Source organism: Halomonas sp. PR-M31, assembly GCF_001039575.1.
GTDB lineage: Bacteria > Pseudomonadota > Gammaproteobacteria > Pseudomonadales > Halomonadaceae > Modicisalibacter.
Genome location: NZ_JIBT01000060.1, coordinates 1 through 49475 on the forward strand (window position 1 = coordinate 1; position 49475 = coordinate 49475).

The window sequence follows — 49475 nt, forward strand, 5'->3', positions numbered from 1 at the left end:
CCATCGGCGTTACCGGCGGTATTGCGTCGGGCAAGAGCGCCGTGGCTCGCGCCTTCGAGGATCACGGCATCTCCTGGGTGGATGCGGACGATGTCGCGCGGGAAGTGGTGATGCCTGGAGAGCCGGCCCTGGCCGAAATCGCCGAACATTTCGGCCCTGACGTGATCGATGCCGAGGGGCAACTGAATCGACGTGCCCTGCGCGCAATCGTCTTCAAGAACGAGACCGAGCGACGCTGGCTGGAGTCCGTTACCCATCCGCGCATTCGGCAGCGCATACTCGACTATCTTGAATCCATGCGCGCCAGCGGCGCCCCCTATCATTTGCTGGTCTCTCCTTTGCTGTTCGAATCCGGGCAGCGGGAACTGGTGGATCGCTGTCTGGTCATAGATGTACCGGAAAGCGTGCAGATTGCCCGCACCATGGCGCGAGACGACAGCGACGAAGCCCAGGCCAGATCCATCGTGCAAGCGCAAATGCCCCGTCAACAGCGCCTGGCATTAGCGGACGACGTCATCGATAATCAGGGCGATCATAAAGCACTGGCTGAACAGGTAGCACAGCTCGATGTTCGCTACCGGGAACTGGCAACACTCACCTCTGATGGTAGACATGAATGACCCGCGACGACTCTCCAGCGCCTGAAAACACCAAGCAATCGCCACTGCAGGTCGCCTGCCCGGAATGCGGCACCAAGGTGGCCTGGTCCACGGACAACCCTTCTCGCCCGTTTTGTTCCAAACGCTGCAAGCTGCTCGACCTGGGCGCCTGGGCGGATGAGTCTCACCGCATTGCCGGGGAACCGGCCATGGATGAAGCCGATATGGACGCCTTGATCGATCGCCTGGAGCGTGGGGGCCAGTAAATAAATAGCGGTACACGAAACAACAAGGCCACGCATTCGCGTGGCCTTGTTGTTTAGACAGCCTGGAGAGAAGACGACAAGGAAAGCAAGTCTGATCGAGTATCGTCTATTTCCAGAAATGCCGAATCGATGCGATGCCCTGGGCGCCCACCGCTCGAGCGCGATTGGCATCTTCACAGCTCATGCCACCCAAGGCGTACACTGGCGTACCGGCATATTCAACGAGCTGCTGAAAGTCGTGCCAGCCAAGCGGCGAGGCTTCCGGGTGAGTTGGCGTCGTGCGCAGCGGCGATAGCGTGACGAAATCGCAGCCGATACGATTGGCCTGCTCGAGCTGCAGACGATCGTGAGTCGAAGCACTCAGCCATTTTCCCGCAGGAACAGGACGCCGCTCCAGAGCCATCAAGCGCTCGCTGGTCAGATGGATGCCATCCGCATCGATCTCGTCCAGCAACCCCGGATCGCCGTTGAGCAATAATCGTGCATCGTACTGGCGGCACAGGGCAAGACTCTCGGCAGCCCGCGCCTGATAAGCCTTGTCGTCCAGTGTCTTGGCCCGCAGCTGTACCAGACGCACGCCGTCCTCTTTCAGTGCACGCTCGAGGCGGGATGAAAACACCGCTTCATCGTCTTCCTCGGCGGTAATCAAATATTCCCTGGGCAGCATGACCGCTCGCAGTATGGGCAGGTTGGCCGCCGGAAACGCATAGTTGTAAAGATCTTCGAGGCGCACCCAGCGTACCGCCTGACCTTCTCGCCCATAGGGTTCTCCTTCAAAGGCATGAACCTGCCATACATCCAGCAGTACATGCTTGTCGGGATATTCGTGGGGCACGCGAATCAGCGGTTGCGCCTTCTTGATCGTGATGCCGAGTTCTTCGTGCAATTCCCGCTTGAGTGCCTCGAAGCCGGTCTCGAAAGGAGCAAGCTTGCCGCCGGGAAACTCCCACAGTCCACCCTGATCGACAATGGAGGGGCGCCTTGCCAGCAGGACTTCCTGGCCATCGCTGCTGAAAATGGCGGCTGCCGCGACATGTACCCTGCGCTTGATCATGTTGCCTACTGTCCTCGTCTGCCTGGTTTCAGCTGCGGTAGTCTGCATTTATCGTCACATAGTCGTGGGAAAGATCCGAGGTCCATACCGTTGCCGCACTCTCGCCACGCCCGAGCGCAATGCGAATGACGATATCGTCCTTGGCCATGATGGCGCTGCCCGCCTCTTCAGTGTAGCTCTCGGCGCGCCCGCCCTGCTCTACCAAGCGCACATCCTCGAGATCGATGGTGACCCTTGCAACGTCGAAGTCATTCACCGGCGCTCGCCCGACCGCTGCCAGAATACGCCCCCAGTTGGCATCCGAGGCATAGAGCGCTGTCTTGACCAGCGGTGAATGGGCAACAGTAAAGGCGACGTCCAGCGCTTCCTGGTGGGAGCTTGCCTGACTCACCTCAAGGGTGACGAACTTGGTCGCGCCTTCCCCATCGCGAATGATCTGCTGGGCGAGATCGATCAGCACCTTGTCCAGCGCCTCGCGAAAGGCAGCGATCTCATCATCGCCCGTCACGGCGGCGCCGCGCCCCGTGGCGATTAGCATGCAGGCGTCGTTGGTCGAGGTATCGCTGTCGACGGTGATGCAGTTGAAGGAGCGCGCCACGCCTTCGCGCAACAACGACTCGAGCAGCGAGCGTTCGATCGTGGCATCCGTCGCAACGAATGCCAGCATGGTGGCCATGTCGGGTCTGATCATGCCGGACCCTTTGGCGATGCCGTTGAGGGTGACCGTCTGACCGTCGATCTCGCAGGTGGACACGGCCCCTTTGGTGCGAGTATCCGTGGTGAGAATGCCTTCTGCCGCCTGTTGCCAGGCCTCGCCGTCATCATTCAGGCTCGCCAGGGCCTCGAGCAGACCGAAGCAGATGCGCTCAACCGGCAAGGGTTCGCCGATTACCCCGGTCGAGAACGGCAGCACCGCGGTATGCGCTATGCGCGTCAGATCCGTGAATGCCATGCAGCAGGCCCGGGCATCCCGCAGCCCCTGCTCGCCGGTGCCGGCGTTGGCATTGCCGGTATTGATCACCATGTAGCGCGGCGTCTGCTGTGCCAGATGCTCGCGCGCCACCAGCACCGGCGCCGCACAGAAGGCGTTGCGGGTAAAAGTGCCTGCGACGCTTGCGCCCTCGGCAATTTCGATGACCACGAGATCGCGGCGGTCAGGTTTCTTGATACCTGCCATGGCGGATCCCAGTCGGATTCCTTCGATTACCGGCATGTCGGGAAAGCTTGTCTGACCCACCGCCATCACCCTTCTCCCTTTGTTGATGTTTTAATTAATTCAATTTGCCATGACACTGCTTGTATTTCTTGCCAGATCCGCAGGGGCAAGGATCGTTGCGCCCGACCTTGGGTCCTTCACGACGCACGGTCTGCTGCGGTTCCTGTTGTGATGCCTGAGCCCCTTGGTCGACCTCGCTGGCAGCGTCTTCCCGGGCGGAATCTTCCCGAGTCTGCTGGGCGGTTGCCTTCTCTCGTTCCAGGGTTTCGCGGCGCTGACGCTCGAGCTCATCGACCTCTTCCTGACGACGCACCTGCACATGGCTGAGGATACGGGTGACATCGTGCTTGATGTTGCCAAGCAGGGATTGAAACAGCTCGAAGGCCTCGCGCTTGTACTCCTGTTTGGGATTCTTCTGAGCATAGCCGCGCAAATGAATGCCGCGACGCAAATGATCCATGGATTGCAGGTGCTCCTTCCAGCGGGTATCGAGCACCTGAAGCATGACTTGTTTCTCGAAACGGCGCATCAAATCCTCACCGATGGCCTCGATCTTGGCAGCATAGATCTCCCGGTGGCTGGTCTGCAGCCGTTCCCGCAGCAAGTCCTCATGGAAATGCTCATCTTCCTGGGCCCAGTCTGTCACCGGCACATCAAGATTGAACTCCGTTTTCAGATGCTGCTGAAGGCCTTCAAGATCCCACTGCTCCGGCAGACTTTGCGGCGGCACAAAACTGCTGATTGCGCTGTCGAGCATCTCGTCACGAATGCCGGCGACATTATCCGCGACATTGTCCGCCGCCAGTATCTCATCGCGCTGCTCATAGATGACACGTCGCTGGTCGTTGGCCACGTCGTCGTACTCAAGCAGCTGCTTGCGAATATCGAAGTTGCGCCCTTCGACCTTCTTCTGAGCCCGTTCGACCGCGTTGGAGACCATCTTATGCTCGATTGCCTCGCCCCGTTCCAGCCCCAATGCCTGCATCAAGCGCTGCACTCGATCCGAGCCGAACAGCCGCATCAGATTGTCTTCCAAGGAAAGAAAGAAGCGGGTCGAACCCGGATCGCCCTGGCGACCGGAGCGGCCCCGCAGTTGATTGTCGATGCGCCGGGATTCGTGGCGCTCGGAGCCGATCACATGCAAACCGCCGGCTTCGAGCACCGCATTGTGACGCGCCTGCCATTCAATTCGGGCCGCTTCAATCTGCTCCTGGCTGGGGTTGTCCAGCCTGGCGATCTCCGCCTCCCAGTTACCTCCTAGCACGATATCGGTACCACGACCGGCCATGTTGGTGGCAATGGTAATGGCGCCAGGCTGGCCCGCCTGAGCGATGATTTCAGCCTCGCTCTGGTGCTGCTTGGCATTGAGCACGTTATGCGGAATCTGGCTCTGTTTCATCAATCCGGACAGCAGCTCGGAGGTCTCGATCGAGGCCGTACCCACCAGAATGGGGCGACCCGCATCGCGTTGGACTTTCACATCCTCAATAATGGCTTCGTACTTCTCCTGAGCGGAGAGATAGACCAGATCGTTGAAATCCTTACGCTGGATTGGCTTGTTAGTGGGAATCACCATGACATCGAGGCCGTAGATCTGACGGAACTCGAAGGCCTCGGTATCCGCGGTGCCGGTCATGCCGGCGAGCTTGTCATACAGGCGGAAGTAGTTCTGAAAAGTCGTTGAGGCCAGTGTCTGACTCTCGCGCTGAATCGTCACCCCTTCCTTGGCCTCGACGGCCTGATGCAATCCCTCCGACCAGCGCCGCCCTGGCATGCTGCGCCCGGTGTGTTCGTCGACGATGACGACGTCGTCACCGTCGACGATATAGTCCACATCCCGGTGGAATAGATGCCTTGCGCGCAGCGCCGAGTGCATGTGATGCAAGAGCCCCAGATTCTGCGCCGCGTAAAGTGAGTCGTCTTCAGCAAGAAGACCTTGCTGGCGCAGCAGCCCTTCCACCTTGGAATGGCCTTCCTCGGTCAGCTCGATCTGCTTTTGCTTTTCGTCGAGAATGAAATCGCCGCTATCGGGTTCTTCCTCGTTGTCACAGCGTACAAGCTCCTTGGCAAGGCGATTAGCAACCTTGTAAAGCTCTGTGTTCTCTTCCACCGGGCCGGAGATGATCAGTGGCGTACGGGCTTCATCGATGAGAATCGAGTCGACCTCGTCGACGATGGCGTAGTTCAGTTTACGCTGTACCTTGTCCTCCAGGGAAAAAGCCATGTTGTCCCGAAGGTAATCGAAGCCGTACTCGTTGTTGGTGCCGTAGGTGATGTCACAGGCGTAGGCCTCACGCTTTTGCTCGTTGGTCTGGCCTGAATAGATGACACCAACGCTCAGTCCGAGAAACTCATAGAGTGGACGCATCCAGTCCGCGTCGCGCCGGGCCAGATAATCGTTGACGGTCACCACATGCACCCCCAGAGCGGGTAGCGCATTGAGATAGACTGCCAAGGTGGCTACCAGGGTCTTGCCCTCCCCGGTTTTCATCTCAGAGATACGCCCGCGATGCAGGGTGATCCCGCCGATCATCTGAACGTCGAAATGGCGCATGCCCATGACGCGCTGACTTGCTTCACGTACCGTGGCGAAGGCCTCGGGCAACAATTTGTCCAGACTTTCCCCGGCGCGCAGACGCTCGCGGAATTCGTCGGTGCGCGCCTTGAGCTCCTCATCGGAAAGCGCCTGTACCTGCTCTTCCTGGGCGTTGATCTCGTTGACCAGCTTGCCCATGCGCTTGACTTCACGATCGTTTTTCGAGCCGACCAGCTTGCGTAATACGGTGTTTAACATGCGATGTCCTGAATTCTTGGGGGCATACGAGACGGCGTTTGGCCGTCATCTGCTTCGTCGCGATAAATGATCATGGCGCAGGCGGACCACGACGACTCAGGACATCATGACCGGCACAGAAGCGCTGAAGAGCAGGGGGACGCCACAAAGGCGTCGATTTGAAACGAGGACGACGGCGCGAATGGTGCAGGCACCAGACGATACGTCTATTGATCCGTCGGGAATGAGCGCGAACGACTCTGGATGCGATCAGGCAGTGTTGAGTCAGCCGCTCGACCAGCCGCAGGTTTTCGCCCTGAGCAAGCGCGCCTGGCAACAGACAGCCCACCAGCAGCCCAGCCAACCACCACCGGGTAGCCCCGCGACGAAGCGAGGACGGTGTCGTCGTGGCAACGAGTTTACCGGCGGGGGTCATGCTATCGATAGGCTCCTGGCCGTGTTAGATTGCCTGGAATGACGTCAGGGAGTTCGTGAGCAAGCCCGTGAGTATAAAGCCTAAGCGGTTTCGAGCCCAGCCCATGACCCGGCTATTGGCGGGGAACTCTTCCAGCCCAGGAGACCTGGGTAACTTGATGCGCATGGCCCGGGTCATTGATCGCGCGCAGCAATATCTGCGCGAGCACCTGCCTCAGGAGGTGCGTGAGCATATTTTTGTAGGGGGTTACCGCCAAGGCAAGCTGACCCTGATCACCGATCGTGCGGTATGGATGACCTGGTTGCGTTACGAACAGACACGACTGTTGCAACTGCTTCATCAGCTGCCCGAATTCGAAACCGTCACCGGCTTGATCTTCAAGGTGCGCCCTGTCAGCCCACCCAAGGTTCCTCCCCGGCTGACGCGCGGGCTCTCTGCTCGGGCCGCTGACGAAATTTCCTGCTGTGCCGCAGATGTCGACGATCCGATGCTCAAGCGCTCATTGGAAAGGCTGGCCACTCATGCGGAAGCAAACGAAGACTCCTCTTCCCCCTTGAAGTAGCATCAATGAAAACGCCGATTCAACGTGGTTGAATCGGCGCAAATCTTTCTATTGCTGATCTTGAGAGGGTCTTGATCGTCTACATGGCCATCGCCGGTGCAGAGTAAGAAATCGGCGCTTTCTGACGGGCACCTTCGAAGGTGACGATCTCCCAGGCATCCGGGTTGTTCAGCATGGCACGGCACAGCTGGTTGTTCAGCGCATGCCCGGACTTCACCCCCCGGAACTCGCCGATAAGGCTATGACCAAGCTGGTAAAGATCACCGATGGCGTCAAGCACCTTATGTTTGACGAACTCGTCGTCGTAGCGCAATCCACCTTCGTTGAGGACGCGGTAGTCGTCCACCACGATGGCGTTGTCCAGACTGCCCCCGAGGGCCAGATTCTGGGAGCGCAGGAATTCAAGATCCCGCATAAAGCCGAAGGTACGCGCCCGAGAGACTTCCTTGACGAAGGAGGTCGTCGAGAAGTCCACGGTTGCGGTCTGCTTCTGCTGGTCGAAGGCAGGATGATCGAAATCGATGGAAAACGACACCTTGAAGCCGTTGTGAGGCGTGAATACCGCCTCCTTGCCATCGTCATTCACCACGATTTCACGCTTGATGCGAATAAACTTCTTAGGCGCGTTCTGCTCCTCGATACCCGCAGACTGAATTAGGAAGACGAAAGGGCCAGCGCTACCGTCCATGATCGGCACTTCCGGGGCGTTGAGCTCGACGAAGACGTTATCGATACCCAGACCCGCGAAGGCCGACATGAGATGTTCTACCGTCGACACCTTGACACCATCACTGGACAGGGCAGTACAGAGCGTGGTGTCGGTGACGTTTTCCGCACGAGCCGGAATGCGCACTTCGGGATCAAGATCGGTACGCACGAAGACGATACCGGTATTGACGGGTGCCGGACGGAGTGTCAGGCGGACCTTTTCACCGGAGTGCAAACCGACTCCGGTAGCGCGCATGGTATTTTTGAGCGTACGTTGTTTGATCATGGGCAAGGGCCAAGGTGTCGTAAGAATTGTCGAACGGTGTTCACTATAACAGCGAACATACGATTTAACAAAAAAATATCACCTGGCTCCTACCTATGCCTCCGATAGTCTCGCTCAATCAGCCTGACGGCGCAGGAACGCAGGAATATCCAGATAATCATCGAGTTCCTGAGACTTACGCTTCTCCTGACGCGCCTTCACCGCGTTTTCCTGCTCGGCTTTTGCGGCCTGCTGACGCATGACCGTGGGCTGCTGCAGCTTACGATAATCACTGGACTCCGGGCGTGTTACATTTTCACGTACGGCCGGCTTTTCCTTTTGAGCATCGAGACCCGCTGCCACGACGGTAACCCGCAGTTCGTCGGACATTTCCATGTCGATGGACGTACCGACGACGATGGTCGCATCTTGAGAGGCGAACTCCTGAACCGTCGCACCCACATCATTGAACTCGCCGATGGACAAATCCGGTCCGGCAGTAATGTTGACTAGGATGCCGCGAGCGCCGTGCAGATCGATGTCTTCGAGCAGCGGACTGCGAATCGCCTTTTCCGCCGCTTCACGGGCACGGTTCTCGCCGATAGCGCCACCGGTGCCCATCATTGCCATCCCCATTTCGGACATGACGGTACGCACGTCGGCAAAGTCGACGTTGATGATGCCAGGACTCGTGATCAGTTCAGCAATACCCTGCACTGCGCCGAGCAGCACATCATTGGCAGCGCTGAATGCGGTCAAAAGACTCGCACTCTTGCCAAGTACTGCCAGCAGCTTCTCGTTGGGAATGGTAATCAGGGAGTCCACGTGCTCGGACAACTCACGCATGCCTTCTTCCGCGGCACGCATGCGCTTGGGCCCTTCAAAAGGAAATGGCCGTGTCACTACCGCAACGGTAAGAATGCCCAGCTCCTTGGCGACCTGAGCCACTACGGGAGCGCCCCCGGTGCCCGTACCACCGCCCATGCCAGCCGTGATGAACACCATGTCGGCGCCTGCAGAAGCTCCGCGATGCGATCGCGATCTTCCATTGCTGCCTGGCGCCCAACTTCGGGACTGGCACCGGCCCCAAGGCCTTTGGTGATTTCAGTACCGAGTTGAAGAACGGTCTTGGCTGAGACGCGCTTGAGCGCCTGCGCATCGGTGTTGGCGCAAATGAACTCGACGCCCTCGATGTTGCTTTCGACCATATGATTGACGGCATTGCCGCCACCGCCACCAACGCCGATCACTTTGATGACCGCGCTACTTGAAGGTGCGTTATCTACCAATTCGAACATTTGCCCCGTCTCCTGTGGTCGTTCTTACGACCCCTGTCAGAAATTTCCTTTGAACCAACTTTTGACCCGTTTCAGCGTCGAGGTGTCATCCGTGACAGTACGCCTGGAGCCCTCTTCTCTGCGGGGCTGGGCCGTTACCGCGCGAGTCTGGCCATGCTTGGCCTCGCGCATTCCGTAGAGTAGCAAACCCACCCCGGTGGAATAAATCGGGTTACGTACCACATCTGCTAGACCGCGCACGTTCTGCGGGCAGGCAATACGCACCGGCATATGAAAAATCTCTTCGGCGAGTTCCACCACGCCTTCCATACGTGATGTGCCGCCAGTAAGCACGACGCCCGCGGCGACTAGATCCTCGAAACCACTGCGTCGTAGCTCTTCACGTATCAGGGTGAAGAGCTCTTCGTAACGCGGCTCCACCACCTCGGCGAGGGCCTGGCGTGACAGATCCCGGGCCGGACGATCGCCGACGCTTGGAACCTTGATCATTTCATCGCTCGAAGCCAGCTGTGTCAGCGCACAGGCATATTTGACCTTGATGTCCTCGGCATATTGCGTTGGCGTACGCAGCGCCATGGCAATATCGTTAGTGACCTGATCCCCGGCAATGGGAATGACCGCCGTATGGCGGATGGCCCCTTCGGTAAATACGGCGATGTCCGTGGTGCCACCACCGATATCCACCATGCACACCCCGAGTTCGCGCTCGTCTTCCGTCAATACCGCATGACTCGAAGCGAGCTGCTCAAGGATGATGTCGTCGACCTCCAGGCCACAGCGGCGCACGCATTTTTCGATGTTCTGGACCGCGTTGAGTGCAGCGGTCACCAGATGCACTCGCGCCTCGAGTCGAACGCCGGACATGCCCAAGGGCTCACGAATGCCCTCCTGGGTATCAATGGCAAACTCCTGGGGCAGCACATGAATGATGCGTTGACCTTCCGAGATGGCTCGGGCACGGGCAGAGTCGATGACGCGATCGATATCAGAAGGCGTCACTTCGCGCTCCTTGATTGCCACCACACCATCGGAGTTCATCGAACTGATATGGCTTCCTGCAACCCCTACATAGACCGAGTGAATATCGCATCCCGCCATCAATTCCGCTTCTTCCACCGCTCGCTGAATGGACAGCACGGTAGACTCGATATTGATAACGACGCCTTTCTTCATGCCACGCGAGGGATGGGAGCCAATTCCTGCGATTTCTAGCCCACCATCATCCGTAGGTTGACCGACGATCGCTACGACTTTAGACGTCCCGATATCCAGCCCAACCACCATATTGGAAGCATTGGATTGTCCTGCCATGGGTCGGGATCACTCCTCAATCTTCACTAAAGTTAGTAAACAATTAATGTACGCTTAAAAATCGCGGCTGATTAAAAAATCAAAATTGTTATTCATCCAGCCCGCATACAAGTTCAGCAGTAGAATACGGGTATTTTTTACCGAAAGAAACACCCTATACCCTTGTCTATCGGCGCTGGCGCCAAAAAGTGATAGTGGGTATTAACGTCGTGGTACTTCCACTTCTGTTTCACCATGCCAAGCAACAACGATTCCATTGGGATAACGAAGATCGATGTAGCGAATCCGCGACGCTTTACTTGCAAGTTGACGCTTCCAGGCTGCGATGAAACGTGCCAATCGTGACTCGTGCTGATTGCGCCCTAGCATGACCCAGATACTGTCATCGATCTGAAAACGCCAGGCGCTCGATCTTCAAGTCTTAACTGTGTTACTTCAAATTCAAGTGATGTAAAACGATTCTGTAACTGATCGAGGAGCGCTAATACTTCCGCACCACTGCCATCGGGTCCTGCTAAATCAGGCAGGTCATCCGGCACTGTTACATTGCCACGATGAAACGGAACGCCTCGAGGATTAATGAGTAAATCATCGTTCCAGCGCGCCACGGGATCCTGTTCGTAAAGCTCAAACGTCAGGGCATTCGGCCAGTGACGCGTGACCCGCACTTCGGAAAGCCACTCGATTGCCCGGGCTCGTTTTCGCAGCTCGGCAAGATCCACTGATAGCCAGCTTTGCCCTTGAACCATTGGTGCCAATTGCTCGCGTAGATAATTGGCACTGACGTAGCCTAGATCACCACTGATCGAAACCCGCTCGATGGGTCGATCAAGCCATAGCCATAGTGCGCGCCCACCGGCACTCAACAAGACGATCAGAAGCAGCAAACCCACAATCGTGCCCCGGGAACCCGGCGATGCCATCGAGCTCACGCCTGAAGTGACGTAGCAAGAATGCGCAGCACCAGATCCTCGAAATTGAGCCCCGCATAGGCTGCGGCCTGAGGTACAAGACTATGATCCGTCATCCCCGGCACGGTATTGACTTCCAGCAACCAGAATCTGCCCTGGGCGTCTCGCATCACATCGACTCGTCCCCAGCCGCGACAACCAAGCACCTCGAACGCTCGGCGGCAAAGCTGACCCAGCTCACGCTCCTGCTCGACGCTTAGCCCACAGGGAATATGATAAAGCGTCTCGTTGGAGTGATATTTGGCCTCGTAATCGTAAAAGCCGCTGGGTACCTCGACGCGAATTGCTGGCAGCACGGTGTTGCCAAGCAGCGACACTGTGTATTCCTCGCCGGAAACAAAGCGTTCCGCCATGACTACCGCATCGAACTGTGACGCCTCTTGATAGGCAGATTTCAAGGCATCGAGGCTGTCCACGATGCTGATACCCAAGGTCGAACCCTCGTGTACTGGCTTGACGACCAACGGCAGTCCCAGGCGCTCCACAACCTGTTCCCAATCGGCGCTGGGTTCTAGCGTGATACTTTGCGGTGTGGGCAGATCCAATGAGCGCCAGAGATGCTTGGTACGCTGTTTGTCCATGCCCAGCGCAGAAGCCAGTACACCGCTTCCGGTATAGGGGATGCCAAGCAGTTCAAGCGCGCCTTGCAGCGTGCCATCCTCGCCGCCTCGGCCGTGCAGAGCGATGAACACACGATCTGGCGACAGGGCTTCGAGTCCGCTCAGTCCACCTGCGGCCAAGTCGTAGCCGCGCACATCCACTCCAGCGCTTTTCAGCGCCCTCAAAACCGCTTTGCCGCTATTCAGCGACACTTCCCGCTCTGCTGAATTGCCGCCGTAAAGTACGACCACTCGGCCAAAATCACCGGGACTTGATGCATTATCCCGCTGTGAATCGTTCATAGTTCTACCTTGTCTAGCTGCAACTGATTAGCCGCCAGTGCCAGAGATATGCCACCGATATCGCCAGCACCTTGAGTGATTAGAATATCGCCGTCGCGCAGCACCCGAGAAAGTAGGCGTGGCAGTTCTTTTTTGTCTTCGACGAACAGTGGATCGACATAGCCTCGCTGACGAATCGAACCTGCTAAGGTGCGCCCTTCCGCTCCGGGAATGAGCGTTTCACCGGCACTGTAAACATCGAGCAGCAGTAATGTGTCGACCCCGGACAGCACCCGCACGAAATCTTCGTAAAGATCGTGGGTACGAGAATAACGATGGGGCTGATAGATCATCACCAGGCGCCGTTTGGGCCAGCCGGCTCGCACTGCCCGAATGACCATCTCGACTTCGCGGGGGTGATGGCCATAGTCGTCGACCAGCATGACCTCGCCCTGCTTTTGTGAAGAGTCTTGTGCTTGGCTCTGTTCCTGGTCGCGTGGCTGCTCTCTTTCTCCTGCAGGGCTCAGCGCGAAGTTGCCATGCACCTGAAAACGCCGACCGACTCCAGCAAACCCTGAAAGACCGCGCAAAATGGCATCGTCACTAACGCCGGCATCCGTGGCCACGGCAATCGCTGCCAGGGCATTCTGGGCATTATGCTCCCCAGGCATTGCCAGACGCACCGGCAGCGGTGCATGCCTTTCCGGTCGCAGGGCAGTGAACCGGATTTCACCACTCTCCTGCACGAATTCGGTAATGCGATAGTCCGCGTCGGGACTGAAACCATAGGTGACGAACCGACGCTGCACGCGGTTCATCATTCCGCGTAGATTGTCATCGTCAAGGCAGAGTATCGCCAGACCATAAAAAGGCAGATTGTGCAGAAACTCGATGAAAGTGTCCTTAAGACGCGAGAAGTCGCCGGCATAGGTGGCCATGTGATCCGCATCGACGTTGGTCACGATGGAGACCATCGGCTGCAGATGCAGAAAAGAGGCATCGGACTCATCCGCCTCGGCCACCAGATACTCCCCTTCTCCCAACCGTGCGTTGGTACCGGCGCTGGTCAGCTTGCCACCGATCACGAAGGTCGGATCAAGCCCTCCCTCCGCCAGTAGCGTCGCGGTCAGACTAGTGGTGGTCGTCTTGCCATGGGTTCCGGCCACCGCGATGCCATGGCGAAAACGCATCAGCTCTGCCAGCATCTCCGCACGACGCACCACGGGAATGCGATATTCCTGTGCCCAAACGATTTCAGGGTTACTTTGATCCACGGCAGTGGACACCACGATCACATCGGCACCTTCGGCGTTGGCCGCCTTGTGACCAATGGCTATGCGGATGCCACACTCCCGCAGATGCGCCGTGACGGAGGATTCCCTGAGATCGCTGCCGCTGACCTGATAGCCTTGATTGGCCAGCACTTCGGCAATGCCGCACATGCCGGCACCGCCTATGCCAATGAAATGGATGCGCCGTATGCGTCGCATGCCTAAATTATGAGCAACCTGGGTCGATGAACCGCGAGCGGCGCTCCCATGCGAATGCGAAGCAAAAAAGGGGTTATCGCTCAAGACCGATCTCCATACAGCCCGTCACCAAGCGCTCGACCGCATCGAGATGCGCGCAGCTACGCGCGGCGACTGCCATGGTGGCAAGGCGTTCCGGGTCGAGTACGGCCGCAAGCGTATCGGCGAGCGAGGCCGCACTCAAGGTGGTTTGGGGTATCAACAAAGCGGCATCCGCAGCCACGAGATGCCGAGCGTTCTGGGTTTGATGATCGTCTACCGCGTGAGGGTAAGGCACCAGCAAGGAAGGTTTGGCCGCAGCGGCAAGCTCGGCAATGGTCAAGGCCCCGGCACGGCAGATGACCAGATCCGCCCACTCGTAGGCCTGGGCCATGGCGTCGATGAAATCACTGACCTGGGCTTCGATGCCGGCGGCGGCATAGGCCTTGCGGGTCGCGTCTTCCTTGTCGCGACCGGCCTGATGGCGAATCTCGGGCAGCTGGTCTGCTGGCGCTTTTTCCTGAAGCAGCTTGAAGGCTTCCGGCAGGCATTGATTGAGCGCCTGGGCCCCGAGGGAGCCACCCACCACCAGCACTCGCAGCCGCCGGTTCTGCATATCTTCCGCCCTGCGGGGTTGACACCCCAAGGCAGCGATCTCGCTGCGCACCGGGTTACCGATGACGATCTCCTTATGTGCCTTGCCGGCCTTGCGAAAAGCACCGGGAAATGCCGCATAGACCCGCGTTGCCAGTCGCGATAAGGCCTGATTGGTCATGCCGGCCACGGCATTTTGTTCGTGCACGATCAGCGCGCGCCGAGACAGCCAGGCGGCCAGCCCGCCCGGGCCGCTGGCAAAGCCGCCCATGCCGACTACCAGCTGAGGATCGAATTGCTGCAGAACCCGCCAGGCCTGGGACACGGCGCGAGATAAACGCCAGGGTATCGCCAGCCAACCCGCCAGGCCGTTACCACGCAACCCGGCAATATCGATACGATGCAACGTGATATCCGCCGCTGGTACCAATTGATTCTCGATGCCGCGAGGGCTACCCAGCCATTCCACGCTGACCCCCCGGGCAATGAGCGCCCTGGCTAAAGAGAGCGCGGGAATCACATGGCCACCGGTACCGCCGGCCATGATGAGCACCCGGCGAACGGGAACGTCCCGTACGGAGGCCTGCGCTGATGAATCCAACGACGTCATGGGGCGGGAACTCCTTTGACCTGTTGTCGGGCATTGGCATAGCGGGTTAGGCGCCGGGTCTCGATATCCACCCTCAGTAGTAGGGCCACCATGATGCAACTGATCACCAGGCTCGACCCTCCGTAGCTCAACAGGGGTAGCGTAAGCCCCTTGGTGGGTAGCATCCCGGTACTCACGCCGATGTTGATGAAGGCCTGGCCACCGAACACCAGGGCGATACCGTAGCTGAGATAGGCAGCGAACGGCAATCGAATCAGCTCTGCCCGCCGGCCGATGGCAAGGGCGCGATAGACCAGTAGCGCGAAGAAGCCGATGACCGTAATCGCTCCCACCAATCCAAGCTCCTCGGCGATGACAGCGAAAACGAAATCGGTATGGGCTTCCGGTAGATAGAACAGCTTCTGTACGCTGTCGCCCAATCCCAGGCCAAACCAGTGGCCACGGCCATAGGCGATCAACGCTTGGGTCAGCTGGTAACCCGAGTCGTACATGTCCGCCCAGGGGTCGGCAAAACTGGTAATACGCTCCAGGCGGTAGGGTTCGGCAATGGCGACGTACCCACCCAGCAGCAACACCACCGTCATCAGCAGAATGAACCGTAGAAGTGGCGCGCCGGCCAGCAGCAGCATGCCCATGACACTACTGGTCATGACCACCAAGGCACCGTAATCCGGTTCGAGGATGAGCAGTACGGCGATCGGCAGCAGTACCAATAGCGGCTTGGTAAATTCCCATAGATGGCGACGCACGCCAGGCAGAAAACGTTCCAGGTAACTTGCGATGTAAATGATCAGAAACAGCTTGGCCAGCTCCGAGGCCTGAACGTTGATCGGCCCCAAAGGAATCCAGCGCTTGCTGCCGTTGATTTCGGTGCCTACCAGCAACACCAGGATCAAAAGCGCGATGCCCGCCAACAACAGCCAGGGACCATTGTCCTGCCACCAGGTAAGGGGCACCAGCAGCATGGCCAAACCCAGCACTACGGCAATGATGACGAAAATGCCATGACGGATACCGTAATAAAAGGGGTTGCCGGTAAGCCCTGTCGCCACCTCCGTCGAGGCAGAAGTCACCATGACTAGGCCAATCAGCAGTAGCGTGCCTGCGGCGAGCACTAGCCAGGCATCAAAAGGCTGTCCGGCAGTAGAAAGACGCGCAGCCCAATCCTTCATGAATGCTCCTGATCGCCACGGACGGCAAGATGTTGCTGGACCCAACCGCGAAAGGCGTCACCTCGCGCCATATAGTTCGCGAATTGATCGAGGCTTGCGCAGGCCGGGGACAGCAGCACGCAGTCGCCTGAGCACGCAATGGAGGCGGCGCGCGCCAGTGCTTCCTGAAGATTTCGAGTATGCGTTACCGGCACCGCCCCTTCGACGGCCTCCGCCAGACGCGCTGCATCGATGCCAAACACGATGGCCTCCCGAGCGTACTGTTCTAGCGGCGCCTTCAGAGGAGTGAAGTCCGCGCCCTTGCCCTGGCCACCGCCTAGCCAGATCAGCTTACCCGCAAGTGTTGCCCCAAGCCCCGCCATGGCCGCCAGCGTGGCGCCCACATTGGTACCCTTCGAGTCGTTGATCCAACGCACCCCTTGACCTTCCCCAATCAATTCGCCTCGATGGGGCAGACCGGGAAAGCGTTTCAACACTCGCTGCATGGCAGTCAGCGGCAGTCCTAGCCGATGCCCCATGGCCATCGCCGCCAAGGCATTGGCATGATTGTGTTGCCCAGGTAGACGCATGTCCGCCACGGCCATCAGTGGATTTACGCCGTGCATCAACCAGGGCTGTGTTTCCCTACCGTCGTCATACCCGGCGATTCCCCATTCGTCGGCCTGCGGCGCCTGGGTGGTGAATTTCTCCCAGACAGGATCTGGCGCTTGATTCGATTCTTTCTCTTGAGGCCAGCTCAACGAATCTTCACCGTTGACGATGGCGTAGTCCGCACCACAAAAGATGGTCGACTTGGCCGCACGATAGCGCCTCATGTCGCCATGACGATCAAGATGGTCTTCAGAAAGGTTGAGAAAGGCCACTGCGGCGGCGCACAGACGGGGCGTGGTCTCGAGCTGAAAACTCGAGAGCTCGAGCACGAATAGCTCCGCGTCTGGATGGTCATGAAGCAGATCAAGCGCCGGGGTGCCCAGATTTCCACCGACGGCAACCTTGACCCCTGCTTCGCTGGCCATTTCGCCAAGCAGAGTGGTCACCGTGGACTTGGCATTGGAGCCGGTGATGGCGGCGATCGGCGCCTTGCACTGTCGTACGAACAGCGCGATCTCCCCTACAATCGCCGGTGGTTTTATGTCCGACTCGGTTGTTTTCGGTTCTCGAGCATTTCCTGCCAGTCTACGCTCCCACAGCGTTTCCAGCCCGGGCGTGTACGGATCGACACCAGGGCTAAGCACGATTTCCTTCGCCTGGGCAAGATCGAGTTCCGTCAGCGGGCCGCAGTGAATGGCGACGTTCGGATACGCTTCATGAAAGGCCTGCAGTCCAGGCGGTGCCTTTCGTGTATCCGCCATCATGAAAGGGACATCCAAGCGCGCTAGATGGCGAGCAACGGCGCTTCCGGAAAGGCCGAGCCCGATGATCAGCGTATGTCCCTGAGGTACCGATGACATCGACATTCCAAGGTTGCGAAGTGGCGGATGCGTTTCGCTGTCAGCGAATCTTGAGCGTGGCAAGGCCCATCAGGACCAGCACTACCGTAATGATCCAAAAGCGCACGATCACCCGGGGTTCCGGCCAGCCCTTGAGCTCGAAGTGGTGATGCAAGGGCGCCATGCGAAAGATGCGCCGCCCGGTGAGCTTGTAAGAGCCCACCTGCAGGATCACTGACACAGTCTCCATGACGAATACGCCACCCATGATGAACAGCACGATCTCCTGGCGTACTACCACCGCAACGATGCCAAGGGCCGCGCCCAGGGCCAGCGCCCCTACATCGCCCATGAAGACCTGGGCCGGATAGGTGTTGAACCAGAGAAAACCCAGACCGGCACCGGCAATGGTGCCACAGAATACCGCCAGTTCCCCGGCGCCGGGCACCATGGGAATGTGCAAATACTCGGCAAATAGCGCGTTGCCGCTGGCATAGGCAAATACTGCAAGCCCCATGGCCACCATGACCGTTGGCATGATGGCCAGGCCATCAAGGCCATCGGTGAGGTTGACCGCATTGGAACTGCCGACGATCACCAGATAGGTCAGCAGGATGTAGAAGAAACCAAGCTGAATCACGACTTCCTTGAACAGCGGCACGATCAGACTGGTTTCTACCGGCCCTGCCGCAGTGACGTAAAGAAAAACGGCAGCGCCCAGCCCCAATACCGACTGCCAGAAATACTTCCAGCGGGCAGGTAGGCCACGAGGGTTCTTTTCTACCACCTTGCGATAGTCATCGACCCAGCCGATCGCACCGAACCCGAGGGTCACGATCAAGGCAAGCCATACATAATGGTTGCTCAAGTCTCCCCACAGCAGCGTGCTGATCGCCATGGCCACGAGGATCATGGCGCCACCCATGGTCGGTGTCCCGGCCTTGGACAAATGCGACTGTGGCCCATCGTCGCGCACCGCCTGGCCGATCTGGCGCTCCACCAAGCGGCGGATCATCAGGGGGCCGAACCATAGGCACAGCAGCAGCGCGGTCAAGGTGCCCAGCACCGCACGCAGGGTCAGATAGTCAAAGACGGCAAAGGCGTTTTGATAGCGTGCCAATAATTCGGCCAGATAAAGCAGCATATTGTGCGTTCACCTTGGTTGTTCTGCGCGTAGCGCGCCAATCAGTCTTTCCATACCGGCGCTACGCGATCCCTTGACCAGCACGCTGGCCGCGGGAGGTAGATGTTCCTGGGCATGACGCAACAACGCCTCCCAATTCAAGAAATGACACCCTGCATCGCCAAAGGCCCGCGCCGCCGGCTCCGCCGCGGCTCCCAGAGTGCCGAGAAAATCGATGCCAAGCTCACGAGCGTAGCGCCCTACATCGCCATGCAGCGCGTCGGACGCACCCCCCAGCTCTCCCATGGCCCCCAGGAAGCACCAGCGTGGTGCCGGCATCTGCGTCAGCACATCAAGAGCGGCTTTCATCGCCCCAGGATTGGCATTGTAAGTGTCATCGAGCAGACGGGTACCACGAATGCCTTCCACCAGCGTCATGCGCCCGGGCAACGCCTGGAACTCATCGAGCCCTGTGACTACGTCTTGTGCCGACAACCCCATTGCCAATGCTGACGCCGCCGCTGCTAGCGCGTTGCGCACGTTGTGCAGACCCAGCAGGGATAGCCTCACCCGACCCAAGACGACGCCATCATACATAAGAGTGAAAGAATAATGACCACTTTCGTCACAAAATAGATTAGTTCCTTGCACCCTTGCTTGCTGAGAGAGTCCGAAATCAATGATTTCATGATTGCCCGCAAGCTGGTGCCAAACCGGATAGAACACATCATCCCGATTAAGGATCGCAATGCCATTTTCATCCAGACCGGACAGAATCTCGCCCTTGGCCTGAGCGATCTGCCCCATGCCGCCGAACTCACCGACATGAGCCCCGGTGACGTTGGTAATCACCGCGACCTGGGGCTTGGCCAGGGCCGTGGTCCAGGCAATCTCGCCTAAATGATTGGCTCCCAGCTCTATTACCGCTTGCCGATGCTCAGCGGTGAGATTCAAGAGTGTCAGCGGTGCGCCGATATCGTTATTGAGATTGCCGCGAGTCGCCAGGATGTCCCCTCGCCGACGCAGCAACGTCGCGAGCATCTCCTTGACCGTGGTCTTGCCGCTGTTGCCGGTGATGGCGACCAGGGGCCCGCCCCAATTCCGGCGCCGGGCCTGGCCTAGAAGACCCAAGGCTAGCCGGGTATCCGCCACCTGCAGCTGGGGCAATGGATCGTCCACAGTGCGTGAGACGATGGCGGCCACAGCGCCTTTTTCGCGGGCCTTGGCAAGAAAATCATGAGCATCGAAGCGATCGCCGACCAGCGCCAGAAAAACGTCCCCGACCTGCAGGGCGCGGGTATCCGTCACGATGGCGTTTACCTTGATGGCATCGCCGCCCCAGCCCACCGCCAGGGCACTCGCGATTGCATCGAGGGTGTGTAGATCACACGGGTTCATGTCGGCGCTCCACGTCTGCTCAGCGCCGCCTCGGCCCAGGCCTGATCGGAAAACGACATACGCTGGCCTTGTATCTCCTGATAATTCTCATGTCCCTTGCCGGCAATCAGAATGACATCGTTCTTGCCGGCAGCTTCAATCGTTCGATCGATGGCAGCGCCGCGCCCTTCGATGCACCAGGTCTTTTCCCTATCTTGGGGGGACAGGCCTTGAAGCATCTGCTCGCGGATCGTCGCCGGTTTCTCGCTGCGGGGATTGTCGTCAGTAATCACCAGCTGGTCCGCCAGTGCCTGAGCCGCCTCGGCCATCAATGGCCGCTTGCCGCTGTCGCGATCGCCCCCGCAGCCAAAGACACACCACAGCCTTGCCTTGGCATGGTCAGTGCAGCTATTGGCATGGCTACCGCCCGGCAAGTGCGCCCGCAGGCGTTCAAGGCGTTGCTCAGAGCATCCGGCGTGTGGGCGTAATCCACTATCACCGTGGGCGCATCGGAACGGATGATCGCTTGCATGCGTCCGGGCACGGGAAGCAGTTCGCCGGCAGCATTGCAAAGCGCGTCCAGATCCTCGCCTAGCCCATAGAGTACTGCCATGGCCAGCAATACATTATCGAGATTAAAGCGCCCCATCAGGCCCATTTCCAAGGCTCGCTCTCCGTCGGGCGTCGCGATCATCACGCGCTGCCCACCGGCGTGAGCCTGCCAATCGAGCACACGGAACGTGGTTGCCTCCTGTTCACCGCAGGCCAGTACACGCACATCCTTGGAGAGCCCGGCGAGCATCAGTCGTGCCAGGGGGTCATCGCCGTTGACTACCGCAAGCTCGAGCTCCCGACGCTTGAAGAGTCGTGCTTTGGCCGCGGCGTAGGCTGCCATACTGCCGTGATAATCAAGATGATCCCGGGACAGATTGGTGAATGCTGCCACCGTGACTCGACAGCCCAGCAAGCGCTCCTGTTCCAGGGCGTGAGACGACACCTCCGCCGCCACTCGGGTGATCCCTTCCTGTGCCATGCGGCCCAAAGCCGCCTGCAGCTCCAAAGGACCTGGCGTGGTCTGGCCACTGTCAATCAGCTGCCCTGCCCTGCCCCAGCCAAGGGTACCGATTACACCGGCAGCACAACCCAACCTTTCCGAAAGCGCCGCGATATAGTGGGTCACGGAACTCTTGCCGTTGGTGCCGGTCACCCCGATCAGCTCAAGGCTGTCAGGCACCTGAAACAGCAGACGGCCCAGCTCGCCCAGGGCGCGGCTCAGCCCCGGCAGCCACAGTATCTGCCCTCTGCCTGAATAGTGCTCCTGATCTTGAAGGGCATCTGAAGAAAACTCATGTGAAGGGTCATCCGCCTCGGCCAGCACCAGTACCGCTCCTGAATTCAAGGCTTGATCGATGAAGTGACGTCCATCGGCCTGCACTCCTGGAACGGCGATGAACACCGCGGGGTCGGTGCTTGTGGCAACTTCACGGCTGTCCCGGGTAAGCCCAAGCAGCTGCTGGGATTTCACGTTCAGAAACGCAGGCAACTCTACCTCGGGCCAGAGCGTTCTCAGCCCCGTTGCCAACCGCTCATGGGTAATCTGCATTACTCCAGCGCCTCCTGCTTGTCGGGAAGGACATCGAGTAGACGTAGCGCCTTTCCCACCACGCGACTGAACACCGGCGCCGCGATCAGGCCACCGTAGTAGTCGCCTTTCTTGGGATTGTCCACCATCACCACCGTCACGATACGCGGATCGGAGACCGGGGCAATACCGGCGAACAGCGAACGGTAGGCAGTCTGCTGATATCCGCTCTGGGTCACCTTGCGCACCGTACCGGTCTTGCCGGCAATACGATAGCCGGGAACCGCCGCCCGGGAGCCGCCGGCGTTCGGCTGCACGATGGCTTCCAGCATGGGCAATAGCTCATGGGCGACCTCAGGCGACATGACCTGCACCCCTTCCGGGGGGTTGGGCTGCTTGAGTAGCGAAGGCGACAGGCGTTTGCCATCGTTAGCAATGGCGGTGTAGGCGCTGGCAAGCTGCATGGCGGAAACGGAAACGCCGTAGCCATAGGACATGGAGGCGCGCTTGCTGTCCGACCAACCTAAAGGCGTGGGTAGACTGCCCGTGGTTTCACCCGGGAAGCCGGTGCCCGGGGCCTGGCCAAAGCCAAGCGCGTGGTAGCGATTCCAGATGGCATCATCCGGCAGCTGTAGCGCCACCCGGGACATGCCCACGTTGGAGGAGTGCAATAGGATGCCCGCCATGGACAGATCCTTGTAGTTGCGGAAATCGCGAATGGTGTAATTGTCCAGGCGCATGTAGCCCGGCGCAGTGTCGATCACGGTTTGGGGTGAAAAACGTTCCGTTTCCAGTGCAACGGACAGCGCAAGGGGCTTCATGACCGAGCCTGGCTCGAAGGCGTCGGTGACCGCCTGGTTGCGCAGCCCGTTGGCGTCGATATCGACACGATTGTTGGGGTTGTAGGAGGGCAGGTTGGTCATCGCCAGTACTTCGCCGGTGCGAGCATCCATCATGACCAGGGTGCCGCCATCCGCATCGTTTTCATCCACCGCGGCCTTGAGCTCGCGATAGGCCATGTACTGCAAACGCAGGTCCACTGCCAGGGTAAGATTGCCACCGGGCTTGGCTTCCTTGAGCAGGTGCAGATCCCGCACGAGCCGTCCCTTGCGATCCTTGATCACCCGGCGCTTGCCAGGCTCACCGGCAAGAAAGCCATTGAAGGCAAGTTCCACCCCTTCCTGGCCCCGGTCATCGACGTTGGTTACGCCCACCAGCTGAGCCGCCACCTCTCCGGAAGGGTAATAGCGCTTGTATTCATGCTGAGGATAGACACCGGCAATTTTCAAATCGAGCACCGGCTGGGCCCTGGTCGGGGTCATGCGACGACGCAGATAAACAAACTCCCGATCGGCATAGTGTTCGATACGCTCATTAAGCTGCTTCGGGCTCATGTCCAGCGCTTTTGCCAATAGCGCCCGCTGAACGCCGTCCGTCGGCAGCTCCTTGGGATTGGCCCACAGGCTTACCACCGGCGTGGAGATCGCCAGCGGATCACCGTGACGACCCGTGATCATGCCCCGATGGGCATCGATGGTTTCGACTCTCAGGGTGCGCGCATCGCCTTGGCCTTGCAGAAACAGGCGGTCGATGACGTGAAGATCGACGATTCGCCCCACTAGAACCGCCAATGCCAGCAGTATCAGAAATACGATGAAGCGATAACGTCCGCTTCCCATGGGCGCCGTCTGAGCACGAGACGGGGCATCGCCTGAGGGTTTGCTCATCGCCGAATCACCCTGATTTCATCCAGGTCGGGTACGTGCATGTCCAGACGGTCGCTGGCCAGACGTTCGATGCGCGAAGGCGCCGACCAGGTGCTCTCTTCCAGCAGCAGCTGCCCCCACTCCGTCTGCAGCTGGTCTTTGCTGCGCTCAAGCTGCTGCAGGCGTGCGTACTGTACCCGGGTAAGATGAGCGCTGGTGATGACCGCCAGTGCACTGGCCAGCACCAGCAGCATCAATACCAGCACCAGCAGCTGTCGCCAGCCCCACAGTCGACGTATGCTGCCTTTCGACGATTTTGCTCTTTTTTGTACCATAATCTTCAGTTGATCTTGCGTGCTGCTCGCATCACCGCACTACGAGCCCGCGGATTGTCTTCGACTTCCTCTTTTCCGGGACGGCGAGCCTTGCCCATTGCTTCCAAGCGCCGCGCCAGTTGATCGTCCCGCACCGGCATCCCTCGAGGCAGATGTGTATCTCCTCGTACGTGATGACGAATGAAGCGTTTGACCCGGCGATCTTCCAGAGAGTGAAAGCTGATCACCACCAGATGACCGCCGGGTGCCAGCGCCTCGAGAGCTGCCTTCAACGCCTCATCCAGCTCCTCGAGCTCACGATTGACATGAATGCGCAGTGCCTGGAAGGCGCGGGTCGCTGGATGCTTGCCTTTCTCCCAGGCAGGATGCGCGGCCTTGAGCAATTCCGCCAGCTCGCCGGTGCGGGCAATGGGACTCTGGTGTCGTCGCTCAACGATAGCCCGGGCCATGCGTTTGGCGAAGCGTTCCTCGCCGTAGGTCTTGAATACCCAGGCAATATCCGCTTCGCTTGCATGACTCAGCCACTGGGCCGCACTTTCACCGCTACTCGGGTCCATGCGCATATCGAGGGGGCCGTCCCGGAGAAAACTGAAGCCACGTTCCGGATCGTCAAGCTGGGGAGAAGACACCCCGACATCCAACAGTATGCCCGCGAGCTGGCCGTACAAGCCTTGCGCTTGGGCTATATCACCCAGATGACTAAAGGTATCGGCAACTATTGAAAAACGTTGATCCTCGATGCGCTGTGCTTCTACCAACGCCTGGGGATCGCGATCAATGGCGAGCAGGCGTCCATTGGCGCCTAGTCGCGCCAGAATGGCTCGCGAATGTCCGCCTCGACCAAAGGTGCCGTCCAGATACACCCCGTCGGCATCGTGAATCAAGGTATCGACGGCCCCTTCAAGCAGCACGCTGGCATGACGATAGTCGGTGGACGACGAAGAATCGGTGGCGCGTTGGGGCATGCAGTTTCCGGGGATATCAAAATGTCAGGATGGAAGTTGGCCGATAAGCCGGGTTCTGTCGTGGACAGCCATTCATCTAGGCCCAGCGTCACCGCTGGGCTCCAGCGACCAACCCGCCCCCACTGCGGGCCACAGCGTCGGGGGCCTATTCGGTCTTGCTCCGGGTGGGGTTTACCGTGCCACGCACTGTTGCCAGGCGCGCGGTGCGCTCTTACCGCACCCTTTCACCCTTGCCGGCAGCTTGCGCTGCTTAGGCGGTCTACTCTCTGCTGCACTTTCCGTCGGCTCGCGCCGCCCAGGCGTTACCTGGCACCCTGCCCTATGGAGCCCGGACTTTCCTCCCCCGGCCAATGACCGGCGGCGGCTGTCTGGCCAACTTCCAAGCGCGCAAGAATAGCAGCGCGAGGGAGGCGATAACAATAGCGTCTCAGTCGTCATTCTTGCCGTCGACGCTCTCGCCGCCGTTACTCACCACCGCTGTCCTTGAGAGACAACGCCTGGTCGTACCAGGCTTTCTTGCGTCCCCCTAAAAGCCGGGCAGCGATCGCCGCCGCCTGCTTGACCCCGACCCCTTCGGCCAACAGGGTGCTTAATAGCGTATGCGCTTCAAGGGTCGTCGTCTCGCTGACCTGAACGGGTGCGCCGGCCACCATGATGACGAACTCGCCCCGAGCCTGGTTCGAATCCTCTTCAATACGTGCCAGTAACTGTGCCGCCGTGCCCTCGAGAAAGGTCTCGAAGGCCTTGGTCAGTTCTCGGGCCAATACCAGTTGGCGGTCTTTTAGAAGTTCACCGAAGGCGCGTAAGGTGGCCTGAATGCGATGGGGGGATTCATAGAACACCAGCGTCTCTTCGCGCTCACTCATGGACTGGATCATAGCCTTTCTTGCGCCGTCCTTCGCCGGCAGGAAACCGGCGAAAAGAAAACGATCCGTAGGCAGCCCTGCTGCAGACAAGGCAGCAACCAAGGCGCAAGGACCTGGAATGGGAACAACACGAGCACCGTGCTCGCGCAGCGCTCGAACCAGCACGAAACCGGGGTCACAAATCAGCGGCGTACCTGCGTCACTGATCAGCGCCAGGTTCTCTCCCTGTTCGAGGCGTTGGGCAAGCTGTTCGACTCGTCCGGTTTCGTTATGCTCATGCAGCGATAACAGCGGCGTGCGAATATCGAAATGATGTAGCAGCCGTGCAGAATGCCGGGTATCTTCCGCCGCTATGAGGTCGACGCTTGCCAGTGTTTGAATGGCACGGGGCGAGAGGTCATCGAGGTTACCAATCGGCGTGGCCACCACGTACAATGTGCCACTGGCAGATGCGGTCATGGTTCAATACCGACGTAATACGTTGTCGTTGGCGCCCGTCGCAGGCGTGTTTCCCTGCAGGTTGAACTCATCGTCATCCAATCGAACTCCGTGCAAGACAAGGAAACGGATACCATGCACAAATCACTGCGACGACTCCTCAGTACAGGGTTAGTGGCGCTCATAATGACCGGCTGCGCCGTTCAACAAACCCCGATAGAATCCGCGCCGGTGAGCAAGGAGCCTACCGAACTGCTGCGTCAGGCACAGGATCAGAATGCCCGGGAAGCGGCACTGACGAGACTCGAGGCCGCGGACATCCTAGCACGACGGGGAGACCTGGCGCAGGCGCTTGGGGTCGCGGGTGATATTGATTCGATTCAGCTACAGGGTGATGCCCGACTGCGCTGGGCCTTGCTGCTCTCCTATCTCGGCCTGAATCAGGAAGATGGCCAGAGCGTTCTACAAGCCACCTCGCTGCTGGATAGCAATCTGGCCATTTCCACAGACGATGCTCAAACATTGATGTATCGTCGGGGGCTCGGCCTGGGATTGACCGGACAACCGGCGGACGCGGTCGAGCAACTGATCGCTTTGCAGCGCCAAGAGGCGCCTTTCGATCTCAATGACGACATATGGCAACAGCTATCGCGCCTACGCGGCCCCTCCCTCGAGCAGCTGACGCGCTTCAATGATGAGTTTACTCAAGGCTGGGTGGCCCTTATCGAGGTGCAGCGTCGCAATGGTAGCAGCGTGGAGCGCTTGTTCACTCATATCGAACAGTGGCGCCAACAATACCCCAATCATCCTGCCGCCAGACGCCTACCGGAAAATCTTCGGGCGTTACGGGATCTACGCGGCGAGGAAGTGCGTCATATCGCCGTCTTTCTACCGCAATCCGGCCCCTTGTCCAATGTGGCAGAGGCCATTCGCGAGGGCATGCAGGTACGCCACATGAATGCTCTGGACCAGGGTGAGCAAACGCCACAGTTGAGCTTTTACGATACTCGCGACGCGGATCTGGATACGCTTTATGCCAGAGCCGCCATGGACGGCGCCCAGGTGGTCATTGGCCCGCTGGACAAGGATACGGTCTCGCGCCTGGAGCTTGGCAACGATGTTCCCCTGCCCACCTTGGCCCTAAACTATGGCACGAGCGACGAGAATCATGCCGAGAATCTGTTTCAGTTCGGCCTCTCTGCCGAAGATGAAGCTCGCCAGGTAGCGCGCCGCGCTAGGCTCGATGGCCATCGTCGGGCCGGCCTGCTGATACCCAACAATCCCTGGGGTCGTCGTGTCGGTGAAGCATTCAAGCAAACCTGGCAGGAACAAGGTGGCGAGATAGCCAGTGCCATCAACTACGATCCCGAAGGTAGAGTGGCAAATGCAGTACGCCCACTGCTGGACGTGCGGGGTGAGCGTGCTCGACGCGATCTGGACATGCTGTTTCTGCTTGCCTTGCCGAACTATGCTCGCCAAGTACCGCCGACACTCAAGTTCTTCTATGCCGGCAATCTGCCTATCTACGCCACCTCGCATTTATTCGAGGGACATTTGCAGCCTCAGACCGATCACGACTTGAATGGCGTCACCTTTATCGACATCCCCTGGGTGATACCGGATGCAGCGGTTGGAGGCAGCGATGCTCTGCCTTTCGTGAATAGCTACCGGAAACTACGCGATAACCGCGACTCCGCACTGTTCAAGCTCAATGCCATGGGCGTGGATGCCTATGAACTGGGGCGCAGATTGCCCTTGCTCACCCTGTTACCCAGCAACGAGCTGTACGGCGCTACCGGCATCTTGAAGGCGGGCCCCGATCATCGTATTCATCGCGATATGCCTTGGGCGCGCTTTGTCGATGGCGTACCGCAGCCACCACTGATGGGATTCACTCGCCTGGAACCTCTCGATGAAACCCAGTAGTGACGCACGTCAACGAGGTGAGGCAATTGAAGGCATCACGGCAAAGTGGCTGCAGGCCCAAGGGCTGATCTTTGTGGCTCGCAACCAGCATGCCAAGGGTGGGGAAATCGATTTGATCATGCGCGATGGCGATACCCTCGTATTCATTGAAGTACGTCATCGCACCAACACCCGCTACGGTCACCCCCTGGAAACCGTCAATATCACAAAACAACAGCGCCTGATTCGAGCCGCGCGTTTTTATCTGCTGCGCAACCGGCTATCATGTGCATGCCGCTTTGACGTAGTAGGCGTCGTCGGCACTGCGCCACAGCTGGAGTTTACCTGGGTACGCGCCGCCTTCGACGCGTTTTGATCGTCACTCGACCTTGGTTCATTATGGATTTTCAATCGCGCATTCTTGGCCACTTCAACGCCAGCATCGACACCAAGACCTATGCAAGCGAAGTGCTACCGCCCTTTATTGAAGTCGCCAGCCAGATGATGGTTCAAGGTCTGGTCAATGAAGGCAAAATCCTGGCCTGCGGTAATGGCGGCAGTGCTGGAGACTGTCAGCACTTTTCCTCGGAACTGCTCAATCGTTTCGAGCGAGAGCGGCCCAGTCTTCCTGCCCTGGCCTTGACCACCGACACCTCGACATTGACGTCCATTGCCAATGACTACAGCTATAATGAGGTGTTTTCGAAGCAGGTGCGAGCCCTGGGTCAACCCGGAGACATTCTGCTTGCGATCTCGACCAGCGGAAATTCAGCCAACGTGGTCCAGGCGATTCAGGCAGCTCACGATCGCGATATGACGGTCATTGCCCTGACGGGACGCGATGGCGGCGATATGGCCTCACTATTGGGACGTGACGACTGTGAAATTCGCGTACCGGCTACGTCCACCGCACGCATTCAGGAGGTCCACCTGTTGGTTATACACTGCCTGTGCGACCTGATTGATGAACAGCTTTTTGGCAGCAACGAGTAATGACGATGAAAAAACCACTGTTTACCCCGGTTCTACTTGCCCTTGCCCTGGGTCTTGGCGGATGTTCGGTCATCAACAACGCCACTACCCCTTCCCCTGAAGGAGAGGACTACGGTGCCCGTACAGCCGGCATGCGTGTCGAGGACGGCAGCATCGAAAGCAAAGTCCAGGACGCCATGGAGAGAAATGATGCCCGGCTAGGAGACGCCCGGATCGGGGTCAATAGCTATAACGGCGTTGTACTGCTGTACGGGCAGGTACCCAGCCAGGAGCTCAAGGACAAGGCCGGCGAGATCGCGCAGAACACCCGACAGGTGCGTCAGATACATAACGAACTGACGATCGCGGCGAACCTGCCATTTACCCAGCGCATGACCGACAACTGGCTGGAAACCAACATCGAAACTCGCCTGGCGTCCAGCGAAGATGTCGATTCGCGCCATGTAGAGGTCATCAGCGAGAACGGTACCGTCTATTTAATGGGCATGGTGTCCCGGCAAGAAGGCCAGCGAGTCGTCGATATCGTCTCGAAAGTAAGCGGCGTACAACGCGTCATCAAGATTTTCGACTATCTCGATTGAACGCTACCTCCTCTAGTCTGGAAAGTAAGCATCAAAACAAAAGCGGATGATCCAAGATCATCCGCTTTTCGTTGTTTCACGCTTGGCTACCGACAGGCAACCCGACCGCCAATCGCTATTTGATGACACGCAGCGACGGCCGTTCCTTGCCAGACTCTTTTTCCTTGTCATCCGACTGCTTCTTGCCGGCATCAGATGAGGTCGAGTCTTCTTCACTAGTGTCGACGCTTTCGAGAACAGGACGTTCTTCTTTCTGCTTCGCTTCTTGCGCCATCGCTTCGTCATACCCAGGCATGACCGGCTCATGGCCAAACACCATGCCAACGCCGTTTTCCTTGGCATATAGTGCGATTACCGCATCAAAGGGCACAAGAACCTGCATAGGATGACCGCCAAAGCGCGCATCGAAACCAAGAACGTCATTGGCCATGTTCAACTCTCTAACCGCCGTAGGCGCAATGTTGAGAACAATCTGGCCATTTTGAATGAATTGCTGCGGCACCCTGACACCCTCGCGCTCGGCGTCGACAACGATGTAAGGTGTCAACTCATTGTCCAGAAGCCATTCATAAAGGCCCCTGGCAAGGTAGGGACGACTGGACAGCATAGCTATCCCCCTCTGGATTGATGTGTGTGACCGGAACCCATGTCGTTCTACTACGCAATAAAGCGTGTCTCAAGGACGCATTTCGCGCTCTGCCTCGGATAGAGACGCCTTGAAGGCATCTCGGGAGAACAGGCGCTCCATATAGCCCATCAATGGCGGAACCTGTTTCTCCGGCAGCTCGATGCCCAGAATGGGTAAACGCCAGAGAATAGGCGCAATGCAGCAATCAACCAGCGAGAATTCCTCGCTCATGAAAAAGGCCATATCATCAAAGATGGGTGTGATACCCACCAGGCTTTCACGCAGCTCCTTGCGTGCTCGCTCGGCGTCCTTCTTGCCTGCGTTGAGAATCTCTTCGACCAACGGGCACCACTCCCGCTCTATACGATGCATCCATAAACGGCTTTGCGCTCGAGCGACAGGATAAACGGGCAACAAGGGCGGATGTGGAAAGCGCTCATCCAGATACTCCATCATCACCTTGGATTCATAGAGCACCAAATCGCGATCCAGCAAGGTGGGGACACTGTTGTACGGATTGAGATCCGCCAGTTCGGCGGGCCGGTTGTCTTCATCGACTTCGACCACATCCACCGCCACCCCTTTCTCCGCCAGCACGATTCTCACGCGATGGCTGTAATGGTCGTGACTACCGGAATAGAAGGTCATCGATGACCGCTTGGCCACTACACCCATGAAACACTTCCTCGTTTCGATTCAAAGCCAGAATGATAACACGCCAGCCCAGACCACGGGCCCCCGCACCGCTGAAAACGATAGACTTTGGATCGTTACTTTTAGCCTATGCTCAACACGAACACGAAAAAGGCGTATGACAATCATGTCATACGCCTTCGTCTCATGCTTGATGCGCTTGCTTAGTGAACGTCCCGCCAGTACTCACGCTTCAAGAAGTACGCGATCACGCCAAATATGAATATGAAGATCAATACCTTGGGCCCCAGAGACTGAGCCTGAAGCTTTGAAGGCTCCCCGACGTAGGCCAGGAAATTGGTCAGATCCCACACGGCCTGATCGAACTCTGCTGGCTCCATCTCACCCGGCTCGGTTACTTGCAGCACATGACAGGACTTGTACAGACCTGAAAGCGGGTCGAGCTCCGCATCCGGCGCCGTCGCCTTCTCGGTCTGGGCGCAGACCATTTCCTGAGTACCTTGCAACGGTTCCAGTACGTTCGGCATGCCTACCAGAGGAAAGACCGTATTGTTGACGCCCCAAGGCCGCTCAGTGTCCTTGTAGAAACTGCGCAAATAGGTATAGATCCAATCCGTACCCCGCACTCGCGTCTCAAGACTCAGATCCGGCGGCGCGGCACCAAACCACTGTGCTGCATCATCGCTGTCCATGGAGATGCGCATCTGATCGTTGTAGGAAAGGTTTTCATCGAAGATGAGGTTTTCCTCGACCAGCGCCTGAGGAATATTCAGATCCTCCGCGGCGCGGCTATAGCGCTGATAGTCCAGGGAATGGCAGCCCATACAGTAGTTGGTGAAAAGCTTCATGCCATTTTGCAAAGAAGCCTTGTCCTGAAGATCGGGGTTCATCTCGTCGAGATGGACACTCTCGCCCCCGGCTCCAAATGCGGTCAAAGGCAACGCGCTCATGGGCAACAGCGCGAAGAGCAGTACACACAATTGCTTTTTCATTAGCCAGTCACCCTTTCCGGTAGCGGTTTGGTTTTCTCGAACCGGGTATAGAACGGCATCAGCAGGAAGTAGGCAAAGTAGATGACCGTACAGACCTGGGCCAGCAAGGTGCGTCCCGGCGACACCGGCTGAACCCCCAGATATCCCAGAATGACGAAGCTGATTACAAACAGCCCCAGCATGATGCGTGATATCCAGCCCTTGTAACGCATCGAGCGTACCGGACTGCGGTCGAGCCAAGGCAGCACAAACAGAACGGCAATGGAGGCCCCCATCATGACCACGCCCCAGAACTTGGAATCAAGACCGAACAAGGAGAAAGTGATGGCGCGCAAAATGGCGTAGAACGGCGTGAAATACCATACCGGCGCAATGTGTTCAGGCGTCACGAGAGGATCTGAGGGCTGGAAATTGGGCTTCTCCAGCAAATACCCCCCGCCTTCCGGGAAGTAGAAGATCACCGCACAGAATACGAACAAAAAGACCGCTACACCGACGATATCCTTGACGGTGTAATAAGGATGGAACGGAATGCCATCGAGTGGCTTGCCGGTCTCGTCTTTCTTGGCCTTGATATCGATGCCGTCGGGGTTGTTGGACCCAACCTCATGCAAGGCGATGATGTGCAGCACGACAAGACCCAGAATGACGATCGGCAGGGCTACCACATGTAGCGCAAAGAAGCGGTTCAGGGTAATACCGGAAATCAGGTAGTCGCCGCGAATCCACTGAGTAAGGTCATCGCCAATGACGGGGATTGCCGAGAACAATGAAATGATGACCTGGGCGCCCCAGTAGGACATTTGCCCCCAAGGCAGCAAGTACCCCATGAAAGCCTCGGCCATTAGTGCCAGATAGATGCACATGCCGAACACCCAGAGAAGCTCTCGTGGCGCCTTGTAAGAGCCGTACATCAAGCCGCGGAACATGTGCAGGTAAACCACCACGAAGAAGGCCGTGGCGCCGGTGGAGTGCATGTAGCGAATCAGCCAGCCGTACTCCACGTCGCGCATGATGTATTCGACGGAAGCAAAGGCACCTTCGGCAGTGGGATTGTAACTCATGGTCAACCAGACCCCGGTCAAGAGCTGATTGACCAGCACCAGCATCGCCAGGGAGCCGAAAAAGTACCAGAAATTGAAGTTCTTGGGGGCGTAGTATTCGGCGAGATGTTCTTTCCACATCTGGGTAGCCGGAAATCGATCGTCGACCCAGCGCATGACACCGCTATCTGCCTTGGCCTTGTTCGGATTAGCCATCAGCTTGCCTCCTGATCTTCACCGATGACGATGGTCGTATCGGTATCATAACGGTAAGGCGGCACCAAAAGATTCAATGGTGCCGGTACGCCGGTGAACACGCGCCCTGCCAGATCGAAGCGTGAGCCATGGCACGGACAGAAATAGCCACCCGGCCAGTCGCCTCCTAGATCTGCGGCCCCAGGCTCGGGGCGATAGGACGGCACACAGCCAAGATGGGTACAGATGCCGATCAATACCATGAATTCAGGCTTGATCGAACGCAGTACAGGGTCCACATAGTCGGGCTGCTGGGGTGCGCCAGAATCGGGATCTCGAAGCTGAGAAGAATCGATTTCCTTCAAACGCTCGATTACGGCGTCGTCCCGGCGCGCCACCCATACCGGTTTGCCGCGCCACTCGACGGTCATTTGTTGTCCTGGCTCGAGCTTGGACACATCGACCTCGACCGGGGCTCCCGCTGCCCTTGCCTTGGCACTAGGCTGCCAAGACCCCAGGAAAGGGATCGCTACCCCGACTGCTCCGACTGCGCCTACTACTGCGGTCGCGCCGACGAGGAAACGGCGTCGCCCTTTGTTCACGCCGTTCTCTGCCATCTTATGATTTCTCCCGTCAATACAGCTGCCAACTGTCACTATCATGTACCGCGAAAGGAAAACTCACGGCTTATTGGTATGAAGTGTCATCATGTTAAGAAAAGGCCTTCGTCAACACAAGCTGACGCTCGCTAGCCAAGTGCTTTCTGTTGAGTTAAGTCAATGAAGGACATAAAAAAACGCTCAGCCAAAAATGGCTGAGCGTTATTGTCGCACCTGACTCGAAGCCCGTTAGCGCTTGGAGAACTGAGGGCGCCGACGTGCCTTGCGAAGCCCCACTTTCTTGCGCTCGACTTCCCGGGCGTCGCGGGTTACATAACCGGCTTCCCGCAGCGGCCCGCGAAATTCTTCGTTGTAATCGATCAGCGCCCGGGTAATACCGTGACGAATCGCACCGGCTTGAGCAGAACCACCGCCACCGCAGACGGTGATGTAAGCATCAAACTGCTCGTTTGTCTGGGTCAGCTCCATCGGCTGACGAATGACCATCTGGGCGGTGACACGACCAAAGTAATCGGCCACTTCGCGGTTGTTGACGGTAATCTTTCCGGAGCCCGGCTTGAGGAACACACGGGCCGTGGAAGTCTTGCGGCGCCCGGTACCATAATACTGTTGTGACATGGCGTAATATCCCTTAGAGGTTCAATTCTTGAGGCTGCTGCGCGGCGTGGGGATGCTGAGTGCCGGCGTAGACCTTGAGCTTGGCATACATGGCGCGACCTAGCGGCCCCTTCGGCAACATGCCCTTGACGGCAAACTCGATGATGCGCTCCGGCGCATGATCGATCATCTTCTCGAAAGACATCGAGCGTAGGCCGCCCGGGTAACCGGTATGACGATAGTAATTCTTGGCCTGGGCCTTGTTACCGGTCACACGAACCTTTTCAGCATTGATCACGACGATATAATCGCCAGTATCGACGTGGGGAGTGTATTCCGGTTTGTGCTTTCCGCGTAGGCGGCGAGCGATTTCGGTAGCCAGACGACCGAGCGTCTTGTCCGCAGCATCGACAACGAACCAGTCGCGCTGGACGGACTGCGGCTTAGCAGTGAACGTCTTCATGGATTCAATCACCAATTGGAACATTGGGTCTCGTGTCTTGCGACGACGGACCATCCCTATTTTTCTTGGTTGCCGCTTCCGTGAGAAAGGCAACTGTCGAGCGAGCGCGAAGTATACATGAGGCTTGCGCTCGGGTTAAGAGATATTGATAGCCTGTCTGCTCGGATTACGGTTGGTGGGGAAGCGCCAGATACTCCTGGGACTGCATTTCTTGAAGCCTCGACAGCGTGCGCTCGAATTCGAAGGCCAGTTTATCGCCATGGTATAGCTGCTCGATGGGCGCCGCAGCCGACATTAGCAGCTTGACCCCACGATCGTAGAACTCATCGACCATACTGATGAAGCGTCTGGCCTGGTCCTCGCTCGACGTTCCCATGCGCGGCACTTCCGACAGCAGCACGGTATGAAACTCCCGAGCCAGCTCGATGTAGTCGTTTTGACTACGTGGACCGTCACATAGCATGTCGAAATCGAACCAGACCACACCCTCGTGTTCCCGTCGCGCGGTCAATAAACGGTGGTTGATTTCGATCTTCGTCTGTTTCTCCCCTTCTGTTCCAGCGATAGCAAGAAAGCTTTGCTCTAGCCGATGAGTTGCATCATCGCTTAAGGGCGTATGGAACAGATCCGCATGCTCAAGGGTGCGCAAGCGATAGTCGACCCCGGAATCCACATTAACCACTTGACAGTGACGCTTGAGAAGATCGATTGCCGGCAAGAAGCGCGAACGCTGTAAGCCATCTCGATACAGTTCGTCCGGTACGATATTGGACGTCGTCACCAATACCACGCCGTGGGCAAATAACGCCTTGAGCAGATTGGCCAGGATCATCGCGTCGGTGATGTCTTTGACGAAAAACTCGTCAAAGCAAATGACTCGCGCCTCTTTCGCGAACTTGCCCGCAATTAGATCGAGTGGATTCTTCTGTCCTTTATAATGACCGAGCTCGTTGTGCACTCGCTGCATGAAGCGATGAAAGTGGGTGCGCATCTTGTCTGAAAACGGCAGAGACTCGTAAAAAGTATCCACCAGATAGGTTTTGCCTCGTCCTACGCCGCCCCAGAAATACAGTCCCGGAACCTCCGGGGTCTCCACCTTTTTCGGGGATGAGTCACGCTTGCCCAGGAACCCCTTGACGCGAGATTTCATCTTCTTGCGACGACTGCCGTTAGTCGCCGTGCTCGCTGCCAATGACCGTCGCGGTGTTTCCAGCAGCTCGTCGTACAAACGCTGCAGGTGCTGCACGGCATTTTCCTGGGCAGGATCGTACTCGAAATCGTCCCGCTCGAGATCTTCTCGATAGCGTGCCATGGGAGAAGGAGGAGCCGTTGCCTCTGAAGAGGTCGCTGTCACGTGCATGAGCCTTAGTGTAATCCGGTATGAGGGCGTGAATTATACGCTGCAGAAGGCCCCTGCATAAGCATGGAAAGCATTGACGTGAACACATTGACCCCTCTTGTACCTTGGACCGTATAATGTGCCATGCCGACGGCTGGCTGGATCGGTATGACAACAGTAAAGGGGAAGGATGTGTACGAAGGCAATATCAATTGGATTCTGGTTATTGCCAGTGTCCTGGCAGGCATTGGCATTGGCGCATTAGGCTATCACTTGCTCAATGCCAACGTGGCTCGCAATCAAAAGGTGCGCCAGCGCTTGGCCGAGAGGGAACTTGAACTCAGTCAGGTGAAAGAGACTCTCAACGAGCATTTCATCAATGTCACCAACCTGGTCAAAGGAATTCAGCGGCAAAGCCTGGAGCTGGAGGAGCAGGTAGCCTTGGGTGCCGAGCGCTTGAGCGATGATCCTAGATTCAAGCAGCAGCTGGTTGACCAGACCGACGCCGATTCGATCGACACCAAGCCGGACGACGGCGCTGACACCCTTGAAACCCCACGGGACTACGCCGATGGAAACAGGGGCACGCTGTCCGAGGATTTTGGTCTGCATCAGCCGAATGAAGCCGACCAGCAGGTGCAACCCGCTCGCTATTAAAGCAACGACTGATCGGCGATGAAACTCAAGCAGGATTATCGATGTCCACGAAGCGATGCTCGATGTCCTGCTCCCTAGCCAACCACTCACCGAGCGCTTTGATACCGTAGCGCTCCGTCGCGTGATGCCCCGCCGCGAAATAGCTTATACCCATTTCTCGCGCCAGATGTGTCGTACGCTCGGAAATCTCCCCGGATATGAAGGCATCGGCGCCGGCCTCGAAAGCCAGCTCGATCATGTCCTGGGCGCCGCCGGTGCACCAGGCAACCCGCTCAATCTGTCGTTCATGGCCGAGCACCATCGTAGGCTCGCGATCAAGGCGTTGAGTTAGATGCGCTCCCAAGGCAACACTATCCATTGCCTTGCTCGGCGCGCCCAGCCATAGAAGACCTGTGCCCAGCTCCCCATCGGCACAGCCTTGCACCTCGAAATCCAGTTCCGCCGCCAGACGCGCGTTGTTGCCCAGTACTTGATGGGCATCCAGGGGCAGATGATACGCCAGCAAATTGATGTCGTTGCCAAGCAGCGTGGCCAAGCGCCGGCGCTTCATGCCCGTAATCGTGACCGGCTCGTTCTTCCAGAAGTAGCCGTGATGAACGAGCACGAGATCGGCTTTCCAGCATACCGCTTCGTCCAGCAGCGCCTGACAGGCAGTCACACCGGTCATGATCCGGCCAATGCGTGAGCGCCCCGCCACCTGCAGGCCATTGACGGTGTAATCCTTGAACCTGTCGGGATACAACAGCTCGTCGCACATCTTCACCAATCGATCCCGCGCTATCATCGCTCATCCTCGGGCAGTCAACGTACTGCAGTGATACACTTTCGCTCATTGTAGCGGCCGTTTCCTTTCGCTTCGAGCCGACAGAATGCCGAATTTTTCTTCAACCAAGGACCTTGCATGCGTCGCCTTGTCAAGCCACTTATCTGGCCCGTGATCAGCGGTGTACTCCTGGCCGTTATCCTGCTCAATCAGTTTCCGAATTTGCTCAATCAATCAGTAACGCCTGAGCCCGCCCTCAGGCTGCCTGAGACGCTGATCTCACCACCCGCCACCCAGACTAGAGACATTGGCGATGCCATTGCGCCGACGTTGAAGACCGCGCCCATCTCACGTCCAGCGCCGGAGCTGCTCGAGGCGGCGCCGCTTGCGCGTCGCACTGGCCCTGCCAGCTATGCAAACGCCGTCGACACGGCAGCACCAGCGGTGGTCAACATCTACTCTTCTCGAGTCGTCGAACGCAAAGAGCATCCCTTGATGTCAGATCCTTTCTTCCGTCAGTTCTTCGGCGATGAGATGCCCAGCCGCCAGCGCATGCTGTCCAGTCTGGGGTCTGGGGTCATCGTCAGCAACGACGGCTATGTGTTGACCAATCATCATGTGATTCGTGGCGCCGATCAGATCCAGGTGGCGCTACGGGACGGTCGCGAGACCCTGGCCAAGGTCATCGGCACCGATCCGGAAAGCGACCTGGCCGTGCTCAAGATCGATCTCAAGGATCTGCCGGTCATTAGTCTGGTGGATTCCGAAAGCGCTGCAGTCGGTGATGTGAGCTTGGCCATCGGCAATCCTTTTGGCGTCGGCCAAACCGTGACCATGGGAATCATCAGTGCCACGGGGCGCAACCAGCTGGGTCTTTCGGCCTATGAGGACTTCATTCAGACCGATGCGGCCATCAATCCGGGCAATTCCGGGGGCGCTCTGATCAACGCCGAGGGCTCGCTGGTAGGAATCAATACCGCCATCTTTTCCCGTACGGGGGGATCTCAAGGCATAGGATTTGCCATTCCGACCAATGTGGCTCGCGAAATTCTCGACGAACTGGTCCGCAAGGGGCGTGTGATTCGAGGTTGGCTGGGCCTTGAGGTACAGGAAGTCACGATGGACCTGGCTACCTCGTTTGGCTTGAATGCGGCCCAGGGCGTTGTGGTGGCCAGCGTGGTCCCTGAAAGCCCTGCCGAGCGGGCCGGTATACAACAAGGCGATGTGCTTCTTTCGATCAATGGCAAACCGATTCTTGATCCACGGGTTGCCATGAGCGACATTGCCGACGTGGAACCCAATACGACCCTTCCCATCACCTTGATGCGGGATGGCGAAACACAAAAAGTCGAGATCGAGGTGGGTGAGCGCCCGACCCCAAGCGGGCGCTGATTAAAGGTTGGTGTTATGCCGGATCCGAGCGGAATTGGCTACAAGATCGCAGTAAAACGGATTTCAGGAGGAAATCATGGGAATGACCGGCAAAGGACATTGCGGCTTACTAGCCCTGGGAATGCTGACGATCGGAACACAGGCCCAGGGCGCTTCGGCCTTCGCTTTGAACGGCGAACATATGTTTGGAGATTGGGACGGCAAGCGCAGCGGCTCGAGAATCAAGGCGTGGCTTTCAAGTTCAACTATATTGCCGAGTCGGCCTACAATCTGCATGGGGGCTACGATCATGATCGTACGATCAGATATGCGGATCAATTCTCAGCCGGCGTCACTCTCGATCTGGACAAGCTGATTGGGATTGCGGATGCAACATTTCAGATCACGTTCACCGACCGCAACGGCGACGACTTGACCGCTGATCGCTTGACCGATCCCGCCAACGGCACCATCTCATCGGTTCAGGAAGTCCACGGGCGCGGCAACGTTCTGCGGCTGACTCAGTTTTGGTACAAGCAGAGCATGTTCGACGGTCGATTCAGTTACAAGCTAGGGCGCATTCCCGTCGGAGACGATTTTGCCACCTACGAAAGCCAATTCCAGAACCTTTATCTAGGCAGCGGTGAGCCCGGCAACCAGAACGGCGATATCTGGTACAACTGGCCGGTTTCTCAATGGGCTGCGGTAGGTCGCTGGAACATAAAGCCGCACTACTATGCACAGCTCGGTCTTTTCAACCTCAATCTCAACAATACCGATCCGGACAAGCACCTGGATATCATCCATGGCAATGGCACTACGGGCACTCTAATCCCCTTTGAGCTTGGATGGACACCCAGGCTTGGGCATGAAAATCTGCCCGGCGCCTATCGCCTAGGCGGCTATTACAGCAGTGCCGACACACAGGACTACAGCAGCGATTCCGACGATCAACAAAAGAGTGGACGCTACGGTTTTTATTACGTGATCGATCAGCAGCTGACATCCCATGAAAGTGATGCCAACCGCGGGTTGAGCGTATTCAGCATGGCCGGCTGGAACGACAAGGACACCTCCTTTATCGAACGTTATGTTTCCACTGGCGTAACCTATGCCGGGCCCTTTGATGCGCGACCGAACGATGAAGTCGGCTGGGGTCTTGCCTACGCCATGGTCAACGACGATTACAACCGCTACAACCAGCGCCAGGCCACTCGTTCCGGCGTCAATCCCGGACCAAGGCCTTCGCAGGGTGAAGAGTACAACGCTGAGATCTACTACTCGGCGCAGCTGACGCCTTGGTTTGCACTGCGCCCCAACCTGCAATACGTCGTCAATCCAGGTGGCGGCAGCGATACGGACAATGCCTGGGTGCTAGGTGCAGCAATGCTTGCCAACTTCTGATCAATTTGCCCTTTGATCGTCGATATCCGTTCTTGGGACGGATACTGTTTCCAAGACAGACCGTAAACTATGAAGTAATGCGATTCTCCGCGGAGCGGGCATGGGCGGTGAGGGATTCGCCCCGGGCCAGTACCGATGCGGTACGCCCCAGGGTCGAGGCGCCCTGCGCGGAACACTGGATCAGCGATGAGCGCTTCTGAAAATCGTAGACGCCTAGGGGAGACGAAAAGCGTGCGGTGCCCGAAGTCGGCAACACGTGATTGGGTCCGGCGCAGTAATCGCCCAGCGCCTCGGCGGTATGACGTCCCATGAAGATGGCTCCGGCATGGCGAATCCCCGGAAGCCAGGCTTCAGGCTCATCAACCGAAAGTTCCAGATGCTCTGGTGCGATGCGATTGATCAACTCGACCGCCTCCGCCTGACTCCGGCACAGGATCAGGGCGCCTCGAGTCGTCAACGACTGACGAATGATGGCTTCGCGCTCCATGCCGGGCAGCAGACGCTCGATGGCTTCTTTCACCGCATCGACATGGGACTGCTCCCAACCGATCAAGATCGCCTGGGCGTCCTCGTCATGCTCCGCCTGAGAGAATAGATCCATGGCCAGCCAGTCCGGATCGGTGCCGCCATCGGTGATCACCAGGATTTCCGATGGCCCGGCAATCATGTCGATACCCACCTGACCGAATACCGCACGCTTGGCCGTGGCAACGTAGATGTTGCCGGGCCCCACGATCTTGTCGACCCGAGGCACCGTTTCGGTACCATAGGCCAGGGCTGCCACGGCCTGAGCACCGCCGATGGTAAATACCTGATCGACGCCGGCGAGATGCGCGGCGGCCAGTACCAGCTCGTTGAGTATCCCATCCGGTGTCGGCACCACCATGATGATTTCCTGCACGCCGGCGACCTTGGCTGGAATCGCGTTCATCAAGACGGAAGACGGGTAGGCGGCCTTGCCCCCGGGGACGTAGATGCCCGCTCGATCCAAGGCAATGACCTGCTGTCCCAGAAGCGTGCCATCGGCCTCGGTATACTGCCAGGACTCGGGCTTTTGATGCTCATGATAGACACGAACGCGCTCTGCCGCATGAGCCAGGGCGTCACGCTGCTCTTGAGGCAATCCGTCGAAGGCCTGGTGCAGGCGCGCCTTGCTTACAGTGAGCTCACTCATGTGGGTGACACTGAGACGATCGAAACGATTCGTCGTCTCGATCAGAGCGGCGTCGCCTTGAGTACGCACGGCAGTGATGATGTCGTCCACTCGACGCTGAACCTCGGCGCCCGAAACCCCCTCCCAGGCAAGCAGCGCGCTCAATGACGCATCGAAATTTGCATCCGTGGTGCACAGCTGGGTCAGCATTGCCTCGTCATTTGTCCTGGTGATCATGAATCGCCTCGCAATATGATTCGATTGTTAGATCATTCGATATGTTCAGAAACATTCGAATCCAGTATGCATCAAGCAGCGCGACGTGCAGCGACCGCTTCCTGCAAGCGCTCGATCAGAGGCTTCAGCTGTCGATGTTTCATGGTCATTGCCGCCTTGTTGACCACCAGCCGCGTGCTTATCTCATCGATCATCTCTCGCGGCTCCATGCCATTGGCCCGCAAAGTATTACCGGTATCGACGATATCGACGATCTCATCGGCCAGATTCATGAGCGGGGCAAGCTCCATGGCGCCATACAGCTTGACCACCTCTGCCTGAATGCCCTGTTCGGCATAATAGCGCCGCGCCACGTTGACGAATTTAGTAGCCACCCGGCGTCGTGCATGGGTCGGCTGACTACCGACGGGACCGGCAGTCATCAGCCGACAACGGGCGATCTCCAGATCCAGCGGTTCATAGAAACCGTTGGCACCATGCTCCAGCAGCACGTCCTTGCCGGCAATACCAAGATCCGCAGCGCCCATCTGTACATAGGTAGGCACATCCACTGCACGTATGACCACCAGCTTGAGATGGTCCAGATTGCTGTCGAAGATCAACTTGCGGCTGCTGCTCAGATCCTCGACGGGTTCGATTCCAGCGTCCGCCAGTAGCGGCAGCGTTTCCTGCAGAATACGTCCCTTGGAAAGGGCCAGGATCAATTGTTTGCTCATGGCGTGCCACTTGGGAAAAGTTTGAACGTTCTCATCCGGGTACGCGGCGAATCTTCGCCCCCAGCAGCTGCAGTTTTTCTTCGATGCACTCATAGCCGCGATCGATATGATAGATACGATCAACCAGGGTTTCGCCTTCAGCCAAAATACCGGCAATGACCAGGCTTGCCGATGCGCGCAGATCGGTCGCCATGACCGGCGCACCGGACAGCCGTTCAACGCCGCTGACAACCGCCGTGTTGCCTTCAAGGGCAATGTCCGCCCCCATTCGATTGAGCTCCTGAACGTGCATGAAGCGATTTTCGAAGATCGTTTCAACCACGCGACCGGTGCCCTCGGCCACCGCATTCAGCGCGACGAACTGCGCCTGCATGTCTGTTGGAAACGCCGGATAAGGCGCGGTACGTATGTTGACCGCCTTGGGCCGCCGGCCGCGCATGTCCAGCTCGATCCAGTCTTCCCCGGTAGTGATTTTGGCGCCGACTTCTTCGAGCTTGGCTAGCACCGCTTCGAGTATGTTGCCACGGGTACGACGCACCCGTACGCAGCCGCCGGTGGCGGCGGCAGCGACCAGGAAGGTGCCGGTCTCGATACGATCCGGCATGACATCGTGATGGCAGCCATGCAGACGTTTGACCCCTTCAATGACGATGGTGTCGCTGCCGTGCCCTTCGATCTTCGCACCCATGGCGATCAAGCATTCGGCCAGATCGACGATTTCCGGTTCACGCGCCGCGTTCTCCAGTATCGTGGTGCCCTCTGCAAGGGTCGCCGCCATCAGCAGATTTTCGGTACCCGTGACGGTCACGGTATCGAAAAAGATGGTGGCACCCTTGAGACGATCATCGACTCGCGCTCGGATATAACCGCCTTCGACGACGATCTTTGCCCCCATCGCTTCGAGACCGTGAATGTGCAGATCCACCGGGCGAGAGCCAATGGCGCACCCGCCGGGTAGCGACACGTCTGCGGTTCCAAAATGTGCGAGTAGCGGCCCCAACACGAGGATGGAGGCACGCATCTTCTTGACCAGCTCATAGGGCGCATGACAATCGCGGACCTGGGAACCATCGAGCTGGATGGACATCCTGTCACCCATCACCGGCTCGATGCCCATGCAGGCAAGCAGTTCCAGCGTCGTGGTGATGTCCTGTAGATGGGGCAGGTTGCCGATGACGACGGGCTCGTCGGAAAGTAGTGTGGCAGCCAGGATCGGCAAGGCAGAATTCTTGGCACCGCTGGCCCACACCTCGCCTTCGAGGGGGCCACCACCGGTGATGATTAGTTTGTCCATGAGTATCTTCGCTTCAGGCTTGAGTGTTTTCAGGCGCCTGATGCCACTGGGCGGGGGTATAGGTCTTGATACTGATGGCATGCAAAGCGCCACTGGCAATCTCTTCGGACAAGGCACCGTAGATCAGCTGCTGACGCTTGACCGGCGACAGATTCTCGAAGACATCACCAACGGCAATGACCTGAAAATTACAGCCTTCACCCTGAATATGAAAATCACAGCCATCGATACGAGACTCGAGCAAGGTCTTGACGTCACTGGGTTGCATGAACTGGGGTGGCTCCTGTAGCTGACATGATTCTTGATGATAGGACTATGCAGAAAGCCACCATGGTAATGAAAAGTGCCGCCGATGGCGATGACGGACGCCTGGAGGGTGTTTACAAAAGTCACGAGCGACGATCAGACAAGACGAAATCAGCCGAAAAAGCGGAGTTTACGGGTTGTAAATGAGCATTTTAAGGCTGGTTTCAACGTAGTATGGTCGAGCGCAGTAGTTTGTAGACACCCTCTTAGCTCGCGTGCTCGACCGCATCATCATCCAACAGCTGATCGAGTCCTGCCATGTCGGTTATTCGGGTCAGGGGTGGTGACAGGGTTATTGCCTTCACCACCAAGGAGCGGCGCTTGGCACAGCGAAGCCATTCCAGCATGACGCTGAGTACGGCACTGCTAGCCTGATCGACCTGTCTGAAATCGAAGGCAACGGAGCTGCCTTCTTCCTGCTGTTCCAGCCATTCAAGACCGTTGGCCGCCAGGGTCGAGGCAACGTCAAAATCCGCCTCGCCGCTGGCAGTCAATACCCCATCGATCACTTCGAGCCGCGCATCGCCATCAAGCAATAGCGTCACGCGTCGCCCCCTTGCTCCAGCTCGTCGGTACCCACTTCCGGCGACCAGCCGTTGATGACCGCATCGTAATCGCGATTGTTATTGCGCATGGCCTGATCGAACTGGTTGCGAAAAGTCAGCCCAAGATTGATGCCATTGACGATGACATTGACCACCTTCCACTGCCCATCGTGCTCGCGCATGCTGTAGCTGACCGGATAGACCTGGCCATCGGTCGCCACCACTTCCATATCGACACTTGCCTGGTCGCCAGAACTCACCCCCTGGCTGTCAAGAACGCGCAAATCCCGATAGTCGAACGTCACCAATCCCTTGGCATAGGTATCGATCAGCGTCTTGCGAAATGTCTTTACGAAGCGGCTACGCTGCTCTGGGGAGGCATTGCGGAAATAACGCCCCATGACGCTGGCACCGATGTAACGAAAATCGGCAATGTCCTCGAGATTGTCATCGACCAATGTCTCGAGCTCATTTGGATGCTGTTTGAAGTAGTCATGGCGCCCTTCGATCTTGCTCATCAGCTGATCGATGCTGTCGCGAATGGTTTGTACCGGCGAAGATTGTGCTTGTGCTTGGGCCATCACCAAACCCAGTACCAATAGTGACATTGCACAGAACTTGAAAAATGGAGTGAACTTGTTCATCGACTTACTCCCACAGTATTAGTTATTGACCATATTCGATACGAACTGCTGAATGAGCTCTTCGAGTACCAGCGCTTTCTGAGTATCGTGAATGACGTCGCCATCCTCAAGCGTATCAGGGGCTCCACCCACGGTCAGTCCAATGTACTGCTCCCCAAGCAGCCCCGAGGTCAGAATCGCTGCCGTTGTGTCCTCGGAGAGCTGGCCCTCGAGCTCTCCGTTGAGCTCCATGGTGACCCGAGCATCAAACCATTCCTGATCGAGTTCCACCGAGGTCACCTTGCCGATTTGAACCCCAGCCATGGTGACCCGCGATCCCTTCTTCAAACCGCCGATGTCGGCAAAATCCGCCTTAAGGCTGAAGCTGCTGCTCGACAGGCCATTGTTCAACCCACTGACGCTCAACCCGAGAAATATCAATCCCAGGATGCCGGCCAGCACGAACAAGCCAACCCCTAGTTCCATCGTCTTGCTGCGCTTCATTAGAGTTCTCCAAACATCAGCGTCGTCAGCACAAAATCCAGGCCGAGAACGGCCAGCGAAGAGTAGACCACCGTACGAGTCGTGGCCCGGGAAATGCCTTCTGAGGTAGGCACGAGATCATAGCCTTGAAACACGGCAATCCACGTAACGACCAGTGCGAACACAAGCCCCTTGACCAGCCCATTGCCAACATCGTCGATAAAACTGACGCTGGCTTGCATATTGCTCCAATAGGAGCCTTCATTCACCCCTAACCAATCGACGCCGACCAGATAGCCACCCCAGATACCCACGACGCTGAATCCTATCGTCAGCAGGGGCAAGGAGACGAAGCCTGCCCATAGGCGAGGCGCCACTACCCGGCGTAAGGGGTCGACACCGATCATTTCCATGCTGCTAAGCTGCTCGGTTGCCTTCATCAAACCGATCTCGGCGGTCAAGGCCGACCCGGCACGACCGGCGAACAGAAGTGCCGCCACCACCGGCGCCAGCTCGCGCAGAAGCGATAAGGAAACCATCTGTCCCAGCGCGTCCTCGGCGCCGAAATCCACCAGGATGGTATAGCCTTGCAGCCCTAGCACCATGCCAATGAATAGCCCTGACACCAGCACGATGGCCAGGGACATGACGCCGATGAAGTGCATCTGGCGCAGCCACAGATGAAATCCTTCCTTGCTCGGAATGCCTATGCTCGCCTGAAACAGGAATATGGTTGCGCGCCCCAACGATTCGAACGTATCAAGCGTGGATCTTCCCAGGGACGTGATTCGCTGCTTGATCATTGCCTCGCCCCTTCGTTCAGGATATCGCTGTAGTAATCCGGTGCCGGGTAATGAAAGGGTACCGGACCATCGGGTTCGCCGTGCATGAACTGACTGACCCGAGGATCGCGATCCACGTTCAAGTTGGCCGGTGTGCCATGGGCCATGACCTTGCCATCGGAAAGCACATAGACGTAATCCGCAATGGACATGGTTTCCTTGATGTCGTGAGACACGATCACGGCGGTCAATCCCAGGGCCTGATTGACCCTCTTGATCAACTGCACCAGCACACCCATGGAAATCGGATCCTGACCGACGAAGGGCTCATCATAAAGAATCAGCTCCGGGTCCAGGGCGATTGCCCGGGCCAGGGCTACCCGGCGCAGCATGCCGCCGGAAAGCTCTGCCGGCATGAGATTGCGCGCACCGCGCAAACCCACTGCTTCCAACTTCATCAGCACCACATCGCGGATCATCGCTTCGGGCAGATCGGTGTGCACCCGTAGAGGAAAGGCAACATTTTCGAAAACGTTAAGGTCGGAAAACAAGGCGCCACTTTGAAACAGCATGCCCATGCGACGCCGCAAGCGGAAAAGCTCACGTCGCTTCAGGCGATGCACATCAAGGCCGTCGATTTCCACGCGGCCGGCGTCTGGGTAAAGCTGCCCCCCGATCAGCTTGAGCAAGGTCGTCTTGCCCGAACCGCTGGGTCCCATGATGGCAGTGATCTTGCCGCGCGGGATATGCATGTCGACGCCGCGAAATATCTCCTTGTCGCCGCGAGAGAAATACATGTTTTCGACCTCGACGAATTGCGGGTCATTCATCATAGCGATCCACCGGGGTGATTATCGAACATCGTATCCTAACTCATCTTATTGCCCAGGGCACCTGCCGGCAGGGACAAACTTGCAAGCGCCTGGAGCAATGCGTTTAATGACGTCCACTCATTGCATGCAGGTTACGCAGCCAAGCATTATGGATGCACCAATGTGACTCGCAAACAACCGTTCAGTTCGTCCTTCGAGCTCAATCGCCAATAGGGCAGTGTCTTATCATGACCGTCAATGCCAACTTCGACTTTCGATCCAGCGCACGCCGTACGCTGGATCTCGAGCAACAGGCGATCGCTGGCCTTGATGCCAAACTGTCAGAGGGTTTCGATAATGCCTGCCGCTTGATGCTCGCGTGCCCGGGGCGTGTGGTCGTCACCGGCATGGGCAAGTCCGGTCACATTGGTCGTAAGGTCGCCGCCACCCTGGCCAGCACCGGCACGCCTGCCTTTTTCGTCCACCCTGGCGAAGCCAGCCACGGCGATCTAGGCATGATCACCTCCAAGGATGTCGTGCTAGCGCTGTCCAATTCCGGCGAGACCGCTGAAATCACGGCCCTGCTCCCACTACTCAAGCGCATGGGCACGCCCCTGATCAGCATCACCGGACGCGCTGACTCAACCCTTGCCTGCCATGCTCAGGCACATCTCGATGCCGGTGTCGAACGAGAGGCTTGCCCCTTGGGCCTTGCACCCACTTCCTCGACCACCGCAGCGCTGGCGTTAGCCGACGCGTTGGCGGTCGCTTTGCTTGAGGCCCGCGGCTTCACCGCCGAGGAGTTCGCCTTGTCACACCCGGGGGGTAGCCTGGGCCGGCGTCTATTGCTCAAGGTCGACGATCTGATGCATGTTGGCAACCGCGTGCCCAAGGTAATGCTTGGTAGCCCGCTTCGCGATGCGCTACTTGAAATCACTCATAAGGGACTCGGGTTCACCTGTGTCGTGGATGAACGGGATCAACTGATCGGCGTCTACACCGACGGGGATCTGCGACGCACTCTCGATCAACATGCCGATCTGAGGACACTGCGGGTCGATGACGTGATGACCCGCGGGGGCAGGCGCATCTCTCCCGGCATGTTAGCCGCGGAAGCGGTCAAGATCATGGAAGACAACCGTATTACCGCGCTAGCGGTGGTGGACGCCCAGGAGCACCCTGTCGGCGCCCTGCACATGCACGATTTACTTGCTAGCGGCGTTATCTAGAGGAGCATGGTATGACACTCGACTACCCTCTCGACGATTCTGCGTTAATCCAGCGTGCCCATAATATCCGTCTGCTTGCCCTGGATGTGGATGGCGTCATGACCGATGGCCGGCTTCATTTCCAGAGCGACGATCAGGAAAGCAAGACGTTCAATACCCAAGATGGTTTAGGCATAAAGCTATTGCGCCAGACAGGTATTCAGGTTGCCATCATCACCGGACGTGAATCATCAATGGTGACTCGACGTGCCGAAGCACTGGGTATCGAACACGTCATACAAGGACGCGACGACAAGTTCGAGGCATTGCAATCCTTGCTTGCCCAGCTGAACATGGAATTGCAGCAGGTCGCTTACTGTGGCGACGATTTGCCGGATCTATCAGCGATCAAGCATGCGGGACTGGGCATCAGCGTACCGAATGCCCCTCTTTATATTCGAGAACATGCCGATTGGGTCACCGAACGCCCGGGAGGACACGGCGCCGTGCGCGATATCTGCGACAGTCTACTGGCATGGCAAGGCCATTGGCCTGCCATCTTTGATACCTATCTGCACGGAAAAGGCTAAACATGGCGCTGCGGTTGGCCAAACCTCCCGCCAAGTTCTGGCTGGCATTGATTCTACTGGCCCTGGGCGGACTCCTGACCTTCATCGAACAACGTGACGATCCCACGCCTGGCCCGGTGCCTAGTGACACCGCCGGTGAACCGGACTTCTATCTAGAGGGCGCACGAATGACGCGTTTCGATGCTGAAGGCAACCCTTATCAACGCCTTGAAACGCCACGCCTGGTGCATACGCCCGTGGATGACATCATTCGTGCAACAACTCCCGATATACGCCTTTATGACGATGAGGGTCGCACCTGGTTCGCCTCGTCATGGGCGTGCAGCTTGGTGGAGCGCTTAACGTATTTGCCATAGATCGGATGACGCTCGCGGCGCTCGATCATTACGACGATGGATTTATCCATCTTGTCGCTCACCACCCTTGCCGGTGAGCGTAACGGGCCTTTACTTTTCTTCGGCCATCTCAGTTACCT

The 49475-nt window shown here is 57.9% G+C and carries 48 protein-coding genes, 1 other RNA gene and 4 pseudogenes; 13 read left to right on the plus strand and 40 right to left on the minus strand.

Annotation, left to right across the window (positions count from 1 at the left end; all coding sequences use genetic code 11):
- The first annotated feature begins 2 nt into the window (after positions 1-2).
- Both coaE and yacG read left to right on the plus strand, forming a co-directional pair.
- Entirely contained in the window at positions 3-620 is a 618-nt protein-coding gene (gene coaE / locus CH74_RS14885; RefSeq protein WP_053070790.1) for a dephospho-CoA kinase, read from the plus strand.
- Positions 617-865 carry a DNA gyrase inhibitor YacG gene (yacG, locus tag CH74_RS14890; protein WP_048308320.1) on the plus strand — a complete coding sequence of 83 codons (249 nt, stop codon included), beginning with the start codon at positions 617-619 and terminating at the stop codon, positions 863-865. The genes coaE and yacG overlap by 4 nt, the downstream gene beginning before the upstream one ends.
- A gap of 106 nt (positions 866-971) precedes the next feature.
- Here the strand turns inward: yacG and CH74_RS14895 are convergent, their stop codons facing one another.
- The 4 genes from CH74_RS14895 to CH74_RS18390 all read right to left on the minus strand — a co-directional run bounded on the left by CH74_RS14895 (position 972) and on the right by CH74_RS18390 (position 6344).
- Positions 972-1919: a Nudix family hydrolase gene (locus CH74_RS14895; RefSeq protein WP_048308321.1), complete on the minus strand. Its 948-nt coding sequence runs from the start codon at positions 1917-1919 to the stop codon at positions 972-974.
- A 28-nt stretch (positions 1920-1947) separates the two neighbouring features.
- A complete protein-coding gene (gene argJ, locus CH74_RS14900) occupies positions 1948-3162 on the minus strand; it encodes a bifunctional glutamate N-acetyltransferase/amino-acid acetyltransferase ArgJ (RefSeq protein ID WP_048308322.1) in 1215 nt (404 codons plus the stop codon).
- 28 nt (positions 3163-3190) lie between these two features.
- Positions 3191-5929 (minus strand): preprotein translocase subunit SecA, encoded by a 2739-nt coding sequence (gene secA / locus CH74_RS14905; protein ID WP_048308323.1) that lies wholly within the window; start codon positions 5927-5929, stop codon positions 3191-3193.
- A 70-nt stretch (positions 5930-5999) separates the two neighbouring features.
- Entirely contained in the window at positions 6000-6344 is a 345-nt protein-coding gene (locus tag CH74_RS18390; protein ID WP_082140448.1) for a hypothetical protein, read from the minus strand.
- A gap of 67 nt (positions 6345-6411) precedes the next feature.
- Between CH74_RS18390 and CH74_RS14915 the strand changes: the two genes are divergently transcribed.
- A complete protein-coding gene (locus CH74_RS14915; RefSeq protein ID WP_253273087.1) occupies positions 6412-6906 on the plus strand; it encodes a DUF721 domain-containing protein in 495 nt (164 codons plus the stop codon).
- Between the two features lie 79 nt (positions 6907-6985).
- On the opposite strand, the gene lpxC is transcribed toward CH74_RS14915, so the two are convergent.
- The 17 genes and pseudogenes from lpxC to rsmI form a co-directional block, all read right to left on the minus strand.
- The gene (gene lpxC, locus CH74_RS14920; protein WP_048308326.1) at positions 6986-7900 is read right to left on the minus strand and encodes a UDP-3-O-acyl-N-acetylglucosamine deacetylase; all 915 of its coding nucleotides are present in this window, start codon (positions 7898-7900) and stop codon (positions 6986-6988) included.
- A 114-nt stretch (positions 7901-8014) separates the two neighbouring features.
- Positions 8015-9177, minus strand: a pseudogene (gene ftsZ / locus CH74_RS14925) (cell division protein FtsZ).
- 36 nt (positions 9178-9213) lie between these two features.
- Positions 9214-10488 (minus strand): cell division protein FtsA, encoded by a 1275-nt coding sequence (ftsA, locus tag CH74_RS14930; RefSeq protein ID WP_048308327.1) that lies wholly within the window; start codon positions 10486-10488, stop codon positions 9214-9216.
- A 201-nt stretch (positions 10489-10689) separates the two neighbouring features.
- A pseudogene (locus CH74_RS14935) lies at positions 10690-11411 on the minus strand (cell division protein FtsQ/DivIB).
- A 5-nt stretch (positions 11412-11416) separates the two neighbouring features.
- Positions 11417-12361, minus strand: coding sequence for a D-alanine--D-alanine ligase (locus tag CH74_RS14940; protein WP_048308328.1), 945 nt, complete (start codon positions 12359-12361; stop codon positions 11417-11419).
- Positions 12358-13830, minus strand: coding sequence for a UDP-N-acetylmuramate--L-alanine ligase (gene murC / locus CH74_RS14945; RefSeq protein ID WP_048308360.1), 1473 nt, complete (start codon positions 13828-13830; stop codon positions 12358-12360). Before murC ends, CH74_RS14940 begins: the two co-directional genes overlap by 4 nt.
- Positions 13831-13903: 73 nt before the next feature.
- Entirely contained in the window at positions 13904-15052 is a 1149-nt protein-coding gene (gene murG, locus CH74_RS14950; RefSeq protein WP_082140449.1) for an undecaprenyldiphospho-muramoylpentapeptide beta-N-acetylglucosaminyltransferase, read from the minus strand.
- Complete coding sequence (gene ftsW, locus CH74_RS14955) at positions 15049-16224, minus strand: putative lipid II flippase FtsW (protein ID WP_048308329.1); 1176 nt, start codon at positions 16222-16224, stop codon at positions 15049-15051. The genes murG and ftsW overlap by 4 nt, the downstream gene beginning before the upstream one ends.
- Complete coding sequence (gene murD / locus CH74_RS14960) at positions 16221-17675, minus strand: UDP-N-acetylmuramoyl-L-alanine--D-glutamate ligase (protein ID WP_048308330.1); 1455 nt, start codon at positions 17673-17675, stop codon at positions 16221-16223. The genes ftsW and murD overlap by 4 nt, the downstream gene beginning before the upstream one ends.
- Positions 17676-17715: 40 nt before the next feature.
- Entirely contained in the window at positions 17716-18798 is a 1083-nt protein-coding gene (gene mraY / locus CH74_RS14965) for a phospho-N-acetylmuramoyl-pentapeptide-transferase (RefSeq protein WP_048308331.1), read from the minus strand.
- A gap of 9 nt (positions 18799-18807) precedes the next feature.
- Entirely contained in the window at positions 18808-20175 is a 1368-nt protein-coding gene (murF, locus tag CH74_RS14970; protein ID WP_048308332.1) for a UDP-N-acetylmuramoyl-tripeptide--D-alanyl-D-alanine ligase, read from the minus strand.
- Positions 20172-21757: pseudogene (locus CH74_RS14975) on the minus strand (UDP-N-acetylmuramoyl-L-alanyl-D-glutamate--2,6-diaminopimelate ligase). Before CH74_RS14975 ends, murF begins: the two are co-directional and overlap by 4 nt.
- Complete coding sequence (locus CH74_RS14980; protein WP_048308333.1) at positions 21757-23463, minus strand: penicillin-binding protein 2; 1707 nt, start codon at positions 23461-23463, stop codon at positions 21757-21759. The pseudogene CH74_RS14975 and the gene CH74_RS14980 overlap by 1 nt, the downstream one beginning before the upstream one ends.
- Complete coding sequence (ftsL, locus tag CH74_RS14985; RefSeq protein ID WP_053070791.1) at positions 23460-23777, minus strand: cell division protein FtsL; 318 nt, start codon at positions 23775-23777, stop codon at positions 23460-23462. The genes CH74_RS14980 and ftsL overlap by 4 nt, the downstream gene beginning before the upstream one ends.
- Positions 23778-23782: 5 nt before the next feature.
- Positions 23783-24742: a 16S rRNA (cytosine(1402)-N(4))-methyltransferase RsmH gene (gene rsmH, locus CH74_RS14990; RefSeq protein ID WP_048308334.1), complete on the minus strand. Its 960-nt coding sequence runs from the start codon at positions 24740-24742 to the stop codon at positions 23783-23785.
- 28 nt (positions 24743-24770) lie between these two features.
- Positions 24771-25122: RNase P RNA component class A (rnpB, locus tag CH74_RS17920), an RNA gene on the minus strand.
- A gap of 84 nt (positions 25123-25206) precedes the next feature.
- Entirely contained in the window at positions 25207-26067 is an 861-nt protein-coding gene (rsmI, locus tag CH74_RS14995) for a 16S rRNA (cytidine(1402)-2'-O)-methyltransferase (RefSeq protein WP_048308335.1), read from the minus strand.
- Positions 26068-26181: 114 nt separating this feature from the next.
- On the opposite strand from rsmI, the gene CH74_RS15000 reads away from it, so the two are divergent.
- From CH74_RS15000 to CH74_RS15015, 4 genes are read left to right on the plus strand one after another with little or no spacing between them, the layout of a single operon-like run.
- A complete protein-coding gene (locus CH74_RS15000; protein ID WP_048308336.1) occupies positions 26182-27972 on the plus strand; it encodes a penicillin-binding protein activator in 1791 nt (596 codons plus the stop codon).
- Entirely contained in the window at positions 27959-28327 is a 369-nt protein-coding gene (locus CH74_RS15005; RefSeq protein WP_048308337.1) for a YraN family protein, read from the plus strand. The genes CH74_RS15000 and CH74_RS15005 overlap by 14 nt, the downstream gene beginning before the upstream one ends.
- A gap of 23 nt (positions 28328-28350) precedes the next feature.
- On the plus strand, positions 28351-28944 hold the full coding sequence (locus tag CH74_RS15010) for a phosphoheptose isomerase (protein ID WP_048308363.1): 594 nt from the start codon (positions 28351-28353) through the stop codon (positions 28942-28944).
- Positions 28945-28949: 5 nt separating this feature from the next.
- Complete coding sequence (locus CH74_RS15015; RefSeq protein ID WP_048308338.1) at positions 28950-29525, plus strand: BON domain-containing protein; 576 nt, start codon at positions 28950-28952, stop codon at positions 29523-29525.
- Between the two features lie 115 nt (positions 29526-29640).
- On the opposite strand, the gene CH74_RS15020 is transcribed toward CH74_RS15015, so the two are convergent.
- The 8 genes from CH74_RS15020 to zapE all read right to left on the minus strand — a co-directional run bounded on the left by CH74_RS15020 (position 29641) and on the right by zapE (position 36077).
- Positions 29641-30132: a ClpXP protease specificity-enhancing factor gene (locus CH74_RS15020; protein WP_048308339.1), complete on the minus strand. Its 492-nt coding sequence runs from the start codon at positions 30130-30132 to the stop codon at positions 29641-29643.
- Positions 30133-30201: 69 nt separating this feature from the next.
- Positions 30202-30828 (minus strand): stringent starvation protein SspA, encoded by a 627-nt coding sequence (gene sspA, locus CH74_RS15025; protein ID WP_048308340.1) that lies wholly within the window; start codon positions 30826-30828, stop codon positions 30202-30204.
- Between the two features lie 182 nt (positions 30829-31010).
- Positions 31011-31799 (minus strand): cytochrome c1, encoded by a 789-nt coding sequence (locus CH74_RS15030; RefSeq protein ID WP_048308341.1) that lies wholly within the window; start codon positions 31797-31799, stop codon positions 31011-31013.
- Positions 31799-33058: a cytochrome b N-terminal domain-containing protein gene (locus tag CH74_RS15035; RefSeq protein ID WP_048308342.1), complete on the minus strand. Its 1260-nt coding sequence runs from the start codon at positions 33056-33058 to the stop codon at positions 31799-31801. Before CH74_RS15035 ends, CH74_RS15030 begins: the two co-directional genes overlap by 1 nt.
- Entirely contained in the window at positions 33058-33654 is a 597-nt protein-coding gene (gene petA / locus CH74_RS15040; protein ID WP_048308343.1) for a ubiquinol-cytochrome c reductase iron-sulfur subunit, read from the minus strand. The genes CH74_RS15035 and petA overlap by 1 nt, the downstream gene beginning before the upstream one ends.
- Before the next feature lie 231 nt (positions 33655-33885).
- Complete coding sequence (rpsI, locus tag CH74_RS15045) at positions 33886-34275, minus strand: 30S ribosomal protein S9 (RefSeq protein ID WP_048308344.1); 390 nt, start codon at positions 34273-34275, stop codon at positions 33886-33888.
- Positions 34276-34288: 13 nt separating this feature from the next.
- On the minus strand, positions 34289-34717 hold the full coding sequence (gene rplM, locus CH74_RS15050) for a 50S ribosomal protein L13 (protein ID WP_048308364.1): 429 nt from the start codon (positions 34715-34717) through the stop codon (positions 34289-34291).
- 166 nt (positions 34718-34883) lie between these two features.
- The gene (gene zapE, locus CH74_RS15055) at positions 34884-36077 is read right to left on the minus strand and encodes a cell division protein ZapE (RefSeq protein ID WP_048308345.1); all 1194 of its coding nucleotides are present in this window, start codon (positions 36075-36077) and stop codon (positions 34884-34886) included.
- 171 nt (positions 36078-36248) lie between these two features.
- Here zapE and CH74_RS15060 point away from each other — a divergent pair, with 171 nt between their 5' ends.
- A complete protein-coding gene (locus CH74_RS15060) occupies positions 36249-36713 on the plus strand; it encodes a YhcB family protein (RefSeq protein ID WP_048308346.1) in 465 nt (154 codons plus the stop codon).
- Between the two features lie 25 nt (positions 36714-36738).
- Here CH74_RS15060 and CH74_RS15065 read toward each other — a convergent pair whose 3' ends face one another.
- On the minus strand, positions 36739-37497 hold the full coding sequence (locus tag CH74_RS15065; RefSeq protein ID WP_048308347.1) for a Nif3-like dinuclear metal center hexameric protein: 759 nt from the start codon (positions 37495-37497) through the stop codon (positions 36739-36741).
- Between the two features lie 117 nt (positions 37498-37614).
- Here CH74_RS15065 and CH74_RS15070 point away from each other — a divergent pair, with 117 nt between their 5' ends.
- Positions 37615-38868, plus strand: coding sequence for a Do family serine endopeptidase (locus tag CH74_RS15070; RefSeq protein WP_048308348.1), 1254 nt, complete (start codon positions 37615-37617; stop codon positions 38866-38868).
- Between the two features lie 228 nt (positions 38869-39096).
- Positions 39097-40251 (plus strand): carbohydrate porin, encoded by a 1155-nt coding sequence (locus CH74_RS15075; RefSeq protein WP_053070792.1) that lies wholly within the window; start codon positions 39097-39099, stop codon positions 40249-40251.
- A gap of 67 nt (positions 40252-40318) precedes the next feature.
- Here the strand turns inward: CH74_RS15075 and hisD are convergent, their stop codons facing one another.
- The 9 genes from hisD to CH74_RS15120 all read right to left on the minus strand — a co-directional run bounded on the left by hisD (position 40319) and on the right by CH74_RS15120 (position 47220).
- A complete protein-coding gene (hisD, locus tag CH74_RS15080; protein WP_048308349.1) occupies positions 40319-41641 on the minus strand; it encodes a histidinol dehydrogenase in 1323 nt (440 codons plus the stop codon).
- Between the two features lie 71 nt (positions 41642-41712).
- Positions 41713-42357, minus strand: coding sequence for an ATP phosphoribosyltransferase (gene hisG / locus CH74_RS15085; protein ID WP_048308350.1), 645 nt, complete (start codon positions 42355-42357; stop codon positions 41713-41715).
- Between the two features lie 31 nt (positions 42358-42388).
- On the minus strand, positions 42389-43651 hold the full coding sequence (murA, locus tag CH74_RS15090) for a UDP-N-acetylglucosamine 1-carboxyvinyltransferase (protein WP_048308351.1): 1263 nt from the start codon (positions 43649-43651) through the stop codon (positions 42389-42391).
- A gap of 13 nt (positions 43652-43664) precedes the next feature.
- A complete protein-coding gene (locus CH74_RS15095; protein ID WP_048308352.1) occupies positions 43665-43919 on the minus strand; it encodes a BolA family protein in 255 nt (84 codons plus the stop codon).
- Between the two features lie 244 nt (positions 43920-44163).
- Positions 44164-44502 (minus strand): lipid asymmetry maintenance protein MlaB, encoded by a 339-nt coding sequence (locus tag CH74_RS15100; RefSeq protein ID WP_048308353.1) that lies wholly within the window; start codon positions 44500-44502, stop codon positions 44164-44166.
- Positions 44499-45146, minus strand: coding sequence for a phospholipid-binding protein MlaC (locus CH74_RS15105; RefSeq protein WP_048308354.1), 648 nt, complete (start codon positions 45144-45146; stop codon positions 44499-44501). The genes CH74_RS15100 and CH74_RS15105 overlap by 4 nt, the downstream gene beginning before the upstream one ends.
- Positions 45147-45164: 18 nt before the next feature.
- Positions 45165-45629: an outer membrane lipid asymmetry maintenance protein MlaD gene (gene mlaD / locus CH74_RS15110; RefSeq protein ID WP_048308355.1), complete on the minus strand. Its 465-nt coding sequence runs from the start codon at positions 45627-45629 to the stop codon at positions 45165-45167.
- Positions 45629-46411: a lipid asymmetry maintenance ABC transporter permease subunit MlaE gene (gene mlaE / locus CH74_RS15115; RefSeq protein WP_048308356.1), complete on the minus strand. Its 783-nt coding sequence runs from the start codon at positions 46409-46411 to the stop codon at positions 45629-45631. Before mlaE ends, mlaD begins: the two co-directional genes overlap by 1 nt.
- Complete coding sequence (locus CH74_RS15120) at positions 46408-47220, minus strand: ABC transporter ATP-binding protein (protein ID WP_048308357.1); 813 nt, start codon at positions 47218-47220, stop codon at positions 46408-46410. The genes mlaE and CH74_RS15120 overlap by 4 nt, the downstream gene beginning before the upstream one ends.
- Positions 47221-47450: 230 nt before the next feature.
- Here CH74_RS15120 and CH74_RS15125 point away from each other — a divergent pair, with 230 nt between their 5' ends.
- The 3 genes from CH74_RS15125 to lptC are packed head-to-tail and all read left to right on the plus strand — an operon-like array spanning position 47451 to position 49356.
- Positions 47451-48431 (plus strand): KpsF/GutQ family sugar-phosphate isomerase, encoded by a 981-nt coding sequence (locus CH74_RS15125; protein WP_048308358.1) that lies wholly within the window; start codon positions 47451-47453, stop codon positions 48429-48431.
- A gap of 11 nt (positions 48432-48442) precedes the next feature.
- Positions 48443-49000, plus strand: a complete 558-nt coding sequence (locus tag CH74_RS15130) for an HAD family hydrolase (protein ID WP_048308359.1) — start codon at positions 48443-48445, stop codon at positions 48998-49000.
- A 2-nt stretch (positions 49001-49002) separates the two neighbouring features.
- Positions 49003-49356, plus strand: a complete 354-nt coding sequence (lptC, locus tag CH74_RS15135) for an LPS export ABC transporter periplasmic protein LptC (protein WP_082140452.1) — start codon at positions 49003-49005, stop codon at positions 49354-49356.
- Here lptC and CH74_RS19700 read toward each other — a convergent pair.
- Positions 49299-49421: pseudogene (locus CH74_RS19700) on the minus strand (uS17 family ribosomal protein); the annotation flags it as partial. The gene lptC and the pseudogene CH74_RS19700 overlap by 58 nt on opposite strands.
- Between the last annotated feature and the right edge of the window lie 54 nt (positions 49422-49475).

What these genes read in the sequence shown, in the direction of transcription:
- yacG (WP_048308320.1), top strand. Translation starts at nt 617, where the DNA reads ATGACCCGCGACGACTCTCCAGCGCCTGAAAACACCAAGCAATCGCCA.
- CH74_RS14895 (WP_048308321.1), bottom strand. Translation starts at nt 1,919, where the DNA reads ATGATCAAGCGCAGGGTACATGTCGCGGCAGCCGCCATTTTCAGCAGC.
- argJ (WP_048308322.1), bottom strand. Translation starts at nt 3,162, where the DNA reads ATGGCGGTGGGTCAGACAAGCTTTCCCGACATGCCGGTAATCGAAGGA.
- secA (WP_048308323.1), bottom strand. Translation starts at nt 5,929, where the DNA reads ATGTTAAACACCGTATTACGCAAGCTGGTCGGCTCGAAAAACGATCGT.
- CH74_RS18390 (WP_082140448.1), bottom strand. Translation starts at nt 6,344, where the DNA reads ATGACCCCCGCCGGTAAACTCGTTGCCACGACGACACCGTCCTCGCTT.
- lpxC (WP_048308326.1), bottom strand. Translation starts at nt 7,900, where the DNA reads ATGATCAAACAACGTACGCTCAAAAATACCATGCGCGCTACCGGAGTC.
- ftsA (WP_048308327.1), bottom strand. Translation starts at nt 10,488, where the DNA reads ATGGCAGGACAATCCAATGCTTCCAATATGGTGGTTGGGCTGGATATC.
- CH74_RS14940 (WP_048308328.1), bottom strand. Translation starts at nt 12,361, where the DNA reads ATGAACGATTCACAGCGGGATAATGCATCAAGTCCCGGTGATTTTGGC.
- murC (WP_048308360.1), bottom strand. Translation starts at nt 13,830, where the DNA reads ATGCGACGCATACGGCGCATCCATTTCATTGGCATAGGCGGTGCCGGC.
- murG (WP_082140449.1), bottom strand. Translation starts at nt 15,052, where the DNA reads ATGACGTCGTTGGATTCATCAGCGCAGGCCTCCGTACGGGACGTTCCC.
- ftsW (WP_048308329.1), bottom strand. Translation starts at nt 16,224, where the DNA reads ATGAAGGATTGGGCTGCGCGTCTTTCTACTGCCGGACAGCCTTTTGAT.
- murD (WP_048308330.1), bottom strand. Translation starts at nt 17,675, where the DNA reads ATGTCATCGGTACCTCAGGGACATACGCTGATCATCGGGCTCGGCCTT.
- mraY (WP_048308331.1), bottom strand. Translation starts at nt 18,798, where the DNA reads ATGCTGCTTTATCTGGCCGAATTATTGGCACGCTATCAAAACGCCTTT.
- murF (WP_048308332.1), bottom strand. Translation starts at nt 20,175, where the DNA reads ATGAACCCGTGTGATCTACACACCCTCGATGCAATCGCGAGTGCCCTG.
- CH74_RS14980 (WP_048308333.1), bottom strand. Translation starts at nt 23,463, where the DNA reads ATGAGCAAACCCTCAGGCGATGCCCCGTCTCGTGCTCAGACGGCGCCC.
- ftsL (WP_053070791.1), bottom strand. Translation starts at nt 23,777, where the DNA reads ATGGTACAAAAAAGAGCAAAATCGTCGAAAGGCAGCATACGTCGACTG.
- rsmH (WP_048308334.1), bottom strand. Translation starts at nt 24,742, where the DNA reads ATGCCCCAACGCGCCACCGATTCTTCGTCGTCCACCGACTATCGTCAT.
- rsmI (WP_048308335.1), bottom strand. Translation starts at nt 26,067, where the DNA reads ATGACCGCATCTGCCAGTGGCACATTGTACGTGGTGGCCACGCCGATT.
- CH74_RS15000 (WP_048308336.1), top strand. Translation starts at nt 26,182, where the DNA reads ATGCACAAATCACTGCGACGACTCCTCAGTACAGGGTTAGTGGCGCTC.
- CH74_RS15005 (WP_048308337.1), top strand. Translation starts at nt 27,959, where the DNA reads ATGAAACCCAGTAGTGACGCACGTCAACGAGGTGAGGCAATTGAAGGC.
- CH74_RS15010 (WP_048308363.1), top strand. Translation starts at nt 28,351, where the DNA reads ATGGATTTTCAATCGCGCATTCTTGGCCACTTCAACGCCAGCATCGAC.
- CH74_RS15015 (WP_048308338.1), top strand. Translation starts at nt 28,950, where the DNA reads ATGAAAAAACCACTGTTTACCCCGGTTCTACTTGCCCTTGCCCTGGGT.
- CH74_RS15020 (WP_048308339.1), bottom strand. Translation starts at nt 30,132, where the DNA reads ATGCTGTCCAGTCGTCCCTACCTTGCCAGGGGCCTTTATGAATGGCTT.
- sspA (WP_048308340.1), bottom strand. Translation starts at nt 30,828, where the DNA reads ATGGGTGTAGTGGCCAAGCGGTCATCGATGACCTTCTATTCCGGTAGT.
- CH74_RS15030 (WP_048308341.1), bottom strand. Translation starts at nt 31,799, where the DNA reads ATGAAAAAGCAATTGTGTGTACTGCTCTTCGCGCTGTTGCCCATGAGC.
- CH74_RS15035 (WP_048308342.1), bottom strand. Translation starts at nt 33,058, where the DNA reads ATGGCTAATCCGAACAAGGCCAAGGCAGATAGCGGTGTCATGCGCTGG.
- petA (WP_048308343.1), bottom strand. Translation starts at nt 33,654, where the DNA reads ATGGCAGAGAACGGCGTGAACAAAGGGCGACGCCGTTTCCTCGTCGGC.
- rpsI (WP_048308344.1), bottom strand. Translation starts at nt 34,275, where the DNA reads ATGTCACAACAGTATTATGGTACCGGGCGCCGCAAGACTTCCACGGCC.
- rplM (WP_048308364.1), bottom strand. Translation starts at nt 34,717, where the DNA reads ATGAAGACGTTCACTGCTAAGCCGCAGTCCGTCCAGCGCGACTGGTTC.
- zapE (WP_048308345.1), bottom strand. Translation starts at nt 36,077, where the DNA reads ATGCACGTGACAGCGACCTCTTCAGAGGCAACGGCTCCTCCTTCTCCC.
- CH74_RS15065 (WP_048308347.1), bottom strand. Translation starts at nt 37,497, where the DNA reads ATGATAGCGCGGGATCGATTGGTGAAGATGTGCGACGAGCTGTTGTAT.
- CH74_RS15070 (WP_048308348.1), top strand. Translation starts at nt 37,615, where the DNA reads ATGCGTCGCCTTGTCAAGCCACTTATCTGGCCCGTGATCAGCGGTGTA.
- hisD (WP_048308349.1), bottom strand. Translation starts at nt 41,641, where the DNA reads ATGATCACCAGGACAAATGACGAGGCAATGCTGACCCAGCTGTGCACC.
- hisG (WP_048308350.1), bottom strand. Translation starts at nt 42,357, where the DNA reads ATGAGCAAACAATTGATCCTGGCCCTTTCCAAGGGACGTATTCTGCAG.
- murA (WP_048308351.1), bottom strand. Translation starts at nt 43,651, where the DNA reads ATGGACAAACTAATCATCACCGGTGGTGGCCCCCTCGAAGGCGAGGTG.
- CH74_RS15095 (WP_048308352.1), bottom strand. Translation starts at nt 43,919, where the DNA reads ATGCAACCCAGTGACGTCAAGACCTTGCTCGAGTCTCGTATCGATGGC.
- CH74_RS15105 (WP_048308354.1), bottom strand. Translation starts at nt 45,146, where the DNA reads ATGAACAAGTTCACTCCATTTTTCAAGTTCTGTGCAATGTCACTATTG.
- mlaD (WP_048308355.1), bottom strand. Translation starts at nt 45,629, where the DNA reads ATGAAGCGCAGCAAGACGATGGAACTAGGGGTTGGCTTGTTCGTGCTG.
- mlaE (WP_048308356.1), bottom strand. Translation starts at nt 46,411, where the DNA reads ATGATCAAGCAGCGAATCACGTCCCTGGGAAGATCCACGCTTGATACG.
- CH74_RS15120 (WP_048308357.1), bottom strand. Translation starts at nt 47,220, where the DNA reads ATGAATGACCCGCAATTCGTCGAGGTCGAAAACATGTATTTCTCTCGC.
- CH74_RS15125 (WP_048308358.1), top strand. Translation starts at nt 47,451, where the DNA reads ATGACCGTCAATGCCAACTTCGACTTTCGATCCAGCGCACGCCGTACG.
- CH74_RS15130 (WP_048308359.1), top strand. Translation starts at nt 48,443, where the DNA reads ATGACACTCGACTACCCTCTCGACGATTCTGCGTTAATCCAGCGTGCC.
- lptC (WP_082140452.1), top strand. Translation starts at nt 49,003, where the DNA reads ATGGCGCTGCGGTTGGCCAAACCTCCCGCCAAGTTCTGGCTGGCATTG.